Source organism: Ruoffia tabacinasalis, assembly GCF_005864045.1.
Taxonomy (GTDB): Bacteria; Bacillota; Bacilli; order Lactobacillales; family Aerococcaceae; genus Ruoffia; species Ruoffia tabacinasalis.
In genome coordinates this window covers 1-54,185 of the sequence record NZ_VBSP01000013.1, presented here as the reverse complement: position 1 = coordinate 54,185, position 54,185 = coordinate 1, and the positions used below count along the sequence as shown (strand labels likewise).

Below are 54,185 nucleotides of genomic sequence, written 5' to 3'. Positions count from 1 at the left end.
GTGGTGAATTAACCATATCAGAAAGGGGGTCTTTTTTCATCACCTAATGGGTGATGAAGCAGATTACTTTAAAGACTATTAAATCAATGTTAGGAAAGACTATTAGTAAAACTATGAATTATTCAGGTCTAATATAAATTAAGGAGAATTTAAATATGAAGATTGCAATCTTAGGTATGGGTACAGTTGGAAGTGGAGTTATTAAGGTGATTCAAGAGAATCAAGTGGAGATCCAACAGTTTACCAATGAAGCGATTGAAGTTTCACATGTGTTTGCTAAAACGATTAATAACCAGCATGACGCGGATTTTCAAAATGTGATAGTTACAGAAAATATCGATGATATATTGAATAGTGATGTAGAATTAGTTGTTGAAGTGATGGGTGGGATTGATTTTACCTTTGGTCTTCACCAAAAATTCTTATCAAAAGGGATACATGTTGTCAGTGCAAATAAAGATATGTTAGCAGTTCATATTAAAGAATTAGCTAAAATTGGCGATGAAAATAAAGCGCAATTAGGTTATGAAGCCAGCTGTGCCGGTGGAATTCCAATTATTAATGCGTTAACGTATGGTTTACAAGCGAACAAAATCAATCGCGTAATGGGGATCTTAAACGGAACGACAAATTATATTCTGACAAAGATGACACAAGACGCTTGGTCTTACGATAGAGCATTAAAAGACGCCCAAGAAAAAGGCTATGCTGAAAAAGATCCAACCAATGATGTGGAAGGATTGGATGCAAGACGTAAGATTGCCTTACTATCTCGTATTGCTTACAAACAAAACCTAAACGTTGAAGATATTCCAGTTCGAGGGATAAGTCAAGTGAGTGTAGAAGATTTAGAATATGCTCAAGCAGCAGGGCTGACAATGAAATTATTAGGTAAGAGTGAATTTCATGGTGACAAAGTTCAAATCAGTGTTGAACCTGTATTACTACCAAATAATCATCAACTTGCAACAGTAAATGACGCAGCGAATGCGGTTTATGTCAACGGAAATGCTTTTGGTGAAACAATGTTCTATGGACCAGGTGCAGGAAGTTTAGAGACAGCTTCAGCCGTAGTTTCAGATGTGATGAATATTGCTAAGTTTGGCTTTGTAGGAAACTTAATTGTTGAAGAAGATGCAAATATTGACTTGGCTGGAGAAGCTGCGTCATACTTTATTCGCTTTACAAAAGGGCAAACAAAAGTTCAATTAGACGCAAATTATAAAGTTATAGCTGAAGAAGATGAATTAGTTATCATTACCGAAGATATGAGTGCGAATGCTTTAGAGCAATTAGAGAACAGTCATCAAGTTGAGGCAGTATACGTAGTAATTAAAGATTAGAATTGGAAGTGGATAGTGTGAACAATGTATCATTAAAGATACCAGCAACAAGTGCCAATCTTGGGCTCGGCTTCGATACAATGGGAGTGGCAGTGAATAAATATTTATCTATTAAAGCAACTGAGAGTGACAAATGGGAATTTGAATTTCTTGATGAAGAATTACGTGATTTACCTAATGGAGAAGCGAATTTCGTCGCTAGTATAGCCATTGATATTGCTAAGAAATACAATAAGGTGATGCCTGATTTATTTATTGAAATGTCGAGTGAAATTCCACTCACACATGGATTGGGAAGTTCATCGAGTGCTATTGTGGCTGGAATCGAGTTAGCAGATCATTATTGTCAACTAGGATTATCAACGTATGATAAGATTTTACTCGCATCTAAGATTGAAGGGCACCCAGATAACGTCGGACCTTGTATCACTGGAGGAGCTTTCGTAGGATATTATCAAGACGATTACTTAGCTTATCATCAATTAAACTTAGATAAGATTAGTTTGATCCTTTCAATACCTCCTTATGAGATTTCAACGAAAGTGGCCCGCGAAGCGATTCCAGATTCGTACGAAAAAGGGGCAGCCATCGAACAAAACGCTCTAAATAATGTCATGTTACTTTCAATGGTTAAAAAAGACTACAAAACAATGGGTGAGTTGATGATGCAAGATAAATTTCATGAACCATACCGCCAACCATTAATTGCAGAGTTTCCTGAGATTAAAGAAATTGCAGTGAAGAATGGTGCCTATGCCACAGTTATAAGTGGCGCAGGTCCAACCGTTTTAACACTTTGTCCAGAAGATAAAGTTGAGGGAATATTAAAAGAACTTCAACAAGTATCGACATGTAAACATGAGAGTGTTGAAGTGCATTATAATTAAGCATTAAAAGGAGTCCACCTTTGAGATATTCTTACTCATAGGGAGGCTCTTTTTGACTTTATAAACACATATAAAAAGCCGTTGAGCAGCGCTCAACGGCTTTAATATTTGATTACTAATTATTCAGCAATTTTCTTTTGGTATTTATCAGCTAAGCCTGTAGAACGGAAGATCCATTTTACAATCTCAACGATAATTACAATACTGAATGCTACACCGATAGAAATTGCCCATTCAGTTGGTCCAGGGATAGTTACCGAGAAGTATGTGTTAATTCCAGGAATTAAGATTACTCCAAGTAATAAAGCACCAGAAAGAATGAAGGCACCGTTTAAGTATTTGTTATCAAACGGATTTCCACTGAATAATGAACCAAAGATTGATTTAACGTTATATGAGTGGAATAGTTGGATAAATCCAAGTGTAATGAATGCCATTGTTTCAGCAGTTTGATGTTCTACTTTTAGAACGTATTCACCAATATAGTAAACAGCTAAAGTAAGGAAGCCTTCAAGTACACCTTGGTAAGCAATACTTGGTAATACACCGAATGATAAGAAACTATCTTTCTTAGTACGAGGTGCTTGTTTCATCGCTTGAGGTTCAGCTTTCTCCATACCTAAAGCAATAGCAGGGAACACGTCAGTTACTAAGTTAATCCATAAGATATGAACTGGCTCTAAGATTGTCCATCCGAATAAAGTTGCAACGAATAAAGTTAAAACCTCACCTAAGTTAGCTGAAAGTAAGAATTGAACAGCTTTTTGGATGTTAGAGAATACTTTACGTCCTTCTTCAACAGCCACAACGATTGTTTCGAAGTTATCATCAGCAAGAACCATGTCTGAAGCACCTTTAGCAACTTCAGTACCAGTGATACCCATACCAACACCAATGTTTGCTTGTTTAAGAGATGGTGCATCATTAACCCCGTCACCTGTCATTGAGATAGTACGTTCATTTGCTTGCCATGCTTTAATAATACGAACTTTATGTTCAGGTGATACACGAGCATATACAGAGAAGTTAGAAACATCTTTAGCTAATTCTTCATCAGTCATATTATCTAATTCAGCACCAGTACGAACATGCTCTTCGTTGTTAGGTTCGTTAGGATCTAAGATTGATAAACGTTCAGCGATTGCTTGTGCTGTAATGGCGTGGTCACCAGTAATCATAACTGTACGGATTCCTGCTTCACGAGCACGGCGGATAGCTGCCCCAGCTTCAGTACGCTCAGGATCAATCATACCAATAAGTCCAGCAAAGATTAAATCTTGCTCAACAGTTTCAGTACTAATTGTATCTGGAACTGTGTCGACAATCTTATAAGCACCAGCTAATACACGTAGTGCTTCACGAGCCATGTTTTCGTTCTCTTTAAGTATATGATCAGTATCTGCTTGAGTAATATCTGTAACTTGCCCATTGTTATCAATTTTAGTTGCACGTTGGATTAATTGATCTGGAGCACCTTTAACAGCTATAAAATAACGACCGTCTTCCATTTTGTGGATTGTTGACATTAATTTACGGTCTGAATCGAACGGTACTTCGTTTACACGAGGTTCAGAGCTTACTGCATCTTTAACATCGAAGCCTTGCTCAATCGCATATTTGATCATAGCCGTTTCAGTAGGGTCACCAATTAGTTCACCTTTACCATCGATTTCAGTATCGTTAGCGAATGTAATTGAACGTAATAAAGGATTAGTATGAGCAATCTCTTCTGATGCATCATGAAGCTCGCCATCATAGAATACTTTTTCAATCGTCATTTTATTAACTGTTAATGTACCAGTTTTATCCGATGCAATAACTTCTGTACTACCTAAAGTTTCAACAGCAGGTAATGTACGAACTAACGCATTACGATTTGCCATTGATTTTGTACCTTGCGAAAGGATAATTGTTGAAATCGCAGGTAAACCTTCTGGAATAGCAGCAACTGCTAATGAGATAGAAACTAATAACATATGAGTAATTTCAAAGTCTTGGAATGTAATTCCGACGATGAATGTTAATACTGCAATAACAATGATTGCGATTGTTAAGTTTTTACCTAATTGCTCTTGGTCACGTTGTAATGGTGTTAATTGGCCTTCAGTGTTTGCTAACATGTTAGCAATATGACCAACCTCAGTATCCATACCAGTACCAGTAACGATACCTAAACCACGACCATAAGTTACGTTTGTACTTGAGAAGGCCATGTTTTCACGGTCACCGATACCGACGTTTTCTTCATCGATTATGTCAGTACTTTTAACAACTGGAACTGACTCACCAGTTAATGAAGCTTCTTCAATTTGTAATGAGTTTGCTTCAATTAAACGTACATCGGCAGGAACAACGTCCCCAGCTTCTAATGTAATAATGTCCCCAGGTACTAATTCAGTACTTTTAACTGAGTTCATTGAACCGTCACGGCGTACATGAGCTTCAGGAGAAGCCATGCTCCTTAGGGATTCAATAGCATTTTCTGCTTGCTGTTCTTGGAAAACTCCCATAATTGCATTTAAAATAACAACGATTAAAATAATGATTGAGTCGGCAATACCTTCACCTTCAGCAATCCCAACAAAACCTGCAACGACAGCTGCTACTAATAATACTATGATCATAAAGTCTTTAAACTGATCTAAGAATTTTTGTAGAAGTGTTCGATTTTCTTCTGCTTGAATTTCGTTCGCACCGTATTTTTCAATACGCGCTTGTGCCTCAGAAGAGCTCAAACCTTGTGAAACGTTACTGTCAAGCTTAGAGACAATTGAATCTGTCGATTCACGATAGGCAACAAAATCTTTCATTAACAATATTCCTCCTATTTCTTTTGTTATAAGTTAGTTTACTTGAAAAAAGAGACTTATACCAACTATAAAGCGGATGCGATACAGGTGGCATAAGTCTCACTATTTAAGTACAGTACCAGTAGCTTAATTACTACTTATCGATGTTGATACTGACGAGGACAATTCCCCTAGTTACTCCCTTATGAACAATTATTATCACTATTATAAAAGATTACAAAAAAAATATCAAACTAAAACAACAATGGTTATGAATTTTTTTCTAATAATGTTTGCTTTTTTATTAAATTAGCGCTTTTTTCTACAATATCATTCAAATAAGTGCTATTATAAATTCGATATATGATATGTGATTTTAAAAAAATATATAATTTTTGGAGGTAAGTAGATGAGTAGTAATAGAGAGCCCAAGACAAGACGTGAAGCGAGAAGAAGTAGAAAGAAAGAGCGTAAGCGTGGCGGTGGGTTACGGATGTTCTTTGGTATCCTTTTAATTTTAGTAGCAGTTGGATTGCTAGCCTTAGATCCAATTAAAAACTACATAATTGAACAAGGAAGTACTCAAAACGCGGTTGGTAATTTAACACGTGAACAAATTGAGACAAACCAAAGTGTAGACGTAACATATGATTGGGGAGATATTAATACCTTAAATGCTCGAGAAGTTTTAGCAAGTGGTGTGAATCCAAGTGATTTACCTACGATTGGTGGAATCGCAATGCCTGAATTAGGAATGAACTTACCAATTTATAAAGGTGTATCAAATGAAGGTATGTTCTATGGTGCAGGGACGCTCTATCCTGATCAAGAGATGGGAGTATCCAACTATTCATTAGCAAGTCACCACTCAATTAATGATGGATTGTTATTTGAACCTTTAATGCGTGCTGAAATTGGTCAAACAATTTACTTAACTGACTTAGAGAATATTTATGTTTATCAAGTAGATTATATAGATACTGTTCCAGCAACTGCAGTAGAAGTTACTTATCCTACTGAAGAAGGCCGTGTAACATTAATTACTTGTGATACGGGCTTAATAGACCGTGTTGTCGTTCAAGGGGCACTTGTTGATACCGTTAGTGTTGATGATGCTTCTCCAGACATGTTACAAGCGTTTGATATTGCACAAACAATTACAAGTTAAGTATAATATAGTCGAACCGCATTTACTTATAGAGTAGATGCGGTTCTTTTTTTAAAGGCGTGTTAAATTATGAATAATTAATGAATTAACTGAGAAAGATTGCTTTTAAATTATGATATTTTTTGTACTTTAACCTATATAAAAGTGCTTTATGGTAAACTTAATATGTAGTTATTACAAATATATTTAGGAGGTAAGAAGGATGAAGAAGATAAAGTATATAATAGCCTTATTCATGATTATGTCTTCTTTTATGGGTCTGTTCGCAGGCTTACAACCAGTCAATGCACAGGAGAATGCAGTCACACCAGTTACTGTGGATGCTCAAGTGTATTTAGCAATGTATGGCGGTGAGCCGACAGAACAAACTCAAATCAGTTATGACATAATTCAAACTGATCCAGATACAGGTGAAGGGACACTCGTCTATAGTTATCGTTCTAATGAACCAAATACTGAACCATTGATGTTAACACCAGGTAATTATAAATTCAGATTGTATGATGGCGGTAATTTCCAACGTGACGGACAAGAATTAATTCCAGCACGCGTAGAACAAACCCATCCAACAACAACTGATCAAGAAATTCTAAAAGAATTAAGCCAAACCGGTGATTTAATACCATGGGGGGATGGTACTGTTGTATTAGATGTGCCATTCAAGATAGAATTAGGAGATAATTTATTAAACGAAACAACTAACCAATATGAAACTGAATTAGTTGTCACGATAGCGGATCAGCAATCGATTGCAACACTTCCAGAGAATCCTGATGAACCGGAAACACTAGGTGAAGGAGTACCTGAAGAAACGGGTACATTAATAGTACAAGTTATTGGTAGTGATAGCTCATTAGTAGCGAACACTGTACTTAGTGTAAAAGGTGAAGAGTTTACAACAAATGCGCAAGGTCTCCTTCAAGTTAACAATGTTCCAGCAGGAGAGGTCCAAGTAGAAGTACTTTCTGTACCGGAAGCTTATTCAATGGAAGGCATCACAATGCCGACAGAACCAATTACGGTAGTAAGTCAAGAAACGACGAACGTTAAAATATCTGTTGAACGTATTCCAGAAACTCCAGAAGCAAACACAGTAACCTTAACTGTTCTAGATGAAGAATCAGTGCCGGTTTCTAATGTTTCGATGACATTGAATGATCGTGAAATTTATACAGATGTTAACGGTCAAGCGGTATTCTCAGAAGTACCCGTAGGAGAATCGACTTACACAATTAATAGTGTTCCTGAAGGATATAGCCTAGAACAAACGACAGGAACAGTTGTTGTTGATCCAACCACTCACACTGAAGCAACGATTACTTTATCAGCAGATGTCGATACAAATAACATTGAATTTGTGGTAACAAATGAAGCTTTTGAACCCATTAATGGGGTGGAAATTCAAATCGCTGACAGTGTTTATACTACAACTGAAACAGGCCGAGTGGAAACTGAAGCCTTACCAGTTGGCGGTTACTCTTATGATGTAATTTTAGCTCCAGAAGGATTTGAAATACCTGTATCAGGAAGTGTAAACGTTGTTGAATCTGCACCTGCTGAAGAAGCAATTGCCTTACCAACATCAGTAGCTTATGGTTCATTATTAGTTAATGTTGTTGATGATGTACAGCAACCAATTATTGGTGCAGAACTTACATTAGGTGAGCAGACTGCAATCACAAATGGTAGCGGACATGCTATATTTGAAGATTTAGAAGCAAATCAATCTTACGAATACTCTGTTACGGCTTTACCAGAAGGTTATGTCTTAGATGGAGAAGCTGAAGTAAGAACGATTACAATTAATCCAGACCAACAAGTTGAAGATACACTGGTCATTGCGCAAGCAGAACAGGTTGGTAGTGCTGTATTTACAGTGGTTGATGAAGCTAGCCAACCCGTTGAAAATGTTGAAATTCAATTAGGGAATGAAACTGCCACAACAAACCCAAGTGGTGTAGCTGAATTTACTGACATTGGACCGGGTACTTATAACTATACGGTGACAAATTTACCAGAACAATATGAAACACCGGCGGAAGGTCAACTAGCAATTGTTGCCAATGAAGAAGCAACACAAGAAATTAATCTAAGTGAAGTTGAGCAATTTGGGAATGTGACATTTAGTGTCGTGGATCAAAATAACGAACCAGTTGATGGAGCTCAAATCACACTGAATGATAATACTTATCCATCAAATTCAAACGGACAAGTGATTATCGAAGGATTAAACGCAGATCAAACATACAACTATACTTTAGCAAGCTTACCAGAAAATTATACTGGTCAAGTATCTGGGACAGTGATAATTGAAGCGAATAATAATATCGAAGAGACTGTTACTGTAGAAAGAGAACTTGCACCCGGACAATTAACGATTACAGTCATGGATCAAAACGACCAAGCTGTGTCTGGTGCCCAAGTACAGTTAAATGAAGATCAAACAGAAACAACCAATGCCGAGGGTCAAGTTGTATTTGATGAACTGGTAGAAGGTACGTACGAATATATTATTAATGAGTTACCAGAAAATTATGAACATAATATCGCTTCTCAAAGTGTTTATATCGCTGAAGGAACAACAGAAGCTCGAACTCTACAAGTTCAACATAATGTCCAACCGGGAACAGTCATCTTTAATGTAACTGATCAAGATAATTCTCCAGTAGAAGGAGCGGTTATTTCAATCAATGACACAACGATTACAACGAATACAGAAGGAACGGCAACTATTTCGGATATTGAACCCAATACGTACACTTATTCAATCTCAGAATTACCAGAAGGATATATTGGTAATGCAAGTGGAGAAGTGACAGTCAATGAATCAGAAATAACAACTGCAGCGATTAGCGTTGAAAGAGAAATCGAATTATCAACGGCTGATATTAAAGTAGTCGATCAAAACGGGGATGCTGTTGAAGGTGCTAGTCTTGCTTTTGGTGGCTTAACTGGAACAACGAACGCTGAAGGTATCGCTCATTTCGAAAGTCTAGAGCCTGGTCGTTATAATTATTCTGTAACAAGTACGCCCAATGGTTACTATAATAATTCAGAAGAACAAGCGATTGAAATTGAAGAAGGATCGGCTTTTGAAGCAGAGATAAGGATCGAAAAATTACCAGAGACTGGTTCAGTCACAATTCAAATTAGAGATAATAATAATCAACCTGTCGCAGGCGTTGAGATTAGAATCGATCACGAAACGTATACAACAGATAATAATGGGGAATTTACAGTTGATAATTTAGAAGCTAGTTCATACCCATATGAAATCATCAGTGTACCAGAAGGTTTTGAAATTGAAGAATTATCGGGTGAATTTGGGATTGTAGCGAATGAAACAATTACCGTTAGCCCAAGAGCCACTGCTCAAGAATCTTCAAGTTCTGAGGAGTCAAGCTCACAAGAATCAAGTAGCGAGTCTTCTAGTCAGTCACAATCATCAAGTGTGATTGTTGATGAGTCTCAAAGCTTAACACCAGCTGAACAAGCAAGTATTGATGAAGAAGCATCTCAAGCGACAAGACAATTTATTGATGCTGAAACAGGTATAGAAGTTTGGGTAAACCCACAAGACGCAATGAAAGTTTCAAATATTCATGTTGAAACATTAGATAGTGCAGCAACTTTAGAGAATGCGGATGCGGATATTTACACAATTACTTTATTGGATGAGAATAACGAAGCAGTTCAATTAACTCGAATTGCCGAGATTAAGATTCCAACACGTCCTGTTAATTCGCAATTACGAGTGGTTCGTGTAAACGATAGCAACAATTCAAACTTAACATTTGCATTACATAACCAAAGAATTACCTTTAGAACTCAACAATTAGGTACATTCGGTATTGTGTATAATGCAGAACAAGCGTCTATCTCACAAGAAGAATCTGTGGAAGTGACAGTCGAATCAAGTTTAGAAGAGAATGATGATGACTTACCAAATACCGGTGAAACGTCAACAAAAGGAATTTTATTCTTAGGCGTTTTAGTATTACTAAGTGGGGCATATTTAGTCTTTACTCGTAATAAATCAACAAATAAGCATTAAAGTGTAGACGAACATCATATATTTTGGTAGAATAATTGCGGTTTAGGAGACAGTTAACCCTTGAAAGAGAGTAGATAACTTACCTCTATACAGCAAGCTGGGATGTTGAGAGCCAGTCAGAGATACCTATCGAAGCGCACTTTCATCGTACAACTAGATACTCTAGTTCGGAGGAAACTTCGTTATCAATACAAGAGCATGAATGTTAGTGATTCATGGAACTAGAGTGGTACCGCGTATAAGTTAACGCCTCTAGAGAGACATTTAATTATGTCTTTCTTGAGGTGTTTTATTTTGAGTTTTATTATAGGAGGAATATAAACAATGGATATCAAACAAATATATGTAGATGCTTTAACACCAATTGTTGGTGAGCATTTAAGCAAAGAAGAAATTACCAAATTAATTGAAGTACCAAATAATACCGAACATGGGGATTTAGCTTTCCCTGCTTTCGCATTAGCTAGAGTATTCCGTAAAGCGCCTCAACAAATTGCGAGTGATATCGCTGAGCAAATAAGTATGGATAACTTCGAGAGCGTTGAAGCTGTAGGTCCTTATATTAATGTCTTTCTTAAACGTGAAAATGTCGCTAACGAACTGGTTACACAAGTTCTAAATGAAGGCGAAGACTATGGAGATTTAAATATTGGTCACGGCGAAGCAATGACGATTGATATGTCATCACCTAATATTGCTAAACCAATGTCTATGGGACACTTAAGATCAACAGTTATCGGTAATTCAATCGCTAACTTAGCTGAGAAAACGGGTTACAACCCAATTCGTATTAACCACTTAGGTGACTGGGGTACTCAATTTGGTAAATTAATCGTTGCTTACGAAAAATGGGGCGATGAAGAACAAGTTAGAAAAGATCCTATCAATGAACTTGTTAAACTATATGTTGAGTTCCATGAAAGAGCAGAAGAAAATCCAGAATTAGATGACGAAGCCAGAGCGGTATTCAAACGATTAGAAGATGGCGATCAAGAAATGATCGAACTTTGGACTTGGTTCAAAGACGAATCATTAAAAGAATTCCAAAAAGTATATGATATGTTAAATATCGAATTCGACTCATACAATGGGGAAGCCTTCTATAATGATAAAATGCAAGCTGTTATCGAAGAATTAGAAAGTAAAAAAATAACTAAAATTGACCAAGGTGCAACCATCGTTGACCTTGAAGAAGAAAACTTACCACCTGCCTTAATTAAAAAATCAGATGGTGCCACACTTTACGTGACGCGTGACTTAGCAGCAGCCATCTACCGTTACAACACTTATAACTTTGCTAAAAATGTTTATGTAGTTGGGAATGAACAAAGTGTTCACTTTAAACAACTAAAAGCTGTTTTAGACAAATTAGGTTATGAATGGTATAAAGATATGACTCACGTACCATTTGGTTTAATTACTTTAAACGGTAAGAAACTATCAACACGTAAAGGTAAAATTGTCTTACTAGAACAAGTATTGAATGATGCGATCACTTTAGCAACTGAACAAATCAATGAGAAAAATCCTGATTTAGCGAATAAAGAAGAAGTGGCTCATCAAGTCGGTGTTGGAGCGGTAGTATTCCACGATCTTAAAACAGACCGTATGAATAACTTTGACTTTAACTTAAAAGATATTGTTCAATTTGAAGGAGAAACAGGTCCTTATGTACAATATACTTACGCACGTTCAATGAGTATGATTCGTAAATACGACAAAGAAATTTCAAAAGACACAACTGTAAATCTTAATGATGCATACAGTTGGGAAGTTATTAAGAAAATCGCTGACTACTCACGTATCGTAGAAAATGCCATTGAACGCTTTGAACCTTCTTTAGTTGCTAAATATGTTATCCAATTAGCTCAACAATTCAATAAATACTATGCAAATGTGCGTATCTTAAACGATGATGACCAATTAGAATCACGTATGGCTTTAGTTAAAGCTGTTACGATTGTGATTAAAGACGCATTAAATCTCTTAGGTGTTGAAGCACCTGAAGAAATGTAATATAGAAAAGTAATAGACCTGACTTAGCCAAAACTAAGTCAGGTCTATTTTTGTTAAAAGACACTTTGTATAAGAAACATATAAATAACGGTTCCAACTAAAATACTTAAGATTGTATTTCGTTTCCAATAATGAATAATGACAATAGATAGAGAAGCAATCACTTCAGGGATAGCATAAGGATAAGTGAGGACAGGTGTATTTCTCAACGCGAATACAATAATCAAGCCCATGGCAGCAGTGGGTAATACAGAACCTAAATAAATAATTGCCTTAGGTGGTTGAGAACCGGCCGGAAAAATAATAAAAGTTATAAAACGGGTCAGCATCGTAAGACCCGCAATTATAGCAAATGTAATCCAAAGTTGGGTTTGTGTCATTGACGAGCCACCCCCTTCTTATTAAAGCGGTATAAGAAGAAGCCAAGGATAAATACCATCGCAGGAATCATAAAATTATTTGCACCAAATAGTACTAAGCAAAGCAAACCAGATAAGATTCCAACAAGGGCAGGAACTTTACTAGAACTATTTAACCATTGATCAACAAAGATAGTAATAAATAGTGCAGTTAGAACAAAATCAATCCCTTCAAGATTAATTGTAATCATACTTCCTAAGAGGACGCCAATAACGGTTCCAGAAACCCAATACATTTGATTGAGTAAAGTAATGAAGAAATACACCCAATCTCGACTGAGATTTTCAGGAACATCAATAGAAACAAGCACCGAGAAAGTCTCATCGGTTAAACCAAAGATGGTATAGTATTTTTTTGAATCTAGTTTACTAAACTTTGTAAGCATCGCAATACCATAAAAGATATGTCTAGCACCTACCATCAACGTAAGTATGATTGCATTCATCGGATTAAAAGATGCTAAAAACACATCAATAGCAGCATACTGAATCGCACCTGAGTATATAATTACACTCATTAAAATAGCAAATAATGGTGAGAAACCTTGACTCACAGCCAATAATCCAAAGGGTATCCCTAAAAAGATATAGCCCGCCATAATTGGGATAGTATGGGGGAACGCAAATTTAAATGCTTCTTTCATTAAAGCCCTCCTAAATTAAAATAATTAGATATAGTCTAATTATTTTCTCATAAATAGTCAAATTAGTAAACATAATCATAAGATTTATCAATAAACAAACATTTTGATACAATAATAAGACAAGAACAAAATTCAAAGGAGGAGCATGGTTGCAGGAGAAAAATTCAACACTAAAAAAAATATCGATAGCAGGACTCACTGTTGCGGGTGGAATTCTAATAGCAACTAAACTGTTTCCCAAATATAAAAATCGGTCTCTTTCAAGTTGGTTAATTGAACGAGGATTATTTGTGTATGGAATGAAAGAAGAACAGCGAAAGTTATTTGAACATCAAAACCGCATTGATGGCTTCATCGAGTGGAATACTAAACCACAAAAGAAACCAGATATCATGGTAGGGCATAAAGTAGAAGAAAGCTATCATGGGCCCATGCAAGTTTTTTCATGGAATAAGAAAAAGGAAAAGCAACCCATAATATTTTACTTACATGGTGGTGGCTATGCCTTTACGCCTTATCCAACTCACTACTTCTTCTTACGTTCAGTAGTGAAGAAGACGAATGCTCAAGTAATATTCCCACAATATTTAAAAACACCGAAATACTCTTATAAAGAGTCTGTTCCATATGTCTTAACATTATACAAGCAAATGCTTAAAGAGAATGTGAATGACAATCCAATTATCTTGATGGGGGATTCTTCTGGCGGAGGTATGGCTTTAGGTCTGGCAGATGCATTAAGGGAAGAAGGTATCCAGCAACCGGATGAAATCATCGCCTTATCACCGTGGCTAGATATTGCCAACGAGAATCCAGAAATTCCAGATTTAGAGCCATTGGATCCGATGATCAGTCAAATTGGGTTGAATTTAGCAAGTGAATATTGGGTAGGAAAAGAGGGACGTATCGATGATCCACTCGTGAGTCCAATGCTTATTAGTGGTCGTGATTTAGCACGTATTACGTTATTTGTTGGGACGCATGAAGTTTTTTATCCAGATATCCTTCAATTTGCGAACCGTTTAAAAGAAGATAATATTGAACACGATTTATATATTGCTGAGAAGATGAATCATATCTATCCCGTGTACCCGACGCCAGAAGGCGAAGAAGCACGACAAATCATTAGCGCTATCATTAATAAAACTCTAGAAAAATAAGAAGGTCAGCATTGGTTGGAAAGGTTTACAACGTTTTTGGAAGTAAATCTATTTAAAACCAGTGACTAAATATGATACTATTAATACGAAATGGACATCTTATAAGGAGTTTATAATGACTGTAAAATTAATTGTAATTGACTTAGATGAAACTCTGTTGAGAAAAGACAAAAGCTACGACGTCGAACGTTTTAATCACGCACTTCATACGCTGAAAGGCCGAGATGTATTGGTTTGTATAGCAACTGGGAACAGTTATCACAAAATTATTGACTACTTCTCGCAAGAAGATCAAAAAGATTTATACTTTGCTTGTGATAATGGGAATTTTATAGTAAAAAATAATGAAGAGTTATCAACAACGACTGTGGATAGAGAGACTCTCTATAAAATTGCATCCTTTGTTGATGAATTTGAAGGTTTCCACATTATGGTAAATACTGGAAATCAAGCCTACTTTAGAGAAACCGAAGGCGAAGCCTTTGAACACATTTCTCAATATAATAATGCTTTAGCCTATATTGAAAAGTTCGAAGATTTACCGGAAGGAGAAAAGCCTACTAAACTCGCGATTTATTCAACGCACTCACTTGATCGAAATAAAATAATGACGCGTATTTTGAAAGAACGTTTTGAAGACATTGATTCGGTAACGAGTGGTGACGGTTGGCTAGATGTATACTCAAAAGATGGCGGTAAAGGAAGTGCTGTAAGAAAATTACAGACAAAATACAATATTAAAAAAGAAGATACAATGGCATTTGGCGATAGCTTAAATGATGAAAGTATGATGAAAGAAGCCCATTACAATATCGCAATGGGCAATGCTGATCATGATTTATTGTTATCGACAACCTACCAAATTGGAACAAATGAAGATTCTTCTGTGATAAATTTACTAGAGGAACTTCTTTTAAATGATTCTATGGAATTTATGAATAAATACTTAATCCATAAGAAAAGATAGAAAGGTCTGTGGAAGCGAGTTGGCAAAAAAGAGAAGACAAAAAGGTAAAAAAACTGAGCAAGAAGACTTAGTAAAAGTAGATATATTCTACATTCCTGAAGCACAAGCTGAGATGTATCAAGTATTGCGCGATGCAATCGCAATGGATGTCGAAGAGATATTAGAAAGTACTTATCATCACGTGGATCGAGTGTTCGACGAAGATGAAGGTGAGGCAGTTGCTGCATTTGATGAAAATAACAATGAGCAAGCGCGTTTATATCTAAACCCGACAAACATCTCTCAAGGGCAAACAGCGAGAGATAAGGGGCAATTGGATAAATTCTTGGATACACATTTAATTAAGAAAGCATAAAAAACTGAAGTATATGAACGGCAATAAGCCATTCATCTACTTCAGTTTTTTTCTTCCTCGAGTTTAATTTCGATGGCTTTTTGGTAGACGTCTTTTAATTGCTTGCCAATTTCGATGAGATTTCTCTCTTTAGCAACCTCATAGGCGGCTTCGCCTAAAGGAGGCAAGTCATTTAATCTAAATTGTTCGATTAATCGTTCGAAATCGTCAATGTCTCTTCCTTTATAGACATGTTTCTTGTCAACTAGCCAATCGTCAAATACTGGGATATCTCTAACAATAAAGTTTGCTTTTGTTGCACAGGCCTCTAAAGCAGGAATCCCTTCTGTTTCTTCCATCGTTGGGAATAAGAATAAATCAGATCCTTGTAAAGCGAGTATGATGGAATCATTAGGGACATAACCAGCGAATCTTAGATTTGGTAAGTCCGTTTGAATCGCTTGTTTAATATTGTCAGGCACAAGCTTTAGATCAGTATAACCAAACCAAATAAATTGAACATGTGGCATACGCTTGGCCAATTCCACGAAATCCAGAATCCCTTTTCGTTCCAAATACAAACCAATACCCATAACGATAAAGTCATCAGGTTCATAATTGAACTCTTCAAGAAACACATCTCTGGCATTATCAACGTGATCGAAACGGCGCAAATCAATCCCATTTGATACACTTACAATTTCTCGACCGATATCATATGATTCCAGTAACTTTTTTGCGTAAGGTGTAGGTGCGATGAGTATATCACCTTGACGATAAGCTTGAATCAACCATTGTTTAAACAATGGAGAGACTTGGTTAGAAAAGATGAATGAATTTCGAAAATCCTCCTCAGTTGAGTGAGCATGGTAAACGACAGGGATGCCACTATGCCCTAACTTATATGCGACATAATATGATTTTGGGAAATACGTATTAATATGAAGAACATCAAACGTATCATTTATGTCAGTTGTATATTCTATATTATTTAAAAAAAGAGCTTCTTTTTGGTGTTGAATGGCTTTACCTAAGCCAGATTTATTAATTTGTTTCAAGTTTTCGCTATATAGTAATACTTTCATAATACACCCCTTTAACTAAATTTAGTTTAGAACATGAAAGGCTTTTTAGCAAGTATTACTGTCGTCATTATTTTATTTCTTTTATTATCAAAATAATGATAGTCATAACCGGAGAAAAAGCCTATTAATTGACAATAGCACTGCTTTTTCAATAAAATATAAGGATAAAGAAATAATAAAAATTTGGAGGGGAAAAATATGTCAGAAGATAAAAAAGATCAAGTTGTAGGAAAAACAAAAGAAGTTACAGGTAAAGTAACTGGCGATAAAAAACGTGAAACAGAAGGAAAAGCACAAAAAAATAGCGGTAAAGCTAAAGAAGCACTAGATGACGTTAAAGATACTGTCAAAGGTGCGGTAGACGGTGTGAAAGATGCCTTCGATAACGACGATAAAGATAGAAGATAGTTAATTGTTTCTTGCGATTTAAATGCATACATTTTTAGTGTCTAAAACTAAAAGTGTATGCTTTTTTAATGTAAGCGTAGTAGCTGATAATAAAGAAGATAAAATTCATACTCAGTTCGAAATAATATGCTAATATATGAAGCGGAGTAAAAAGGTCAGGAGCGAATAATTATGCGTCAATTAAAGAAATTATTGTTATCTCTGAGTCTCATTTCATTCATTAATTATCCAATACAGTTTGCCCAAGCATCTGAAGATGAAGAAATGCAAGAAGAGCTCGCCATACGAGAAGAAGTTGATCAAGATTTTAAGCAAGTATTAGATAAATTAGAAGCATCAGATAAATATAAAATCACTTTGCGATATATGAATGTTGATTCGAACAAATTACTTGCTGAAGGTGAGATTCTTGCTGATTCTATCAGTGGGGATGCAAGATTAACGTTTGATATTTATGAATATGGACAAGACAATACACAATCAGTCTCAACTTATGACATCGTTTCTTATCGTGAATTTTCTTTAGCTTACATTAATACAATCAATTTATTAACGGATACGGGATTTTTTGAGCAAACGTATTTTCCTCAAAATGTTCAAAACCAACTAAATGAATTCAATAATTACTACATTGCAATTAATCAAGATGAGTTAGGTTCGATTAATATGAATGAAGAGTTAATCGATAATTTATTATACTTTCCAGATTTATCTCAAATAGAGGATATCTCTACGGATGATATCTATCAATTAAATGATAGCACGATTATTGATATGGAAAGACTTGAGATTCCACGTGGATTCTATCAAAATGCGGGCAGTTTCAGTTTGAATTATAGTTTAAATGTGGATATTAACGAAAGTGATGATCGACACATTTCTTATGATGTTATTCCGAATCAACAATTTAATATCACTGAAAACTCACGAGGACTAACATTTCAGTCGACATTGTCTTCACAAATTACAGATGACTTAATATCTTCGAGAAGATTGGATAATCGAGAGTTTCCAGCTGATTATCAGTGGGAAAGTAATATTAGTACAAATCACGTGACAGATAAATTAACCAAAGCAACTATTAGTATAAATCCTGAGGTAGGTAGTTATAACGCAACATTAACAGGTCTTTATGAACAATTTATGCTGAATATATTCAGTAATAAAACAGCAGATATCGAATCTTTTAATTATCGTTTAGAATTATCCATGACACCATCAGAAGAAAAGATACCAGAAATAAATGAATTGAATAAAATGACAATGAGTGAATTTTCATATTTGATGGAATCAGTGTTAACCGCTGAGAATCAACGTTATGACAACGACACACAGTTATTAAATTAAAAGAGAAAGAATAAGGTGTTCAAAATGGCAGAATATAAATTAAGAGAACTTGCGACAAAGCGAATTAAACAAGGTGGAAAGTTAGTTAAAGCAAAGGATTTCCAAAACGAAGATAAAGCGAAACACTTTATTGAAGGAGATGTCGTAATCTTAAATGATTTTGACAATCAATTCTTAGGGAAAATGTTAGTTGGACGCCAAAATAAAGGTGTTGGCTGGTTAATTACCACTTATCAAGATGAATATTGGAACGACAGTTTAGTCTATTATGTCTTAGAAGAAGCTTTTGAAGAACGCGAAGCATTCTTTAATAGTACAGAAACGACTGCTTTCCGTTTATTTAACGGTGAAGGGGACGGAATTGGTGGGGTGACCATTGATTGGTACGACCACTACGTTCAAATTAATTGGTATTCTAAAGGGATTTATGAATACCGTCATTGGTTCTTTGAAGCAATAAAACAATTATTACCTGAAGTTAAGGGAGTTTATGAGACGCTCCGCTTCCAAACAGATGATTTAGAACCCATTCAATTAGTCAGTGGCGCCGAAGCACCGGATCCATTAGTCGTTAAAGAGAATAATCTTAACTATGCTGTGCATTTAGGTGAAAGTTGGATGACAGGAATCTTTTTAGACCAAAGAGACGTGCGTGATTTTATTAAGACTCAAGCGAATGGTATGTCTGTATTGAATATCTTTAGTTATACAGGGGCATTCTCGGTTGCCGCAGCAGTTGGTGGAAGCGACCATACAGTGAGTGTTGATGTAGCCAACCGCAGCATTGAATTAACAACAGAACAGTTTGCGTTAAATGATATCAAAGTTGAAGATTCTAAACATGAGATTCGTGTGATGGATGTCTTTAATTATTTAGATTACGCAGCCAAAAATGACATTACATTTGATTTAATTGTTAGTGATCCTCCAAGCTTCGCTCGAACTAAAAAGAAAATGTTCAGAGTCGAAGAAGACTATTCAAACTTAGCAAAACAATTATTTAAATTAACAAATCCAAATGGGATGACGATATTAAGTACCAACCATAGTGGTTATGCTTTAGAAGATTTCCGAGATGATATGGTTGCGGCAACGCAAGAGTTGAACGGAACTTATTATTTAATCCAACAATTCAATCTTCCAGAAGACTTCCCAACAAGTCCAGATGAAGAAAGTAGTTACCTCAAAGTGTTGGTCTTTTATCGCGAAGATGAGTAATAGAGGTGAGATTAGATGAGGTATATTGAACTAATTGATGTAGTAAAAGAGTATAAAAGCGGTGAGGTTGTCACTCGCGCAAATGATGGTGTAACATTTACAATCGAATCAGGCGAATTTGCCGTAATATTAGGTCCTTCAGGAGCCGGTAAATCAACAACTTTAAATATATTAGGTGGAATGGATAAAGCGACATCAGGTGACGTTATTATTGCTGATAATGATATTAGTGATTATTCAGACAAAGAATTAACAACATTTCGTAGAAATAATATTGGCTTTGTCTTCCAAAACTATAATCTTGTGCCTAATTTAACCGCAAAAGAAAATGTCGAGTTATCGATTCAAATATCTAATAGTGATGCGGATGTGATGGATGTTCTTAAGCAATGTGGGTTAGACCACCGAGCGGATAATTTTCCAGCTCAACTTTCAGGTGGAGAACAACAACGTGTATCCATTGCTCGCGCTATTGCCAGCAAACCAAAATTATTGTTAGCCGATGAACCTACGGGTGCATTAGACTACGAGACAGGTAAGCAAATTCTTAAATTATTGCAAGATACAAGCCGTAATACCGATTCCACCATTGTTGTTATTACTCATAATACAACAATTTCAGAGATGGCAGATCGGGTAATAAAGATTAGAAACGGGAGAGTAGACGATATTGTTATAAATGATACGCCTCTAAAAGTAGATGAAATAAAATGGTAATTAGTATTAAGAAGGGGGAATACTATGAATTCTGCTTTATGGAAGGATAATTTAAGAGAAATAAAAGAATCGATTCCTCGCTTTATCTCAATATTTGCCATCATTGCCTTAGGTGTTTCTTTCTTTGTTGGAATTCGGGCCGCAGGGCCATCCATGGTAAGAACTGCTCGAGAAGTATATCAAGAGAATAATATGCCAGATGGACATATATTATCGACAGTTGGTCTTAACGAGACAGATATTGATTTGTTAGATAACCAGAATGGTGTCACTATCTTACCCATGCAGTCCATTAATGCTATTGTCAGTCCTGGTGAAGAGAATGCGAAGATATTCACTTACAATGGTGATGAGAGTACAATTTTCTTTAAGGTTTTTGAAGGACGAATGGTTGAAGACACGGATGAAATTGTCCTCGATACAAAATATCTAGAAACGCTCAATGCACAAATGGATTCACCTATCCAAATTGGTGACCGAATCACACTAGATAATTCGGATAGTGCCGGTTTCACATTGGAAACGGAAGAGTTCGAAGTGGTCGGCTTTGCTCGTAATCCACTTTATATAGAAAGAATGACCCGAAGCGGATCGGCTAATGTCTTTGGAATTATAAGCGATCAGGCAGTGAGTGGAGATTTATACTCTGAAGCATATTATTGGGTAGATGATGCGAGAGAATACGAAGCCTATACACCAGAATATAATCAAATTGTCGATCAGACTGTGGCTTCATTTGAAGAAGACTTAGAAGGTAGACCTGAAGTACGAATTGTGGAGCTGCAAGATGAAATTGCGTCTTCCATCGATGAAGGGGAAACTGAAGTGGCTGATGGTTACCAAACCTTAGAAGATGCTCGAGAAGCCTTAGAAGAAGCTCAAACAACTTTATCAGAGGGTCATCAAGAAATATTTGAAGGCCAAAGAACTCTTAATCAAGGGATTGCTGACATCGAAAGTGGAGAAGAAGAACTGAATGATGGAATCAAAGAGTATCAACAAGGGCGGTTAGAACTTGCGGATGCACGGGTACAACTGAATTATAATGAAAAAACTTATGAAGAAGGCTTGGCCCAATATGAAGAAGGACTGGCGACCTTTAATGAAGAAATCGCATCTGCTCAGTCACAATTAACAGATGCACAAGTACAGTTAGATCAAGCAGCATCACAAGCACAAGCAGGTTATTCACAATTAGTTGAAGGCCAAGCGGCACTTGATGCCGGTTATAGTCAATTGGCTGCAGGAAGACAAGAATTGCTAGACCAATTAAGTCTTGCTACAAACGATCAGATACCACCAGAGCAATTGTTAGCTGCAATTGAAGATCAGATTGATGTTATTAACGGCTTCCTTCAAGTTCTTGAGCAATCAGATACCGGAACAAATCCGGATATTGTATCTTGGATTAATTCATTAAATATTGAACGAGATATCTTAAGAGAAAATCTACAAGAACTCGCATCTATCGTCAATGAATTAGGTGAGGTTGAAGAGCTAGAGCAAACGTTAGCTGATTTGAAACTTTCGACAGAACAAATCACTTTACTAGAACAACTTGTTGGGACTGAATTGAGCCCAGCAACTTCAATTGATGATGTTCTACAATTATTAAATAATCGAATAGCTGAGTTAGAGACTCAAACAGAAACACTCCCAGAAAACCCTTCTGGAAGTGACAATGAGCTAATTAATAAAATAGCTGAAATACGTGAATTAGAACAGCAATTAACAAACATCGAAACGGAATTAAACCAACTCCAAACTGAATACAATAATATTGGAGATATTTCGGGACTTATTGCACGAAGAGATGAATTGTTAACTCAGAATGAGTCTTATAATCAACAAATGGCTGAATTATCACAAGCAATCAGTGCATTAGAATCACAATTACAAAATCCAGAATTAACTGAAGCGGAATCCATTCAAATTGAAAGTGATATACAAACACAAAGAAATGAATTTAATGAATTTAGCACTTTACTTCAACAAAATAACTCAGAACTGGCAGAGTTGAATCAACAAATTGAACGATTCAATTCTTTAGAAGCTCAAATTGAAGAGCTTAATAGTCAGCTCAGTCAAACGGAAGCGGCTCTGACGACTGCGCAAGCTGAATTAGATCAACTTCTCGAAGATGGTGGTTTAAATGAACTACCTCCGGAATTGGACTTAGGTCAAATTCAATCTGAATTGACTCAATTAGTTGAGGCAGTGAATATGTTGCAAACGGGACAAGCGACACTCGATGAACAAAGTTCTGTATTAGCAGCTGGTTGGAATGAATATTATGCTGGTTTGAGTCAATTAGAAGCAGCGCAAAGTACGATTAACCAAGGTTGGACTGAGCTGAATGCTCAAAGTGCGGCAGGTCAAAGTGAGTTAGATACAGCATATGCTGCTATCACTGAAGGTCGACAAGCTTTAGATGAAGGTATTTCACAATTTAATGAAGGACAAGCGAGTCTTGTCGATGGTAAACGGGTGATCGACGAGTCATACAATACGCTTATTGCAGGGCAAAGAGAACTTGAAACAGGTCGTGAAGATGCTCTAGCTGGTCGAATGGAATTGATGCAAGGTGACGCTGAGTATAACTTAAATCGTTATGAATTTATCTCAGAAGAAGAAGATGCCTTAGAAGATTTAGAGCAGGCTGAAGCAGATATTGCTGAAGCTAAAGAATCTCTAAATGATTTAGAAGAGCCAACCTATGTAGTGGAGAAACGTGGAAGTTCAAGTGTCTATCAAAGTTTAAATGATAATGCAGAACAACTAAATGTCATCTCTAATATATTCCCAGTGTTTTTCTTTGCGATAGCTATCTTAGTGACTTTCACAACAATTAAACGTATGGCAAGTGAACAAAGGAATTACATGGGAACAATGAAACAACTAGGGTATAACAATGGAACGATTATCCAGAAATTTGTTGTCTATGCCGGCATTGCCGGAATATTAGGTATCGTTGTTGGGTTAATCATCGGTTATGCAGTCTTTCCAGGTGTTATCTTAAATGCATATAATATGTTGTATTATTTCGATGCGCCTGAGATTGAAATCTTATGGGGATGGAATATTCTTGCAGCACTGATAGCCTTGGCGACAGCTTTATTCCCTGCAATCTATACGCCACTTAAAATGTTGCGTACCCAACCGGCTAATCTACTACAACCGGAACCACCGAAATCAGGTAAGAAATTATTACTAGAACGTGTACCAAGTATTTGGAATCGATTATCATTTAATACCAAAATGACAGTGAGAAATCTACTAAGATACAAAGGACGTAACTCGATGACACTTATCGGAGTTGCAGGGTGTACGATGTTGATCGTGACAGGTTTCGGGATTAGTAATACAATATCTGGTGTTGTGGATGGTCAGTTTAATCAACTCCAAACATATGATGGCATGGTATACCTTAATGACGTTTTAGAAGATTCTGAAGTTGAGGACATGAATCAAACACTCACAGAGATGGATGGCGTAGAGGGCTATATGCCAGCGCTACTTGAAACGTATGATGCAGAATTGGAAGATGGTCAGACACAATCCGTTACTGTAATAGTTCCTCTAGGTGATTTAGAATCATTCTCGGACTACGTTACATTACGCGAAAGAGGTCAGGAACCAATTCCAAATGCCATCGTAGATGAAGGTCCATTTATCACGGAAAGAATGGGTGAGTTACTGAATTTATCAGAAAGCGACTCATTTACCTTAGAAAATGAAGACTTTGAAGAGTTTACTGTAGAAGATTTTACAGTTGTAGAAAACTACGCTTCTCACTACCTCTATGTAAATCCTGAACAATATGAAAGTATCTTTGAGGAAGAACCAAGTCAAAATGCTTACTTAGTTCAATACACAGAAGGTGTCAGTCAAAAAGAAACTGAAGAATCGATTATGGACAATGATAATGTCTTAACGACTGTCGATTTGAATACACTTGCTGAAAGTATCGCAGATCAAATGGGAAGTTTAGATTTAATTACATTAGTTCTAATTATCTCAGCGGCTTCATTAGCCTTTGTCGTTCTGTATAACTTAACAAATATTAACGTTGCTGAACGAATCCGAGAATTATCTACGATTAAAGTACTTGGATTCTATGACCGAGAAGTAAGTATGTATATCTTTAACGAGGTATTAGTACTAACAGTCTTAGGTAGCTTAGTTGGTTTAGTGCTCGGAACGATCTTAAATACTTACTTATTAAAAACAATGCAAATGATGGACGTCTTGTTCCATCCAAGTGTTTCAATAGGCGGTTACATCGCTTCATTCTTCATATCCTTAGCATTCTCTGCAATAGTCATGGTGGCTATGCACTTTAAACTGAAAAAAATCGATATGGTTGAAGCACTTAAAGGTGTAGATTAATAACAAAATATTTTCCAAAAAACTTTCAATGAATTCTAAGTTAATTGACTTTAGAATCGTTGGGAGTTTTTATTTTGAAATAAAAATAATTTGCTTGTTAGAAGAATGTTACAAAACTAATATATATATGGAATGACAACAGTTTAAAGAATTTATCCTCTAGTTTGTAACTGACAAACTGACACATTCTATGCTACAATAGAAAGCACAAGAGGAATGACAACATTTCTAGGAGGTAGAGTTAATGCAGTGTCCAAATTGTGGTAGAAACGTAAGAAGTAAAAATCAATGTGCCTATTGTGGGCATGTCTTCAATAAACAAGAAGTAGCAGAATTAAAAGAAGAAACACGTAATGAAGACGTAGTACAAGAAACACCGCGTCGTTCTAGTGGAGGATTCAGTCGTGTGTTATGGGGAATTATTAAATTAGTTCTTGCCGTAGCTATTGTTTTCTTAGCCTTTTTATATGGCCCACGAATTATTAATCAAGTTGTAGATTATTTCCAGACGTCTGATACAGAAGTTGTTCAAAATACACCTGAAGAACCTGTAACGGAAGCGCCTGTTACTGAGGAATCTGAAGGGGAAGAACCTTCTGAAGATACACAAGATTCTGAATCAGAAACAGAAGATTCAGCTGCAACAAGTGAAACTGAAGAATCAACGGAGTCACCTGAATCAGAAGAAAGTAACGCTGACGGTCAATTATCTATTGTGAATCAAGAAGTAAACTTAGATGAATACCCATTAACGAATGTCGCACTTGAATTCAATGAGTCATTAGATAATGTGGATAGTACAACATTTAACTTTACTATTGATGCTAATGGAGAGACAGTAGAACTAGAAGATGATTATTCATTAGTTAAAGATGGCCAAATACTAACAATCAGCTTTAACGATCCTTCTGTAGCAGTACTTTCTACAGATGCTCAAGAACAAGTCCTTAACGTTGAATCTGAATCATTAGGTGTAAGTGAAAGTATTTCCTATGAGGTACCGACAACTTCATTAGATACAGAACAAGCTGAATTCTTTAACTCAACGATTACAGATAACTTAACTTCTATTGGTGATGTATCAGCAGTTGTTTACCCGCAAGATGCTGAAGTGCCATATGTTTATGATGACCAAAGCGTTGAAGCAGACGCATTAATTTCATGGTTTGTCTTAGGCTTTACATTCAATGCGATTGAAGACGGTGAATTAACACTTGAAGATCCAGTCGTAGTGTCATCTGATTTAGTAGCTGAAAATGACGAAGGAATCGTAGCCACTGCTGAAGAAGGTACAGAATTTACCATTCAAGAATTATTATCAGCAGTCGTTGAAGCAAATGACGTGTCAGCGATGAATCATTTAATTCAAGAAACAGGTGGACCAAACGCCTTTAACTTATGGTTAAATGAATCAAATTACTTCTCAACACGAGTAACACAAATGTTAACAATGCAAGAATCAGGGCAAGTGACTGGTGCAGTAACAAGCGCACAAGATATTGCTCAATTACTTAATAAATTAGCAAACAATGAATTAGTATCAGAAGAAGCAGATGCAACAATTAAAGAATTGTTATTAAACACGCCAGTGACAACAAAATATCCTGAAGGTCAAATTGCTGGATATCAAACGCGTTATGAAATTGCATCAGCAGATACAAACACTGCACAACAAAACTATGCAGGAATTGTTGAATTAGAAGACACTTACTATATTACTGTCATTCTAACTTCTAACTTCACGAGTGCTGAAGAGGTTGTCCCAGCCATTTCAACTTCTATTTCTGACATTGTGACTTACTTTGAAACTGGGCAAACACCAGAAGAAGTAGCCGAAGAAGAAGCGGCTGCTCAAGCAGAGGAAGAAGCGGAAGCACAAGCCCAAGCAGAAGCAGAGTCATTAGCTGCTGAAGAAGCGGCTCAATCTCAAGTGAATGTTGTTGATGAATCGTCACCAGAAACAGGTACAGTAGGAGAAGATGGAAGAACTTACTCAAATCAATATGTTGATAACATCGGATCTTACGTGAACTTACCTGAAGAAACAGTTTATGACGAAACAACTGGAGAAACTAGACCAGCTGAATGGTTCTTCGATGAATCAGACGGAAGATACTATTACCGTTAATTAAATACTAAAAACCGCCTAGGTATTATCTGATATAGATAACGCCTAGGCGGTTTTGTATTGTTATCAAGTCTTAAGAATCTTGTTTACGGTTTGGAAGGGTTCGGTTCACAGCAATGGCAACACCCGTTCCAAACACTGTATCTAAAATCCGGCTAATACTATAAACAAGCCAAGTGTCTTCAGGTGTACCTAAGTATACAACTAAAAATGTTGCCGTCGAATTAATAACACTTTGCTTATTACCAAATAAAGTGCAAAAATTAAGCACTAATAGGACTCCTAAACCTCCAGAAACTGAAGTATAAATATCATTATTCAGTATAGGAAAATTCCGTCTTAAAAAAATTAAAGTTGTAGCAATTAACACGCCAATGGTGTTACCAAAGATACGGTATTTTGCATATTTATAAGTGTCTGTCATATTCTCACGTATGGCAAACACTGCTGATAGAGCGGCCAAAGTTGCATGTCCTAAATTAAAGACTGAGTATACGATAATAATTAAAGAAACTGAGACAGCACTTTTTCTTGCTCGCCAACCGAGCGACAATCTATCTTTAAATGATTTGTTCTCTTCCATCAATGAATCCTTTCGATTTTTTCTAAACCTAATAGTATCAAATATTATAAATTTGTCTATAAATCATTTGGATATATCACGTATAGGGTGTATAATACAATTAAAAATACACGTAAAGGGTGATATTATGAATCCAGCATTAATTCAAATCGTAGTTCAGGTTATTCGTGAAAAGTATATGAGTGAGAAAGCATTTTACACTGAAAAACTAGGTATCTCCCCACAAAGTTGGGATCGTTGGAAGAAAGGTGAACAAGGTCTTAAATACGATAATGTTCAAATTTTATCGACATTATTCACAGATTATGAATGGATGCTTGTGCAAAAGGTTGTAAGAACCACAGAAATCATGCCAGAAGTTGTGAACAATCCAGTCAAAGAGTATAATTTCTTAAAATACCAAATCGCCAAAAAATGGGTTAATAATGGGATTGCACGCTTAGAATGGCATCAGAGTGATGAGAACACGGAAGAAAGTGTAAGAAAATCAAACATGGTTATTCTACAATTGATTGTTGATTATAATTTATGGGGTTATAATGATATTATTGAATTGAGATTACCGGGAATTATTCGCCAACAAATTGGACATGACGAGGTAAAACTTTTACAATGGTTTGTGGATGAAAGTGAGAAGTTACAAGAAAGCGAATAAAAGTGAGGCATTATGGCCAAAAAGAAGAAGAGAAAATTATTTAAATTTAAAAAACGTCCCACTCGACGTAAAAAACGCAAAACAAATTACAAACAAGCATGGAATCGATTTAAAACCGATTTTCTACAAAAGATTGGGATATTATCTATCTTTTTTGTAATTTTTACTTTATTAAGTGGGATAGTTATTTATCGATGGGTTGATACGGCAAACCAAAGGCACGGTGAATTGATGCAACGTGAAGTTGATTATGAACAACGAATCGGCTTTATCGAATCGATTGTACCAATTTCACAAAGACTTCAAAGACAATATGGTGTCTTAGCCAGTGTTTCAATGGCTCAAGCAGCTTTAGAAAGTGATTTTGGCCGGAGTCAGCTTGGGGCAGAGTATAATAATCTTTACGGTGTCAAAACGGACGCCACTGATCCAGATGGCGTAGATTTTCAAACGTTAGAATATTTTGATGATGAATGGGTTGAAATTACCGACCGATTTAAAGTTTATCCGAGTTGGGAAGCTTCGATGGAAGGCCATGCCATTCTAATCAATGAGGGTACCTCTTGGGACCCAACGTTTTATCAAGCGGTTCTCAACGGTGATAACTATGTAGAACAAGCCAATGGATTACAAGAATCCGGGTACGCAACTGATCCTACTTATGCCGACAAGATTATCGAAATGATTGAAACTTATGAATTGAATCAATATGATCAACCAATCTAATTAGAAAAATACTAATTTATCAGTGCTAGAAATTGTGTGATGTGTTATTATTATAGGTGCATTTAAATATACAATATTGAAGGGAGTAGACAGGATGGCGCAAAGACATTATCCAGGTGAGACATTAGGAATTATTGGCTCATCAATTTCTGCAGCTGTCTTGGCTCAAGCAGCAGGTAAATTAGGTTACCGAGTTGCTAGTTTGGTAACATCTGAGAATAATCCAGTGAGACAATTTGCGACGTGGCAAACAGTTACCGAATCATATAATGAGCAAGTCTTAAATTATTTTAGTGAACGGGTAGATGTCGTAACGGTTGAAATGGGTATTCTATCGAATAGAGAATTTCAATTATTGGCAGCACAAACGGATTTAACTTTATCAGAGGATTTAATTGCCATTACGACAGACCGACTGATCGAGAAGGCCTATTTAGATTCTAACAAGTGTTTGGTTGCGCCATTCTCTATGGTTACTAATTTAACAGATTTAAAAGAAGCAGTTGAATATATTGGATTCCCGTGTATTTTAAAATCAACTCAACGGCATGTTGATAATGCGAATGAGCATATTATCTTGTATGGTGAAGAGGATTATGATGAAGCAAGTGCAAAACTAGAAGCGACCACATGTATTTTAGAGGCATGGATTCCAACTGAGAAAAAAGCCAGCGTGACAGTTATTCGTAACGAACGTGGTGAAATTTTAATTTATCCTATATTTGAAGTGCGTGAACAAGGAGATCTGCTTGGAAGACAAGTGCGTTTCCCAGCACAAATATCTAAACCGGTAGAACTTGAGATGAACCGTTTAGCGCAATTATTAGCGGAATTATTAAATTTAGTTGGTTCATTGACGTTGAAGATGTTAATCACTTCAGCAGGAGTTGTTTATATAAACGAAGCAAGTATCGGTTTATCGGATGAAGCTATGTTTACGATTGGATCTATGAGTATTTCTCATTATGAGGCAGCAGCGAGAGCTATTTTAGGCTTGCCTTTACCAACATTGCATCTTAAGAGTAGAGCAGCGATTGCTTTACCGGCAACCGTCTTGAATGAAGAGAATCTCTTAACACAACTTATGTTAAGAACAGATTGGGGCTTTGCTTTGTTTAATCCAATAAATAATGACTCTAAACGTTTGATTGGACAAGTCATTGTAACAGGAGATTCATTATCAGAGTGTGAACGCCAAATACAAATTACAGAATTAACTGAATAGAAAATTAAATGTCCTTCTTGAGCCATAAACTCAAGGAGGTATTTTTTTAATGAAAGCGATAAAAATATTAGATTGTTTGTGACAAAGTTGAGTCCTATCAGTCACAGAAAAATCATCAAATGTTTGTTAGGACTATACACTGATTTTTGATATAATCTACTATGTATGATTTTTTAGAGTGAACAACCTACTAGATAAATTGGAGGTCATAATATGTCATCGTTAATCGAAAGTATTAACCGATTGAATAATAAACAACAAGAAGCTGTATATACAACCGATGGGCCAGTACTAATTGCTGCTGGAGCTGGGAGTGGAAAGACCAGCGTATTAACCCATCGGATTGCTTATTTATTAGAAGAGAAAAAAATAAAACCTTGGAATGTGTTGGCGATTACCTTTACAAATAAAGCAGCCAATGAGATGAAAGAACGTGTTGAGAAACTAGTTGGACCTGAAGCATCATCAATTTGGGTATCCACTTTTCACTCGATGTGTGCACGTATTTTACGTCGAGAAGCCACTCAAATTGGATATACACAAAACTTTTCGATTATTGACCAAGGTGAGCAACAAACATTAATGAAACGCGTGCTAAAAGAATTAAATCTTGATAGCAAACGATTCAACTACAAAGAAATGCTTTGGGTGATTGATGCAGCAAAAAACGAAGGGCAAATGCCTGATGCTTTTGCAGCTGAGAACACTGATTACTTAGGCAATATTCAATCGAATGTCTACAAGTTATATCAACAAAAACTAAAAACAAGTAATGCGATGGACTTTAATGATTTAATATTATTAACTGTTAAACTACTTCAAGAAAATGAAGATGTCCGTCTGTTCTATCAAAATAAATTTCAATATATTCACGTCGATGAGTACCAGGATACGAATGAGACTCAGTACTTATTGGTGAAGACATTAGCGGATTTACTGAAAAACATTTGTGTTGTTGGGGATGCTGATCAAAGTATTTATGGTTGGCGTGGAGCAAATATGGAAAATATTATGAACTTTGAGAAAGATTATCCAGATGCCAAAGTGATTTTATTAGAGCAAAATTACCGTTCAACTCAATCGATACTAAATGCAGCCAACAGCGTAATTGAAAAAAATATCAACCGTAAAGACAAAAAACTTTGGAGTGACAAAGCACAGGGGAATAAGGTTAAATTCTACTTAGCGGAATCTGACTCAGAAGAAGCAAGATATGTTATTCAACAAATCTTTGAAACGAAAGAGGATCAAAAACGTTCGAATAGTGAATACGCCATTCTTTACCGTACGCAAGCTCAATCACGTAACTTAGAGGACCAATTGTTAAAAGCTAACTTACCGTATAAGATTGTTGGAGGCTTGAAATTCTACTCACGTAAAGAAATTCAAGATACGTTAGCGTACTTAAGACTGATTGATAATTTAGCGGATAACTTAAGCTTTAACCGTATTGTTAATGTGCCAAAACGAGGAATCGGACCTACAAGTATTGCTAAATTAGCTGAATTTGCTGAAAGTTTAAACTTAGGTTGGTTTGAAGCTATTGACCAACTAGGAAATTCAAATTTATCTGCAAGTTTACAAACTAAATTTGTTCGCTTCAGTGATATGATCAAACGCTTAAGACAACAGGCAGAATACTTAACTTTAAGTGAATTAGTCGCAGAAGTTTGGGAACAATCAGATTACAAGCAAAGTCTTCAAGAAGAAGGGACTTTAGAGGCAACGAATCGTCTAGAAAACTTAGACGAGTTCGCGTCAGTTACAAAAGAGTTTGACCAAATGGACTTGGAAGATATTATCGAAACCGACCCTGACTTTGCTGATGAAGAAGATGGAGCAACAGAAGAACCACTTGATACACAGGCTCCAAGAATTCGTTTAACTTTATTCTTAACAGAATTATCACTTGTTTCAGATACGTCGGAAGAAGAAACCGTAGACCAAATTACCTTAATGACGATGCATGCAGCTAAAGGACTAGAATTCCCTTACGTATTCATTGTTGGTATGGAAGAAGGCTTATTCCCATTAAGTCGTGCGTCAGAAAGCGATGATGAGTTAGAGGAAGAGAGACGACTCGCATATGTTGGAATGACACGTGCCGAAGAGCAACTATACCTAACAGCAGCTAGAAGCCGACTATTATATGGTAGATATCAACATAATGCCCCAAGTCGATTCGTATCTGAGATAGACCAAAGTTTGATTGAGCATGTCGGTCAATCTTTCCAAACGGTCATCCGTTCTCAAAATACCAGACAGCAAGGGCGAAAACGATCAAGCCAAGCGGCTAGAAATGTTCTATTAAGTCAGCGTCCAAAAGGCGGTTCAACTGGAGCATTGAAGAAAAAAGTCACAAACAATTCAGATACAAATTATACAGTTGGTGATAAAGTAGATCACCGTACTTGGGGAGTTGGAACTGTCGTTAATGTTAAAGGTTCTGGAAGTAATGCTTTACTAAGTATTGCCTTCGATTCACAAGGCATTAAAGAATTACTAGCATCCTTTGCTCCAATAAGCAAAGTGGAGTAGAGAGTGAATGTTTTTACTGATAGAAACAGTAAAGAATGATATACTTGACGAAGAAATGAAGACTGCTATTAACGTAAATGGCTTTTTAGGAGTGATGGTATAAATGGTTCAATCGAAAGATTTAGAACAGGCAAAAGAAAGACTCGAGCAGCTAAAAAGTGAGCTGAATCATCACGCATATAATTATTATGTGCTAGACAAACCAAATATCACGGATGCAGAATACGACCAAATGTATAATGAACTGGAAAACCTTGAAAAAGCACATCCAGAATGGATTACATCTGATTCTCCGACTCAAAGAATTGGGGACCAATTATTAGAAGGTTTTACGAAAGTTGAACACGCCGAAGCAATGTATAGTTTGGGGAATGCCTTCAACGAGGAAGAAGTTGGAGCATTTATTCAACGCGTACAAAACCAAACCGAGCAAGAAGTTGAATTTATGGTCGAATGCAAAATCGACGGTTTAGCGATTGCTTTAACATATGAAAATGGCGCCTTCGTTAGAGGTGCAACTCGTGGAGATGGAACGGTTGGAGAAGATATTACGACAAACCTTCGCACCATTCGTTCATTACCACTGAAGTTGAAAGAGCCCGTATCCGTTGAAGTACGTGGTGAGGCTTATATGCCAAAAGATGTGTTTAAGCAACTGAATGACGAACGCGAAGAAACAGGTGAAGTACCATTCGCCAATCCACGTAATGCTGCCGCTGGTGGGTTAAGACAAATTGATCCAAAAGCCGTATCAAAACGTCGATTGAATATGTTCTTATATAGTGCTTTATACAATGATGATTTTGATGTAGAGTCACAAGCAGAATTATTCGAGCAATTACAATTTTTAGGATTTAGAACAAACCCATTACGAAAATTATGCAAAAATCAAACTGAAGTGATGGATTTTATTCATCAAATTGAAGAAGAACGCCATGATTTACCATATGAAATTGATGGTATCGTTATTAAAGTCAATGACGTTGCCCTACAGCAACAACTTGGTTATACCGTCAAAGCCCCAAGATGGGCGATCGCTTATAAATTCAAAGCAGATATAGCGGAAACTAAACTGAATGAAGTTGAGTGGACAGTGGGAAGAACGGGCGTTGTTACACCAACGGCCGTGATGGACCCGGTTCAATTAGCTGGTTCGACTGTTCAAAGAGCTTCCTTACATAATGTGGATTTAATCGAAGCTTTAGACGTTCGCATTGGAGATACCGTAGAGATTCATAAGGCAGGAGATATTATCCCAGAAATCGTGAGTGTTGTTATGAGTCAACGCCCAGAAGACTCGCAACCATTACCGATACCAACTACGTGTCCACGCTGTGACGCTGAATTAGTACGGTTGAATGAAGAAGTTGCCCTAAGATGTGTGAATCCTTTATGTCCAGCGCAGAAGTTAGCGAAGATGATTCATTTCAGTTCAAGAAATGCGATGAACATTACTGGTTTAGGTGATAAGATTATGGAACACTTAATCAATCAAGCATTGGTTTCGGATCCAAGTGACTTATACACATTAGAGCAAGAAGATTTCTTAACACTTCCAAATACAAAAGAAAAATCCGCAACAAAATATCAAGATGCGATTGAAGAATCAAAGAGTAACTCTTTAGAAAGATTACTCTTTGGTTTAGGTATCCGCCATGTCGGATCAAAAGCTGCTCGTTTAATTTCTGAAAAATTCAGAAAGATTGAAGCGATTCAGCAAGCATCGACGGAAGATATTGAGACCATTGATGGCATCGGACCCATGATTAGTCAAGCGATTGTTGAATATTTTGACATGGAAGAATCGAACGAACTGATTCAAAGATTACAAGAAGCGGGAGTCAACACAGACTACTTAGGTGTTGTGCCTGAGGAGATTGATCTGAAGGATAACTTCTTTGCAAATCAAACCGTTGTCCTTACAGGTTCGATGGAAACTTTAACGCGTGGGGAAGCCAAAAAAAGATTGGAAAACCTCGGAGCGAAAGTGACTGGAAGTGTATCAAAAAATACAAATTACTTAGTTGCTGGTGAATCAGCCGGAAGTAAATTGACAAAAGCACAAGACCTTGGAATTGCAATCATGGACGAAGAAACTTTTCTAGAAAAATTAAAAGAGAGCGAGTAATTACATGAATAAAAAGATAAGAATGAATGTATCTATACTACTTGCTTGCTTAATGCTAGCAGGAGGCGTGACGCAAGTAAGGTCCCAAGCACAAGAGGATGAGCCAACTAATCCAGATGAAGTAACGGTTCAAACGACGACCAATCAATTATCAAGCGATTTTTATCGTGCAGTAATAATCGATGGTCAATACCAAATTGGTGCATCAGCGAGCTCAAACAATAATTTAAGTTCTGCAGCGAATATTCGTGCATTTGAGGAAGGATTACTTCGCATAAGTAAACAAGTCTTTCCAACTGAACAGTATTTTATGCAAGAAGGGCAAATTATAGATGAAGCAACGATGACGAGTTGGTTAGCAAGAGAGTCAGCAACCAATCCAGAAGGCTTGAATCCAGCCTTACCGGAAGGAGATGCAGAAACTCAATCAAGTTTAGAGGAATCACTGGCCTCAGATGAATCCGTTGATCCAGCTGATGACCCAGAAGATGTTACAGAAGAAGGCGCAGAAGAGAACGAGCAAATCGTGACAAATGTGCAATCAACTCCGATTTATTTATCCCAAGTAGCTGAGAAAAACTTAATGGTAGAGACTGAAGAAGGCTTTGCTTTAGGTGGAATTGTTCTTGGTCTTGCGATGAATAGTACTTATGAATATACTGATGCTGATGGCGTAATCCACGAACAAGAAATCTCAGTGGGTGAAATGCGTGAACGTGGTAGACAATTCGCAAATATCATTGTCGGGCGTCTAAGAAACACAGAAGAATTACGTTCAGTTCCAATCGTCGTTGGTATTTACCGAGCAGCTCCAAGCGATGAAGTTGTCGGTGGAACGTATGTATTAGATGGTATTTCTCGAGAAGGAAACTCTGTGACTGACTGGACAGAAAACAATGAATATCGTATTGCGTTACCAATCATCGAAGCGAGCGACCAAAGCGATCAATACGCATATTTTGATAATTTTAATAATGAAATTATTAATTTCTTCCCTAATTTAAATGGTATCTCTGGAGAGGCTTTATACATTGACGGAGGATTGGCTTCCTTAAATGTAGAAATTGTTTCACAGTTCTATAAACAAACAGAAATTACAGCGTTGACTCAACATATTACCGATGTCTCGCAAAGAACTTTACCTGAAGGGGTAGCCATTGAAATTAAAGTCATATCTGACGCTGGCGTAGAAGCCTACGTAGGCCGACCAGCAGGGGCGACACAATATCAAAGTCATATTTTCAAAAAATAAACTGATAAGGAAGGATGAATTGAATGTTAAGTCAAGATCAAATCAAACACGTCGCTAAGTTATCAAAACTTAGTTATACAGACGATGAATTAGATAACTTTGTCCCAGAATTTGGACGTATTATCGATATGGTTGAACAGTTACAAGAAGTAGATACTGAGGGAGTTAAACCAACGTATCACGGTAATCAATTAATCAATGTATTACGTGAAGACAAAGCCATTGAACGCAATAAAACAGAAGCACTACTTAAAAACGCACCATTATCTGAAGGTGGTTTTATTCAAGTACCAGCCATCTTAGAAAGTGGGGAAGTTTAATATGAGTAAATATCCAACAACAATTATTGAAATCCAAGAAGGGTTAAGAAATGGCGATTTTACAGCGGTTGAATTAACGGAAGCAATCTTTGCTTACATTGAAGAGACTGATGAGAAAGTAAATTCATTCTTAGCTTTAAATAAAGAAGCAGCTTTAGAAGCGGCGAAAGCTGCCGATGAAGTAGGGTACGGTGAAGACGCACCATTATTAAACGGTGTGCCAATTGGGATTAAAGATAATATCGTTACTGAAGGTTTAACAACAACCGCTTCATCTAAAATGTTAGAAAACTTCAACCCAACTTATGATGCGACAGTCATTAAGAAGTTAAAAGAAGCTGGAGCTATTATTATTGGTAAATTAAACTTAGACGAATTTGCGATGGGTGGATCAACTGAGACATCTTACTTCAAAACTTCTAGAAACCCTTGGGATTTAGAACGTGTACCAGGTGGATCATCAGGTGGATCATCATCTGCTGTTGCTGCTCGTCAAGTTCCCGCAAGTCTTGGTACAGATACTGGGGGGAGTGTTCGTAACCCTGCAGCCTTTACAGGGATTGTAGGAATGAAACCTTCATACGGTTCTGTCTCTCGTTACGGCGCGATTGCCTTTGGTTCAAGTTTAGACCAAATTGGACCAATGACAACGACTGTTGAAGACAATGCATTAGTATTAGAAGCAATTGCAGGCTTCGATAAACTTGATGGAACAAGCCGTCCTGATACTGAATTAGATTACAGATCAAAACTTGGTCAATCAATTGAAGGCATGCGTATTGCGATTCCTAAAGAATACCAATCTGAAGCAGTTAATGAAGAGATTCGTGATGCAATTAGTAAAGCAAAAGAATACTTTATTTCTCAAGGTGCAATCGTTGACGAAGTATCATTACCACATACACCTTACGGAATTAATGTTTACTATATCCTTTCTTCTGCAGAAGCATCATCAAACTTACAACGTTTTGACGGAATCCGTTATGGTTACCGTTCAGAATCTGCGAAAACACTTGAAGATATCTATGTTCAATCTCGTAGTGAAGGTTTTGGTGACGAGGTTAAACGTCGTATTATGTTAGGAACTTACAGTTTAAGTTCAGGAGCATTTGATAAATACTTTAAGAAAGCCGCTCAAGTTAGAACATTAATTATTGATGACTTTATTAAAGTCTTTAGCGAATATGACTTAATTATGGGACCTGTTACAACAAGTACTGCCTTCAAGATTGGTGGCCGTATTGAGGACCCAGTTGAAATGTATGTATCGGACTTATTAACAGTTCCTGTCAATTTAGCAGGACTACCAGCAATGTCAGTTCCAGCAGGCTTTGATAGTAACGGAATGCCTATTGGCTTACAATTAATTGGTAAACATATGAATGAATCAACACTTTACCAAGTTGCTTATGATTTTGAGAAAAATCATGATTACGTTAACCAAGTACCGGAATTTTAGGAGGGTGATATAATGAATTTTGAAACTGTCATTGGATTAGAAATCCACGTAGAGTTAAAGACTGACTCGAAAATATTTAGTACTTCACCAGCTCATTTTGGTGCAGAACCGAATAGTAACACGAATGAAAAAGACTGGGGATATCCAGGTGTCTTACCAGTATTAAATAAAGGTGCTGTAGATTACGGTATGAAAGCAGCACTAGCTTTAAACTGTGAAATTGCGCGTGAAATGAGTTTTGACCGTAAAAACTATTTCTACCCCGATAACCCAGCTGCCTACCAAATTACACAAGATGCACAACCGATTGGAACAAACGGATATATTGATATCGAAGTTGAAGGTGAACGCCGTCGTATTCGTATCAACCGTGTCCATTTAGAAGAGGATGCAGGTAAAAACACTCACGGAACAGATGGTTTCTCTTACGTTGACTTAAACCGTCAAGGTACACCATTAATCGAGATTGTTTCTGAGGCAGATATGCATTCACCAGCAGAAGCGTATGCTTACTTAGAAGCTGTTCGTGAGAAAATCTTATTTACTGAAGTTTCTGATGTTCGTATGGAAGAAGGATCACTACGTTGTGACGCAAATATCTCGCTTCGCCCATTTGGCCAAGAAGAATTTGGTACAAAAACTGAGCTTAAAAACTTAAACAGTTTTACATATGTACGTAAAGGTCTTGAACACGAAGAAGTGCGCCAAGCAAATGTATTAAGAAGTGGTGGCGTGATTGAGCAAGAAACACGTCGTTATGATGAGACAACAGGTGACACAATCTTAATGCGTACGAAAGAAGGAGCGGCAGATTACCGTTACTTCCCAGAACCAGATGTTCCGCCAATTTACATTACAGAAGAGTGGATTGCGGAAGTGAAAGAATCATTACCAGAAATGCCAGACCAAAGACGTCTACGTTATGTTAATGAATACGAATTACCAGAATATGACGCGATGGTTCTTACTCAGACAAAAGTAATGTCAGATTTCTTTGATAATACAATTGAAGAAGGTGCAGATCCTAAACAAGTATCTAACTGGTTAATGGGTGAAGTTTCAGCTCACTTAAATAAAGAACAAATCGCTTTAGAAGATACTGAATTAACACCAGTAAACTTAGCACAAATGATTAACTTAATTGCTGATGGAACAATTTCAAGTAAAATTGCTAAGAAATTATTCAAACACCTTGTTGAAAAAGGTGGCGACGCAAATAAAGTTGTTGAAGAACAAGGAATGGCTCAACTTAGTGACCCAGCTAAATTACAACCACTCATTGACGAAGTAATTGCTGCTAACCCTGGATCAGTTGAAGACTACAAGAACGGTAAAGATCGTGCTTTAGGATTCTTTGTTGGACAAATTATGAAACAAACTCGTGGTAAAGCTAATCCACAAGTTGTGAACAAACTGATTTTAGAAACTTTAGCTAACATGTAATTTTAAATTTTAAGCGTCTAAATGTCTTGTGCATTTAGGTGCTTTTTTTGCATATAATAATTTTATCTCATATAAATCAATTTGATTTTACAAGAAAATATTTTAGGAATAAACCTAATATTCGAGGGGAAAATCCCGAACGTTAACTTTTTTAACAATAAGAAAAGGTTAAGTTTTTATTAAGGACAAGTACTCAAATGATTTTTTGAATAATGTGTGAATTATCAACACAAATCATTTCAAATATGTTACTCTATAATTGCGAAACTTTAGAGAGGTAGGTAAGTAATGAAAAAGACATTATTAATTATCGTTTCAACTGTGCTTATTATGGGAGTTGTATATTTTGCAGGTGTTGGGTTTTACTCTGAGAAATTTTCAGCGAATTCCACTTTTGGAACAGTTGATGTGAGTAATTTAACATTAAGCGAAGCACAGGCGAAAGTTATTGAAGATTTGAATGACAAAGAATTTGTTCTTGAAGAAGATGGGCAAGAAGTTGCTCGTTTGAAACTAGGTGAACTAGAACCTGAATATAAAACTGAGTCAGAATTAGAAGCGTCATACTTATCACAAGATCCAACGACTTGGGTCAATGGCTTCTTTGAAGATAAAGAGTACAATCAAGGTTTAGAAGAGCAAATTAACTTCAGTGAAGAAGAAATAATTAATAGCTTGTCAGCCCAAGGTCTTTCTAATGAAGAACGTGAAGCGGCGACAGATGCAGGTGTAGATTATGACGAAACTGAAGGTTATTATGTAGTTGAAGGGTCTGCTGGAAACCAAATCGATCCTAGTCGTCTTGAATCAGCAATTGTTGAAGGGATTCAAAACGAGAATTATACCATTGATTTGGAAGAAGCATATGCTCAACCAGAAATAACTGAAGTAAGTGAAGAAATTACATCAGTGATGGATGAAATTGAATCCGTATCATCAGTGAATATCACTTATGAAATTGCTGGAGAAGAAGTAACAATTCCACAAGATGAAATTGAAAACTGGATTTATTTTGATTCTTCAAATGAATTAATTATCGATGCTGAATCTGTGAAAGCATATTTAAGTACTCTTAACGAGGAATATTCAACATTCTACAAAGACCGTACTTTCAATAGTACTTTACAAGGTGAAGTCACTGTGCCACCTGGAATCCTAGGTTGGTCAATTGACACTGATGCAGAAGCAGAAGCGTTAATTAGTGACATTCATGCAGGTAACGATGTTAGTCGTGAACCAATCTATTACAGTTCTGGTGGTATTGCTGGTGCTGCAAATGATATTGGATCAACTTACGTCGAAATCGATTTAAGTAATCAATATATGTTCTTATATGTTGATGGTCAACTTATTCTTGAAACGCCAATGGTTTCAGGTAAGATTGGTGCTGAGACCGTACCAGGAGCAAATGCTGTTATTGAGATGTTAACTGATACAAACTTAGTTGGTTACAACCCATTCTCAAAAGTAGAATATTCTACGCCAGTTAATTACTGGATTCGCTTTGACGATAAAGCTCAAGGAATTCATGATGCATCTTGGCAAGGATCATTTGGTGGAAATGTTTATCAATTAAGTGGTTCACTTGGCTGTATTAACACTCCTCTAGGCGCAGTTGAAGTAATTTACAATAACGTTGATTACGGTACACCAGTAATGGTTTTCTATTAACATAAAAACAAAATCCTCACCCGGCAGAGTCTATTATGACTTTGCTAGGTGAGGATTTTTTAGTTTGCAATGAAAATATTTCCTTGAGAAATTCTCAAGGCACCTTACCATCCCTGAGAATTTTTCAGGGATCCAATTCGTGAAAAACGATGCTTGAGAAACTCACAAGGCACCTTACCATCCTTGAGAAATATTCAGGGATCCAATTCGTGAAAAATGATGCCTGAGAAACTCTCAAGGCACCTTACCATCCCTGAGAAATATTCAGGGATGAAATTCGTGAAAAATGATGCCTGAGAAAATCTCAGGGACACAACTAGACAAAGTTAAACCAAAACAGTATTACTTACTCTGAAGTTTTTCTTCATCATTCAGTGTTTCTATAATACGTTCTGCAGTCGGTTGAGGAACACCGATATGACGGTACTCTTCAATGTCTGCTTCTTTCATTCTTTGTAAGTTTTTAAAGTGCTTTAATAATTTTGTGCGGGTCTTCGGTCCAACACCTTCAATACTATCTAAGATTGATCCAAACTGAGATTTCGAACGGACATTTCTATGATAGCTAATCGCATAGCGATGGACTTCATCTTGGACTCTTTGTAGGAAGTGGAAGACTTGGCTTGTTGGTTCTAAAGGAATTATTTCCTCACTATAACCGTCCATTAAGGCAGCAGTTTTATGTTTGTCATCTTTTACCATACCAGCAACCGGAATTGTGATGCCTAATTCATTCTCCAACACATCTCTAGCTGCTCTAATTTGAATTTTCCCACCATCCATTAGGATTAAGTCAGGTAATTGTTTCTCTTCGCGTAGCAGTCTTGTGTAACGTCTACGAATGACTTCTTGAGTTGATGCGAACTCATTGGCACCTTCGACAGTTTTAATTTTGAATTTACGGTAGTTCTTTTTCTCAGGCTTCCCGTCGCGGTAAACAACCATACCTGATACTGCGTTTGATCCTTGGATATTAGAATGGTCAAACGATTCGATATAGTTTGCTTGCGGAATATTTAAAGCATCTGATAATTCGTCAATGGCACCTAAAGTTTTTCTTTCGCTCATCTCTATTAATCTGAATTTTTCATCCAAAGCAATGCGACTATTTTTTTCGCAAAGTTCTAATAAGCTACGTTTTTTCCCACGAAGGGGTGTCGATACTGGAACTTCAAGATATTCATTTAATAAATGATTATCAACATCACTTGGAACGAGTACCGCTTTAGGCATGAGTTGTGATTCTTCTTTATAGAATCGCGCAATATAAGTCGTGACTTCTTCTTCTGGATTATTATAGCTAGGGAAGATGGCGGCTTTACGTTTAAGAATCGAACCTTGTCTCAACATAAAGGTTTGAATCGATAACCAACCACGATCAAGGGTGTAACCAAAGACATCCATATTGTCATAGTCCTGACTCATAATGACTTGGCGTTCAATTGTTTTTTCGATATAACTAATTTGATCACGGTAATCCGCTGCTTGTTCAAAGTCTAATTTTTCTGCAGCAGTGTCCATTTTTGAACGTAAGTCATTTTTAATACTGTCGACGTTGCCTGCAAAGAATTTTTTGATATTCTCAATCTGAGCATCATATTCCGCTTGTTCTACTTTATGATCACAAGGTCCAATACATTGGCCAAGGTGATAGTAAAAGCAGGCACGCTTTTCGTTTTTAGCACATCTTCTTAAAGGATATGCTCGGTGCAATAATTGTTGGGTACTAGTTGCGGCATAAACATTTGGAAAGGGACCAAAGTAAGTTCCCCCATCTTTTTTCACTTCATTCGTAATAATTAATTGAGGATCTTCTTCTTTAGTAATTTTTAGATAAGGATACATTGTTGAGTCTTTGAGTCGAATGTTATAAATTGGCTTATATTCTTGAATAAGATTAATCTCAAGAATCAGCGCTTCTTTATCACTGTTAGTTATAATTGTTTCAAAATGATCGATTTCAGATACTAATTTTGTTGTCTTAGCATCATGAGCACCCCTAAAGTAAGAACGCACACGATTACGTAAATTCTTAGCTTTACCTACATATATAATGGTATCGTTCGCGTTTCGCATTAAATAACATCCTGGTAAATCAGGTAAGAGTTTTAGTTTTTGCTCAATGTTATATAAAACTTCACTGCGATTTTTAGTCGTCTTTTTTTCATTAGGGGTTCCTTCGTTAGTTGAATCTTGATGCATAAAGACACCTCCTATTAATTGGTTATATTTCTCTATTATTGTCAACATACTATTATACACGACAAAGTCAAGGTTTTGCTAATAAATTGACTATTAAAATGCAGTTAACTTTTTTATTTTGTGTTGTCTTTTTTAATCCCTTATAAAAAATAATTCACTAGAACTATCCCAAAATAACAAGCTTATAACTGAACCTGTGGTATAATAGCATTACAGTAAATGAAGGACGTGTGTGTATGAAATTTAACGAATTTAATTATAATCGACCAGACCTAGATATTTTCAAAAAAGACTACCAAGAAAATATTGACCAAATTAAAAATGCTAATTCTGTCAAGGAAGCCTTAGAAGGCATTCATGAGATACAAGCATTACAAAATGAAATAAATACGCAATCAGAGTTAGCAGAAATTCGTTTCTCTATTAATACAAAAGATGCTTTTTATAAAAAAGAAAGTGATTTTTGGAATGAACAGCTACCAATTATTTCAGAATGGGAAACTGATTATTATCGTGCAATTTTAAACTCACCTTTTCTATCTGAATTAAAACAAGAAATTGCAGCACCATTTTTTGATATTATTGAGAACTCTCTAAAAGTATTTGACCCAACTATTATACCTTTATTACAACAAGAGAATAAATTAGTCTCAGAATATGATTCACTCATCGCATCAGCGGAAATTGATTATAAGGGAGAAACTTATAACTTATCTGGTTTGACACCATTCATGCAGTCAACTGACCGTCAGGAACGAAAAGCGACTTCTGAATTATATGCAAACTTTTTCCAAGAGAACTTAGCTGATTTTGATCGCATTTACGATGAATTAGTCAAAGTCCGTCATGAGATGGCAACCAGTCTTGGCTTTAAAGATTTTGTGGAGATGGGCTATGCGAGAATGAACCGCCTAGACTATACACGTTCGGATGTTGAAGTATTCCGTCGTGAAGTCTTGGAACAAATTGTGCCATTATCAACATATATTTATGACCGCCAAGCGAAACGTTTAGAGTTAGATGAGTTAAAATATTACGATCTAAACTTAAGCTTTCCAACAGGAAATGCGAAACCCATTGGGACTGCGTATGAGTTGATTCAAAAAGCTGAAAAGATGTATTCAGATATGTCACCTGAAACTGCGGACTTTTTCGACTTTATGGTTAAACATGATTTAATGGACTTATTAACTAAGTCAGGTAAGCAAAGTGGAGGGTATTGTACTCATATCCCGAACTTCAATGCTCCCTTTATTTTTGCTAATTTTAATGGGACTTCAGGAGACGTGGATGTATTAACACACGAGGCTGGGCATGCTTTCCAACTCTATCGTTCACGTTGGATTAATGAACCTGAGTTAATTTGGCCAACGCATGAAAGTTGTGAAATCCATTCGATGAGTATGGAATTTATCGCATGGCCATATATGGATGAGTTTTTCGGTGACAAAGTAGAAAAATACAAATACGCTCATCTTTCAGAAGCCGTGACCTTCTTACCTTATGGTGTCTTAGTAGATCACTTCCAACATGAAGTGTATGAAAACCCAACAATGACACCAGAAGAACGTCGTTCAAAATGGCGTGAATTAGAGAAACAATACACTCCTTGGAAAGAATATGATGACAATGAGTTTTATGAGCAAGGTGGATTATGGTTTAGACAAGGCCATATCTTCAACTCACCATTCTACTATATTGATTACACATTAGCCCAAGTATGTGCCTTTCAGTTCTGGGAGCGAAGTCATGTGAAAGAAGACGATAGCTTCTGGTCTGATTACTTAAACATTTGTCGTGTAGGTGGAACGAAATCATTCCAAGAAATTGTGAAACTCGCTAACTTAAAATCACCTTTTGAAGAAAATAGTCTTTCAGAAGTTACTCAAGCCATTCAGACCTATTTAGAAGCCATTGACGAAGAGCAGTTAATATAAGAGGAGGAGTTCAATGATAAACGTAGGAACCATTGGTACTTCATGGATAACAGAGCAATTTATTAAAGCTAGTCAACTGACCAATCTATATAAGATTAAAGGAATCTATTCACGAAGTGCTTACCGAGCAAAAGATATTGCGACGATTTACAAGACAGACTACTATACGGACCAATTAAATAATATTTTATTTGATCCAGAAATTGATTTGATTTATATCGCAAGTCCCAATAGCATGCATTTTGAACAAGCAATGCAAGCGATAAAAGCTGGAAAGCATGTCATCATTGAGAAGCCAATGTTTTCAAGTGTTGAAGAATGGCATCAAGCACATGAAGAAGCGAAACGCATGAATGTCTTCATTTTTGAAGGTGCTTTGCATATTCATACGCGTAATTATCGTCGAATGAAGCAGTTAGTTCAGAATAAGATAAAAGCTTCTAAGCAGCCGTTTTTAGGGGCTAACTTTAATTTTGGGCAATACTCATCCAAATATGTTCAATATCGTGAAACAATGGATAATCACCAGATTGCACCAAATGTCTTCAACCTTGAGTTTTCAGGTGGGGCATTAATGGATTTAGGTGTATACCCAGTTTATGTCGTCCTTGATTTATTTGGTTTACCTCAATCAGTGCGCTACAACGCTCAAAAAGGGGAAAATGGTGTCGATATTTTCGGTACAATTTTATTCACATATGATAAATTTCAAGTATCGATATTTATCTCTAAAGCAGTGCATTCAAAACTGCCAAGTGAAATTTATGTAGACGATGAGACCATTATTATCCACGACGTGAGTCGCATTAGTAAAGTTGAGTTAATAAACCAAGAAGGTCAAAAGGCAGATGTGATTGATTACAAACCAGAGAATTATATGTATGATGAGTTACTGAATTTTGCTGAAGTGATTAATAATCCGGATAGTATTCACCAAAAAGTGCGCTATGAAGATTGGAAACAACTAAGCTTACAAGTGGCACAAACAATGGAGTTACTACGTAAATCAGCGAATATTTCTTTTGACACTGAAGAACAGAAATAGAAGATAAGAGAAGGAGCATATAATGCTTAATACATTTAGAACTGAACTCCAAGAATTTTGGAAAGAGAAAGAATTTCAAGAACCTACACCGGTTCAAGAGCAATTATTTAAAGAAGCATCAGAGGGGAACGACGTCATTGCTGTATCCCCAACGGGTACGGGTAAGACATTAGCTTACTTACTACCTATATTGAATCAAATTGAAGCAAATAAAACGTTGCAAGCAATTATTCTAGCGCCATCACAAGAATTAGTGATGCAAATTGGTGAAGTGGCACGCGAATGGGGTAAAGTTGTAGGCATTAAAACACAAACGCTCATCGGTGGTGCAAATATTAAACGCCAAATCGATAAGTTAAAAGATAAGCCAGAACTTATTATTGCAACACCTGGACGCTTTATCGAGTTAACAAGCAAGACGAAAAAAATAAAAGTTCACCTAGTAAAAACCATTGTTTTTGATGAAGCAGATTATTTATTTAAAGATGAACATAAAAGAACGATCGAATCAATTCAACAAACACTGATGCGTGATGTTCAAAAAGTTTATGCAAGTGCGACAATGACAGAGGAATTTGTCAATGATCGAAAAGCGGAGAATAATGACATTAAAGTCATCCGCATTGATTCGCAAGAATCAGTTAGCCATATTCAACATTATTTCATTACGGTTAATAATCGCTATAAAGTGGATGAACTGAAACGTTTAGCTCAGATGGATAACATGCGAGCCATTGTATTCTTCGAACAGATTAATCAAATTGAAGAAGTGGCAGCGAAGTTAATCTATGAGAATGTATCTGTCGTTGTCTTACATAGTGATGCGAGTAAACAAGAACGTGAGTATGCGATTCGAGCATTTAAAAATCATGACGTTACTTATCTTCTAACAACCGATGTTGCTAGTAGAGGGATGGATATCTCAGAAGTTCCTTACGTCATTCATTATAACCGTGTCCAAGATAGCCGAACGTATATTCATAGATCAGGACGGACAGGTCGAATGAACCGAGAAGGTATTGTTATCTCGTTATTAAACCAACAAGAAGCGAATGATTTAGCAGCTATCTTAAAAGAAGAGAATATTCCATTAACAGAGAAAGTATTAAAAAATAGAATATTAATTGATCCAACTGAAACAAAAGGGTCGAAAAACCAAGATAAACAAGCTCAAAATAGAAGAAAACGTGTGTAAATTTACAAATTTACATAAACTTTACATTCATTTAGCTCTAAATTTACAATCGAGGGGTATAATCAGAGTAGGAAAAGATTAAGTGGCTTTGTAGTGGGAGGATAATATGCGTATAGCAATCGTAACAGAAACTTTTGTCCCAGCGACGGATGGTATTTGCACTCGCTTGGCAAACTTTGTTGTTCAATTAAAAGAAATTGGTCATGAAGTTATTGTTATTTCACCGGATCTTGGTATAAGCGACTATAAAGGAGTACCAGTTTACGGGCTTGAAACAGTGACATTTCCATTATATGGATCGCGTCCATGGGGTTTACCTTCTCGAAAGGTAAAGTCTATTTTCAAGAAATTTAAGCCAGATGTGGTACATGCTGTGAATCCAATCTCATTGGCTTCATCGGCTGTTCACTATGCAAATAAGTTAAATATCCCTTTAATAACGTCATACCATACTCATTTACCGAATTACTTAGACCATTATAATATGAGTTTATTTAAACCAGTTCTATGGGATTATATTCGTTTTTGGCATACAAAGTCTGACGTTAATATTACAGTCTCACAAAGCTTAATGGATGAACTGAATGATGAGATGATTCCCACTCATGGTGTCTTACCTCGAGGAATTGATATTGAAGGGCGTCATCCAGAATATTTTGATCAAGAATTATATAATGAATTAACGGACAATAATCCAAATAATAAATTATTAGTCTACGTTGGAAGATTGGCTCCAGAGAAGGATATCGATCATTTACGTGCAATCTTTGATGAGCGAGATGATTTATGTCTAGCCATTGTCGGAGATGGGCCAGACAGAGAACGCTTAGAAGAAGTCTTTGCTGGAACGAAGACGCACTTTTTAGGCTTTAAGCATGGTGAAGATTTGTCTAAAGCCTTTGCGACAGGAGATGCTTTTGTCTTCCCATCAACATCAGAGACCTTTGGTTTAGTAATCTCGGAAGCGATGGCGTCAGGCATACCTGTCATTGCCGCTGAAAGCGAACCAACCGTTGAACAAATTACGGATAAGGAGACAGGCTTAATCTATGAATCTGGTAATACTGAAAGTTTAATGAAGGCAATTAATAGTGTGGATAATCCATTATTAATGCAAAAACTTTCACTTAAAGGGCGTTCGGAAGCGCTAAAATATACTTGGGGTAATGCGACGCTAGAGATATTAGATTTTTATTCGCAAACGATCGAAGCGCATCAATACAAATACGACGGTATTCGTAAACAAGCTTAAGTCTGTTTAGAAAATGAATGTATTTTTTAGAATATTAACTGCCAATCAGCGGTTAGTATTCTTTTTTATTTATTATGATGCGTTTAAGCAATTAATTAGTACATTTTTCATAGATATAGTAGACTAATATAGGGAAGTAGGGTAAGAATTGTGAAAAAACAAAAGTATACTAGAAAAGATTGGCCAACTGAATGGACAGGGATAAACCCACGCGCTATGAAGGTTTATCGTAAATATGTTAATCGCGAATTTCCTGGCTATTGTGGTACATATACTGCTGCAGTTTTGGCACATTACGTTATTCAGAAAGATTATGAAAAAGAATTATCTATGGATGACTTAATTATTGGATTAAAACCACGCATTGATGGTCGATTTTGGTATAAAGGGACTTACCCTTGGGATTTAATCGGTGGATTAAAAGCTCTGTTCGAGGACGTCGATTATAAACCAAGGTGGCATCTTATTAGTAATCCAATCGTTACGAAAGAGTTATCTCAAGCAAAGCCCTACCCAGTTATTGTTGGAACAACTAAAGCGTTTGGAAGTAAGTATGGAAATCATTGGCTGTTAGTCTATGCATTTGGTTATAACAACGCAGGGCAATTATTTTATAAAGCATATGATAATCATGGTAAGATAAATGCAGTGATTCCTGCCAGTCAAACAATGGCTGCAGTATGGTTAGAAAGAAAGGACTGAATATAAATATGGTAGAATTTGATTATATAGTTATTGGTGGAGGAAGTGGCGGAATTTCTTCTGCAAACCGTGCGGCAGAGCATGGAGCAAAAGTAGCGGTAATTGAGGCCGTTGATTTAGGGGGAACGTGTGTAAACCGTGGGTGTGTCCCTAAGAAAGTTAGTTGGTATGCCTCAAGAGTTGCGGATAGTATTCATAAATACGGACCTGGATATGGTTTCCATGCTGAAAACACAAGCTTTAACTTTGTTGAATTTCGTGAAGCACGTGATGGTTACGTCAGTCGTTCAAGATCAGGTTATGAGAATAACATTGAAAAAAATGGCATAACTTTATATAGAGGTCACGCATCATTCGTTGATGGACACACCGTTGAAGTAAACGGCGAAACATTAACAGCTAAAAACATCTTAATCGCGACAGGTGGACGCCCAAGTAAGGTAGAAGTACCGGGTGGAGAATTAGTTGATAACTCAGATGATTTCTTCAACTGGACGACTTTACCTGAGAAAGTAGCTGTCGTTGGTGCAGGTTACATTGCCGTTGAATTATCACAAGTAATGAGTAACTTAGGGGTTGATACGACATTAGTCACAAGATATGAAAAACCATTACGTTCTTTTGATGACATGTTAAGTGATTTGCTACTTGGCGCAATCAATGAAGATGGACCGACACATATGACTAATACCACCTTTACTGAATACCGTAAAAATGGTGATAAAATCGAATGTTTAGTAGACGGCGAAGTGAAACTAGTTGTTGACCGTGTTGTTGCAGCCGTTGGACGTGTCGCTAATACTGAAAATTTAGGTTTAGAAAATACTGCCATCACGGTTGATGAAAAAGGACAAATCAATGTCAATGATGGTCATGAAACTGAAGAAGCTGGCGTTTACGCGATTGGTGATGTGATTGATCGTGTTGATTTAACTCCAGTTGCGATTAGAGCAGGGCGTACGTTATCGGAATATTTATTTAATAATGGGGCAACTTCAGCAATTGATTATACAAATATTCCAACTGTTATCTTTAGCCATCCAGCGATTGGTACAATTGGATATTCAGAGAAAGACGCGATTAAAGAGTTTGGTGAAGAGAATATTAAAGTGTATACAAATACTTTCTATTCAATGTATGCTTCTGCAGCTTGGCATCGTGAACAAAATAAATTTAAACTCGTATGTTATGGGCCAGAAGAAGTCGTTATTGGCTTGCATGGTATCGGAGAAGGCGTTGATGAGATGATTCAAGGCTTTGGTGTAGCGATGAAGATGAAGGCTACAAAAGCTCAATTTGACTCAATTATTGCTATTCACCCAACAGGTGCAGAAGAATTTGTAACAATGAGATAAATAAAGAACCAGCGATTCCAATATGGGCATCGCTGGTTTTAGTTTTGATTGAAAATTAACCTTGAACAACTGAAAGTGAAAGAGCAGCTGTGTTGATAGCAACTGTTCCACCAATAGGGAATGTAAAGATTGGTTGAGTATGACCGAAGTTCACATTGTAGATGACCGGAATGCTTTGTAAAATCGAATGCTTATTCAATATGTAGTGAAGTGTATCTTCACTCATGTCTGATTCTTTAGGAAAGCGACCAATAATAACGGCAGCAGGTTCAGGATAAACTTGTAATAATGAAGCCAGATTTCTGGCAAAGTCAAAGGCATCGTTTTCTTCCGCACTTTCGATAAATAAGATCGCATCATCGACTTGAGGCATATATTGAGTCCCTTGAAGTAAATTAAAAGTATTTAAATTACCAACAATAGCAGTTCCGCTAGCCTTACCACTTGAGTATTCTGTCCATTCATTTTCTTTTAGATCCCGAGGTTTTTCTGGAATAAACCATTCATCACTCGTATAGAAGTCGCTTGGATTTAAGTTATAAGAATGTTTAGTTATCGCCGCTTGCCAAGCATTAGTCTGATAATCCTGAAGTTCCTTCATCTTAAAAGAGGAATAGGCTGGACCACTATAAGTTACTAAACCTGTTTTAGCAAAAATAGCATTTTGCAAAGCGGAAGTATCAGAATAACCACAAAGTATTTTTGGGTTACTTCTAATTAATTCATAGTCCAGATACGGTAGTAATTCATTCGAATTAAACCCACCAATCGATGTTAAAATCATTTTAACTTGAGGATCACGAAATGCATCGTGTAAATCTTCGACGCGACTTTTAATGGAAGCTGAATTCATTTCATCCATCTCATCGATATGACTACTGTAGCTGATCGTGTAACCGAGATCCGCAAAGTATTTGACGAGCTTCTCGTTATCAGCTTCAGAATTCACGCGTTTAATTGAAGAGCTAGGGCTCAATACTCGAATTTCATCATTAATTTGTAATTTATTTGGGTATATTTTTCCCATATTATCCCTCCAACTGACATTATATTATATATATTATAACAGAAAGATAATAATCATTATATAAAAAGGAAAAGACAGGGCAAGTGATAGACTAAAATCGAGGATATATTATATGAACTGAATGTTAACCGTAAATGCTGTTACATCAATGTTCTAAAGATTTATTTATAACTTATTTAAAATCAAAGCTTGTTCTCAAGCCTTTATATTGCCAATAATAGCCACAAGTTGATATAATAAAGTTACAAAATGAAAATGTTTTGTATAATTAAAAAAAAGGAGATGAATAATATGGGTTGGTTATGGTCACTAATCGTCGGTGGTATCATCGGATGGATTGCTGGAATGATTATGGGACGCGATATCCCAGGCGGTGTAATTGGTAATATTATTGCTGGTTTCGTCGGTTCATGGATTGGGAATCAATTTTTATCAGGCTTTGGTCCTGAAATTGGTGGATTCTTCATTATTCCTGCACTACTAGGTGCGGTCATTCTTATTGCAATTGTTTCATTTATCCTACGCCAAATGCGTTAATATTTATTTAAATGATTAAAGCTAGTCGGATTTTATCCGACTAGTTTTTTTAGTGTCATAAATAAGCAAATATAGGACGATTAAAACGAGCAACTCTTAAATATTCATTAATTTATTTTTACTATGCTTCTTTTCTGTTAGTTATGAATTTTTTTGGTATAATTGTTTTTATAGCAATATTAGGGGGTTACAGGATCTATGGAAGATTCAAAGTTAAAAGTAGTCAGCAAAGAATTGGTTGTAACAGATGATTTGATAATCCCTGGAACGACTCAAATCGATTTGACAAAGATATTAGAGAAAGCCATGGAAGTAAGTGGCTTACATGATAATTATTTACAGAATCAATTGAATGTTAAATTCATTCAAGAAAATCATACATGGGTCATCACTCAATATGAGATTCGAATTCTTAAAGAAGCAGAACTTAATGCTACACTTGAGATTGATACACGACTCATTGAAGTTAACCGTTTCTTCTGTACTCGACGTTATAGCGTTGTGAGTGATGGACAATTGTTATATGAAGTATTCGCTAAGTTCGCAGCCATTGATATGGACAAGCGTCGAATAGTTAGAATTAATCCAGCTCCTTTAGAAACGGAAGATATTATTGACTCATCTTATACAATTGAATTTTCGAAGATTAAAGCATTTACGAATGTGGCAAACGAAGAAGATATTCGAGTTGGTATTGATGAAAGTGATATCGATGAGAACTTACACGTGAATAATCTCGTCTATCTAAGATGGGCATACCGTACTATTCCGTCTGATATCAGCCAAAATTATAAAATGAAACGCATCGAAGTTAAATACGAGAAAGAAATACTCCCACAAGACACAGTAGCTATCTGTAATCAAGCTGATTTGGAAGAGAGTAACCAAACGCAACAAGTTATTATTAATGAAAGCAATAATAAGATCGCAAGTGTTATAAATATAGAATGGGAAAAGTAGAAAGGGAAGAAGAATGATTACATTAAAATCACAAAGAGAAATAGAACAAATGACAGAATCCGGAGAGATTTTAGCAGGGATTCATGAAGAATTACGCGACTTTATCAAACCAGGTGTGACGACAAATCAGATTGATAAATTCGTTCAAAAGCGCATTGAAGGCGCTGGGGCAGTCGCAGCTCAAATCGGTTATGAAGGATATAAATATGCAACATGTATCAGTGTGAATGACGAAATTTGTCACGGTTTCCCATCAGGGTATGTACTTAAAGCCGGTGACATTGCGAATGTTGACTTTTGTGTTGATTTAAATGGTGCAATTTCTGATAGCTGTTGGACATATGCTGTTGGAGAATTAACTCCAGAGCACCAACGTCTAGTTGATGTAACTTATAAAGCGTTAATGTTAGGTGTCGAACAAGCTGTTGTAGGGAACCGTATCGGAGATATCGGTCATGCAATCCAAACTTATGCAGAAGGTGAAGGATTTGGTGTTGTTCGTGACTTTATTGGACATGGTATTGGCCCAACAATTCACGAAGAACCAGCAATTCCTCACTACGGTTTAGCAGGGAAAGGTCTACGCTTAAAAGAGGGTATGACCATTACAATCGAACCAATGATTACAACTGGAACTTGGAAGATGAAGATGGATGATAATGGTTGGACTGCTCGTACGCGTGACGGTGGATACTGTGCGCAATTCGAACATTCAATTGCAATCACTAAAGAAGGTCCAGTTTTAATGACAAAACAAAAAGGTGAATAAAAAAGGTTCATGAATTTTTGATGTTGGTGGACCGAGGAGCCAGGTGACGCAGTCACCTTGGCTCTTTTTTTATTCCTATGTTTAAGTGTCTCTCTATGCAACGATAGTTTGTGTTGTGTTCTCATCTTTAA

The 54,185-nt window shown here is 36.5% G+C and carries 40 protein-coding genes; 33 read left to right on the top strand and 7 right to left on the bottom strand.

Annotation, left to right across the window (positions count from 1 at the left end):
* Window positions 1-155: 155 nt before the first annotated feature.
* Both FEZ33_RS05205 and thrB read left to right on the top strand, forming a co-directional pair.
* The gene (locus FEZ33_RS05205; protein ID WP_138404348.1) at window positions 156-1,343 is read left to right on the top strand and encodes a homoserine dehydrogenase; all 1,188 of its coding nucleotides are present in this window, start codon (window positions 156-158) and stop codon (window positions 1,341-1,343) included.
* 17 nt (window positions 1,344-1,360) lie between these two features.
* Window positions 1,361-2,230 carry a homoserine kinase gene (gene thrB / locus FEZ33_RS05200; RefSeq protein ID WP_138404347.1) on the top strand — a complete coding sequence of 290 codons (870 nt, stop codon included), beginning with the start codon at window positions 1,361-1,363 and terminating at the stop codon, window positions 2,228-2,230.
* Window positions 2,231-2,349: 119 nt separating this feature from the next.
* Here thrB and FEZ33_RS05195 read toward each other — a convergent pair whose 3' ends face one another.
* Window positions 2,350-5,040, bottom strand: a complete 2,691-nt coding sequence (locus tag FEZ33_RS05195; protein ID WP_171031290.1) for a cation-translocating P-type ATPase — start codon at window positions 5,038-5,040, stop codon at window positions 2,350-2,352.
* Between the two features lie 388 nt (window positions 5,041-5,428).
* Between FEZ33_RS05195 and FEZ33_RS05190 the strand changes: the two genes are divergently transcribed.
* The 3 genes from FEZ33_RS05190 to argS all read left to right on the top strand — a co-directional run bounded on the left by FEZ33_RS05190 (window position 5,429) and on the right by argS (window position 12,257).
* On the top strand, window positions 5,429-6,187 hold the full coding sequence (locus FEZ33_RS05190) for a class A sortase (RefSeq protein ID WP_138404345.1): 759 nt from the start codon (window positions 5,429-5,431) through the stop codon (window positions 6,185-6,187).
* 202 nt (window positions 6,188-6,389) lie between these two features.
* Entirely contained in the window at window positions 6,390-10,241 is a 3,852-nt protein-coding gene (locus FEZ33_RS05185; protein WP_138404344.1) for a SpaA isopeptide-forming pilin-related protein, read from the top strand.
* Between the two features lie 324 nt (window positions 10,242-10,565).
* Window positions 10,566-12,257: an arginine--tRNA ligase gene (gene argS, locus FEZ33_RS05180; RefSeq protein ID WP_138404343.1), complete on the top strand. Its 1,692-nt coding sequence runs from the start codon at window positions 10,566-10,568 to the stop codon at window positions 12,255-12,257.
* A 53-nt stretch (window positions 12,258-12,310) separates the two neighbouring features.
* Here the strand turns inward: argS and FEZ33_RS05175 are convergent, their stop codons facing one another.
* Window positions 12,311-12,637: a branched-chain amino acid transporter permease gene (locus FEZ33_RS05175; RefSeq protein WP_138404342.1), complete on the bottom strand. Its 327-nt coding sequence runs from the start codon at window positions 12,635-12,637 to the stop codon at window positions 12,311-12,313.
* Complete coding sequence (locus tag FEZ33_RS05170) at window positions 12,634-13,320, bottom strand: AzlC family ABC transporter permease (RefSeq protein WP_138404341.1); 687 nt, start codon at window positions 13,318-13,320, stop codon at window positions 12,634-12,636. The genes FEZ33_RS05175 and FEZ33_RS05170 overlap by 4 nt, the downstream gene beginning before the upstream one ends.
* Before the next feature lie 149 nt (window positions 13,321-13,469).
* On the opposite strand from FEZ33_RS05170, the gene FEZ33_RS05165 reads away from it, so the two are divergent.
* The 3 genes from FEZ33_RS05165 (at window position 13,470) to FEZ33_RS05155 (ending at window position 15,802) form a co-directional block, all read left to right on the top strand.
* A complete protein-coding gene (locus tag FEZ33_RS05165; protein WP_138404340.1) occupies window positions 13,470-14,480 on the top strand; it encodes an alpha/beta hydrolase in 1,011 nt (336 codons plus the stop codon).
* Window positions 14,481-14,595: 115 nt separating this feature from the next.
* Complete coding sequence (locus tag FEZ33_RS05160) at window positions 14,596-15,447, top strand: Cof-type HAD-IIB family hydrolase (protein WP_138404339.1); 852 nt, start codon at window positions 14,596-14,598, stop codon at window positions 15,445-15,447.
* Between the two features lie 19 nt (window positions 15,448-15,466).
* Entirely contained in the window at window positions 15,467-15,802 is a 336-nt protein-coding gene (locus FEZ33_RS05155) for a hypothetical protein (RefSeq protein ID WP_138404338.1), read from the top strand.
* A 41-nt stretch (window positions 15,803-15,843) separates the two neighbouring features.
* On the opposite strand, the gene FEZ33_RS05150 is transcribed toward FEZ33_RS05155, so the two are convergent.
* Window positions 15,844-16,866 (bottom strand): glycosyltransferase, encoded by a 1,023-nt coding sequence (locus tag FEZ33_RS05150; RefSeq protein WP_138404337.1) that lies wholly within the window; start codon window positions 16,864-16,866, stop codon window positions 15,844-15,846.
* Window positions 16,867-17,064: 198 nt separating this feature from the next.
* On the opposite strand from FEZ33_RS05150, the gene FEZ33_RS05145 reads away from it, so the two are divergent.
* The 6 genes from FEZ33_RS05145 to FEZ33_RS05120 all read left to right on the top strand — a co-directional run bounded on the left by FEZ33_RS05145 (window position 17,065) and on the right by FEZ33_RS05120 (window position 27,073).
* Window positions 17,065-17,274, top strand: a complete 210-nt coding sequence (locus FEZ33_RS05145) for a CsbD family protein (protein WP_138404336.1) — start codon at window positions 17,065-17,067, stop codon at window positions 17,272-17,274.
* A gap of 171 nt (window positions 17,275-17,445) precedes the next feature.
* On the top strand, window positions 17,446-18,621 hold the full coding sequence (locus FEZ33_RS05140) for a hypothetical protein (RefSeq protein ID WP_138404335.1): 1,176 nt from the start codon (window positions 17,446-17,448) through the stop codon (window positions 18,619-18,621).
* A 24-nt stretch (window positions 18,622-18,645) separates the two neighbouring features.
* Window positions 18,646-19,839, top strand: coding sequence for a class I SAM-dependent rRNA methyltransferase (locus tag FEZ33_RS05135; RefSeq protein WP_138404334.1), 1,194 nt, complete (start codon window positions 18,646-18,648; stop codon window positions 19,837-19,839).
* A gap of 15 nt (window positions 19,840-19,854) precedes the next feature.
* Window positions 19,855-20,556 carry an ABC transporter ATP-binding protein gene (locus FEZ33_RS05130; protein WP_138404333.1) on the top strand — a complete coding sequence of 234 codons (702 nt, stop codon included), beginning with the start codon at window positions 19,855-19,857 and terminating at the stop codon, window positions 20,554-20,556.
* A 24-nt stretch (window positions 20,557-20,580) separates the two neighbouring features.
* Window positions 20,581-24,945 carry an FtsX-like permease family protein gene (locus FEZ33_RS05125; protein ID WP_138404332.1) on the top strand — a complete coding sequence of 1,455 codons (4,365 nt, stop codon included), beginning with the start codon at window positions 20,581-20,583 and terminating at the stop codon, window positions 24,943-24,945.
* 244 nt (window positions 24,946-25,189) lie between these two features.
* On the top strand, window positions 25,190-27,073 hold the full coding sequence (locus FEZ33_RS05120) for a serine hydrolase (protein WP_138404331.1): 1,884 nt from the start codon (window positions 25,190-25,192) through the stop codon (window positions 27,071-27,073).
* Window positions 27,074-27,146: 73 nt separating this feature from the next.
* Here FEZ33_RS05120 and FEZ33_RS05115 read toward each other — a convergent pair whose 3' ends face one another.
* Window positions 27,147-27,656, bottom strand: a complete 510-nt coding sequence (locus FEZ33_RS05115) for an FUSC family protein (RefSeq protein ID WP_138404330.1) — start codon at window positions 27,654-27,656, stop codon at window positions 27,147-27,149.
* A gap of 127 nt (window positions 27,657-27,783) precedes the next feature.
* Here FEZ33_RS05115 and FEZ33_RS05110 point away from each other — a divergent pair, with 127 nt between their 5' ends.
* The 10 genes from FEZ33_RS05110 to FEZ33_RS05065 all read left to right on the top strand — a co-directional run bounded on the left by FEZ33_RS05110 (window position 27,784) and on the right by FEZ33_RS05065 (window position 41,073).
* Window positions 27,784-28,311, top strand: coding sequence for a hypothetical protein (locus FEZ33_RS05110; protein WP_138404329.1), 528 nt, complete (start codon window positions 27,784-27,786; stop codon window positions 28,309-28,311).
* 12 nt (window positions 28,312-28,323) lie between these two features.
* Window positions 28,324-29,037, top strand: coding sequence for a glycoside hydrolase family 73 protein (locus FEZ33_RS05105; RefSeq protein ID WP_138404328.1), 714 nt, complete (start codon window positions 28,324-28,326; stop codon window positions 29,035-29,037).
* A 94-nt stretch (window positions 29,038-29,131) separates the two neighbouring features.
* Window positions 29,132-30,262, top strand: a complete 1,131-nt coding sequence (locus tag FEZ33_RS05100; RefSeq protein ID WP_138404327.1) for an ATP-grasp domain-containing protein — start codon at window positions 29,132-29,134, stop codon at window positions 30,260-30,262.
* Window positions 30,263-30,475: 213 nt separating this feature from the next.
* Entirely contained in the window at window positions 30,476-32,800 is a 2,325-nt protein-coding gene (gene pcrA / locus FEZ33_RS05095) for a DNA helicase PcrA (protein ID WP_138404326.1), read from the top strand.
* A gap of 103 nt (window positions 32,801-32,903) precedes the next feature.
* The gene (ligA, locus tag FEZ33_RS05090) at window positions 32,904-34,928 is read left to right on the top strand and encodes an NAD-dependent DNA ligase LigA (protein WP_138404325.1); all 2,025 of its coding nucleotides are present in this window, start codon (window positions 32,904-32,906) and stop codon (window positions 34,926-34,928) included.
* A gap of 4 nt (window positions 34,929-34,932) precedes the next feature.
* A complete protein-coding gene (locus FEZ33_RS05085; protein WP_138404324.1) occupies window positions 34,933-36,180 on the top strand; it encodes a CamS family sex pheromone protein in 1,248 nt (415 codons plus the stop codon).
* Between the two features lie 23 nt (window positions 36,181-36,203).
* Complete coding sequence (gatC, locus tag FEZ33_RS05080) at window positions 36,204-36,500, top strand: Asp-tRNA(Asn)/Glu-tRNA(Gln) amidotransferase subunit GatC (RefSeq protein WP_138404323.1); 297 nt, start codon at window positions 36,204-36,206, stop codon at window positions 36,498-36,500.
* 1 nt (window position 36,501) lies between these two features.
* A complete protein-coding gene (gene gatA / locus FEZ33_RS05075; protein WP_138404322.1) occupies window positions 36,502-37,959 on the top strand; it encodes an Asp-tRNA(Asn)/Glu-tRNA(Gln) amidotransferase subunit GatA in 1,458 nt (485 codons plus the stop codon).
* 12 nt (window positions 37,960-37,971) lie between these two features.
* Complete coding sequence (gene gatB / locus FEZ33_RS05070) at window positions 37,972-39,402, top strand: Asp-tRNA(Asn)/Glu-tRNA(Gln) amidotransferase subunit GatB (RefSeq protein ID WP_138404321.1); 1,431 nt, start codon at window positions 37,972-37,974, stop codon at window positions 39,400-39,402.
* A 288-nt stretch (window positions 39,403-39,690) separates the two neighbouring features.
* Complete coding sequence (locus FEZ33_RS05065; protein ID WP_138404320.1) at window positions 39,691-41,073, top strand: L,D-transpeptidase family protein; 1,383 nt, start codon at window positions 39,691-39,693, stop codon at window positions 41,071-41,073.
* A gap of 342 nt (window positions 41,074-41,415) precedes the next feature.
* Here the strand turns inward: FEZ33_RS05065 and uvrC are convergent, their stop codons facing one another.
* Window positions 41,416-43,275 carry an excinuclease ABC subunit UvrC gene (gene uvrC, locus FEZ33_RS05060; RefSeq protein ID WP_138404319.1) on the bottom strand — a complete coding sequence of 620 codons (1,860 nt, stop codon included), beginning with the start codon at window positions 43,273-43,275 and terminating at the stop codon, window positions 41,416-41,418.
* Between the two features lie 236 nt (window positions 43,276-43,511).
* On the opposite strand from uvrC, the gene FEZ33_RS05055 reads away from it, so the two are divergent.
* The 6 genes from FEZ33_RS05055 (at window position 43,512) to gorA (ending at window position 50,761) form a co-directional block, all read left to right on the top strand.
* Window positions 43,512-45,212, top strand: coding sequence for a M3 family oligoendopeptidase (locus FEZ33_RS05055; RefSeq protein ID WP_138404318.1), 1,701 nt, complete (start codon window positions 43,512-43,514; stop codon window positions 45,210-45,212).
* Between the two features lie 13 nt (window positions 45,213-45,225).
* Window positions 45,226-46,257, top strand: a complete 1,032-nt coding sequence (locus FEZ33_RS05050; RefSeq protein ID WP_138404317.1) for a Gfo/Idh/MocA family protein — start codon at window positions 45,226-45,228, stop codon at window positions 46,255-46,257.
* A 22-nt stretch (window positions 46,258-46,279) separates the two neighbouring features.
* Complete coding sequence (locus FEZ33_RS05045; RefSeq protein ID WP_138404316.1) at window positions 46,280-47,452, top strand: DEAD/DEAH box helicase; 1,173 nt, start codon at window positions 46,280-46,282, stop codon at window positions 47,450-47,452.
* Between the two features lie 106 nt (window positions 47,453-47,558).
* The gene (locus FEZ33_RS05040; RefSeq protein WP_138404315.1) at window positions 47,559-48,704 is read left to right on the top strand and encodes a glycosyltransferase family 4 protein; all 1,146 of its coding nucleotides are present in this window, start codon (window positions 47,559-47,561) and stop codon (window positions 48,702-48,704) included.
* Window positions 48,705-48,854: 150 nt separating this feature from the next.
* On the top strand, window positions 48,855-49,406 hold the full coding sequence (locus FEZ33_RS05035) for a cysteine peptidase family C39 domain-containing protein (RefSeq protein WP_138404314.1): 552 nt from the start codon (window positions 48,855-48,857) through the stop codon (window positions 49,404-49,406).
* An 8-nt stretch (window positions 49,407-49,414) separates the two neighbouring features.
* Window positions 49,415-50,761 carry a glutathione-disulfide reductase gene (gene gorA, locus FEZ33_RS05030; RefSeq protein WP_138404313.1) on the top strand — a complete coding sequence of 449 codons (1,347 nt, stop codon included), beginning with the start codon at window positions 49,415-49,417 and terminating at the stop codon, window positions 50,759-50,761.
* 55 nt (window positions 50,762-50,816) lie between these two features.
* On the opposite strand, the gene FEZ33_RS05025 is transcribed toward gorA, so the two are convergent.
* Window positions 50,817-51,788, bottom strand: a complete 972-nt coding sequence (locus FEZ33_RS05025; RefSeq protein ID WP_138404312.1) for a S66 family peptidase — start codon at window positions 51,786-51,788, stop codon at window positions 50,817-50,819.
* A gap of 291 nt (window positions 51,789-52,079) precedes the next feature.
* Between FEZ33_RS05025 and FEZ33_RS05020 the strand changes: the two genes are divergently transcribed.
* The 3 genes from FEZ33_RS05020 to map all read left to right on the top strand — a co-directional run bounded on the left by FEZ33_RS05020 (window position 52,080) and on the right by map (window position 54,054).
* A complete protein-coding gene (locus FEZ33_RS05020; protein WP_138404311.1) occupies window positions 52,080-52,325 on the top strand; it encodes a GlsB/YeaQ/YmgE family stress response membrane protein in 246 nt (81 codons plus the stop codon).
* 198 nt (window positions 52,326-52,523) lie between these two features.
* Complete coding sequence (locus FEZ33_RS05015) at window positions 52,524-53,285, top strand: acyl-[acyl-carrier-protein] thioesterase (protein ID WP_138404310.1); 762 nt, start codon at window positions 52,524-52,526, stop codon at window positions 53,283-53,285.
* 13 nt (window positions 53,286-53,298) lie between these two features.
* Complete coding sequence (gene map / locus FEZ33_RS05010) at window positions 53,299-54,054, top strand: type I methionyl aminopeptidase (protein WP_138404309.1); 756 nt, start codon at window positions 53,299-53,301, stop codon at window positions 54,052-54,054.
* Window positions 54,055-54,185: the final 131 nt, after the last annotated feature.

Coding starts and splice junctions, on each gene's coding strand:
- FEZ33_RS05020 (WP_138404311.1), top strand. CDS start 52,080: ATGGGTTGGTTATGGTCACTAATCGTCGGTGGTATCATCGGATGGATT.
- FEZ33_RS05055 (WP_138404318.1), top strand. CDS start 43,512: ATGAAATTTAACGAATTTAATTATAATCGACCAGACCTAGATATTTTC.
- map (WP_138404309.1), top strand. CDS start 53,299: ATGATTACATTAAAATCACAAAGAGAAATAGAACAAATGACAGAATCC.
- pcrA (WP_138404326.1), top strand. CDS start 30,476: ATGTCATCGTTAATCGAAAGTATTAACCGATTGAATAATAAACAACAA.
- FEZ33_RS05015 (WP_138404310.1), top strand. CDS start 52,524: ATGGAAGATTCAAAGTTAAAAGTAGTCAGCAAAGAATTGGTTGTAACA.
- FEZ33_RS05145 (WP_138404336.1), top strand. CDS start 17,065: ATGTCAGAAGATAAAAAAGATCAAGTTGTAGGAAAAACAAAAGAAGTT.
- ligA (WP_138404325.1), top strand. CDS start 32,904: ATGGTTCAATCGAAAGATTTAGAACAGGCAAAAGAAAGACTCGAGCAG.
- FEZ33_RS05185 (WP_138404344.1), top strand. CDS start 6,390: ATGAAGAAGATAAAGTATATAATAGCCTTATTCATGATTATGTCTTCT.
- FEZ33_RS05120 (WP_138404331.1), top strand. CDS start 25,190: ATGCAGTGTCCAAATTGTGGTAGAAACGTAAGAAGTAAAAATCAATGT.
- FEZ33_RS05025 (WP_138404312.1), bottom strand. CDS start 51,788: ATGGGAAAAATATACCCAAATAAATTACAAATTAATGATGAAATTCGA.
- FEZ33_RS05100 (WP_138404327.1), top strand. CDS start 29,132: ATGGCGCAAAGACATTATCCAGGTGAGACATTAGGAATTATTGGCTCA.
- FEZ33_RS05125 (WP_138404332.1), top strand. CDS start 20,581: ATGAATTCTGCTTTATGGAAGGATAATTTAAGAGAAATAAAAGAATCG.
- argS (WP_138404343.1), top strand. CDS start 10,566: ATGGATATCAAACAAATATATGTAGATGCTTTAACACCAATTGTTGGT.
- FEZ33_RS05110 (WP_138404329.1), top strand. CDS start 27,784: ATGAATCCAGCATTAATTCAAATCGTAGTTCAGGTTATTCGTGAAAAG.
- FEZ33_RS05065 (WP_138404320.1), top strand. CDS start 39,691: ATGAAAAAGACATTATTAATTATCGTTTCAACTGTGCTTATTATGGGA.
- gorA (WP_138404313.1), top strand. CDS start 49,415: ATGGTAGAATTTGATTATATAGTTATTGGTGGAGGAAGTGGCGGAATT.
- gatC (WP_138404323.1), top strand. CDS start 36,204: ATGTTAAGTCAAGATCAAATCAAACACGTCGCTAAGTTATCAAAACTT.
- FEZ33_RS05195 (WP_171031290.1), bottom strand. CDS start 5,040: ATGAAAGATTTTGTTGCCTATCGTGAATCGACAGATTCAATTGTCTCT.
- FEZ33_RS05045 (WP_138404316.1), top strand. CDS start 46,280: ATGCTTAATACATTTAGAACTGAACTCCAAGAATTTTGGAAAGAGAAA.
- FEZ33_RS05115 (WP_138404330.1), bottom strand. CDS start 27,656: ATGGAAGAGAACAAATCATTTAAAGATAGATTGTCGCTCGGTTGGCGA.
- FEZ33_RS05140 (WP_138404335.1), top strand. CDS start 17,446: ATGCGTCAATTAAAGAAATTATTGTTATCTCTGAGTCTCATTTCATTC.
- FEZ33_RS05190 (WP_138404345.1), top strand. CDS start 5,429: ATGAGTAGTAATAGAGAGCCCAAGACAAGACGTGAAGCGAGAAGAAGT.
- FEZ33_RS05130 (WP_138404333.1), top strand. CDS start 19,855: ATGAGGTATATTGAACTAATTGATGTAGTAAAAGAGTATAAAAGCGGT.
- FEZ33_RS05085 (WP_138404324.1), top strand. CDS start 34,933: ATGAATAAAAAGATAAGAATGAATGTATCTATACTACTTGCTTGCTTA.
- FEZ33_RS05040 (WP_138404315.1), top strand. CDS start 47,559: ATGCGTATAGCAATCGTAACAGAAACTTTTGTCCCAGCGACGGATGGT.
- FEZ33_RS05170 (WP_138404341.1), bottom strand. CDS start 13,320: ATGAAAGAAGCATTTAAATTTGCGTTCCCCCATACTATCCCAATTATG.
- FEZ33_RS05175 (WP_138404342.1), bottom strand. CDS start 12,637: ATGACACAAACCCAACTTTGGATTACATTTGCTATAATTGCGGGTCTT.
- FEZ33_RS05105 (WP_138404328.1), top strand. CDS start 28,324: ATGGCCAAAAAGAAGAAGAGAAAATTATTTAAATTTAAAAAACGTCCC.
- gatA (WP_138404322.1), top strand. CDS start 36,502: ATGAGTAAATATCCAACAACAATTATTGAAATCCAAGAAGGGTTAAGA.
- FEZ33_RS05205 (WP_138404348.1), top strand. CDS start 156: ATGAAGATTGCAATCTTAGGTATGGGTACAGTTGGAAGTGGAGTTATT.
- FEZ33_RS05135 (WP_138404334.1), top strand. CDS start 18,646: ATGGCAGAATATAAATTAAGAGAACTTGCGACAAAGCGAATTAAACAA.
- FEZ33_RS05150 (WP_138404337.1), bottom strand. CDS start 16,866: ATGAAAGTATTACTATATAGCGAAAACTTGAAACAAATTAATAAATCT.
- FEZ33_RS05050 (WP_138404317.1), top strand. CDS start 45,226: ATGATAAACGTAGGAACCATTGGTACTTCATGGATAACAGAGCAATTT.
- FEZ33_RS05160 (WP_138404339.1), top strand. CDS start 14,596: ATGACTGTAAAATTAATTGTAATTGACTTAGATGAAACTCTGTTGAGA.
- gatB (WP_138404321.1), top strand. CDS start 37,972: ATGAATTTTGAAACTGTCATTGGATTAGAAATCCACGTAGAGTTAAAG.
- uvrC (WP_138404319.1), bottom strand. CDS start 43,275: ATGCATCAAGATTCAACTAACGAAGGAACCCCTAATGAAAAAAAGACG.